We start from the raw sequence: 57,671 nt of genomic DNA on the forward strand, positions 1-57,671 counted from the left end.
CGGGAATTCTTTTACGCTTACAACATTAAAACGTCATTACTCATTAAGTATCACCTCCCTTCATAAAAGAGGTAAGTGATACCAGTAGCCCACAGTTAGCTGTAAAATTGTACTTTAGAATTATACCATAAGTGAAATTCTAAATCTATGATTTAGTTAATTGAACTTACTCCTATGAACGTATGTGAATAGTGAGTTTCCTCTTATGTAGAATATATAAATAAGAATAAAATGGGAAAACCTCATTTATAATAGCTACGGTGCACCATACTATAAATGATGTAGCTCTTTTCTAATCGCAAAGAGGAATTGTCCTGAAATTATCGAATAAATATATAATTAGAAATATTTATATATTTGGGAGGATTTTATGGAAGATAGTACAAAAAAAATAAAGTTAAGTTTTTGGAAGAAAATAATAGGTAGCATTCAAGGAATAGCGCATTATGAGAATGTGTTAAAAGAAACTACTGGAAAGGCAGTACTATATTTGCTATTAATATCGTTGTTTCTTGGAGCTATTGGATCTATAAGAGGATCTATTGAGGTTAATAATGGCATATCAGAGTTTATAAAAATATATAATGATAATTGTCCAAACTTTGAGCTTATAAATGGAGAGTTAAGTGTTGAGGGCGTTATGCCAATGGTTTTATCAGAGGATGAAGATAATTATATTATTATAGATACAACTAACAGCACTAATCCTGCTGTTCTAGATTCTCATAGTAAAGGTATTTTAATACTAAAAGATAAAATTATTCAAAAAGAGAACCAATTACAAACTCAAGTAATCGAATTTAAATCATTACAAGGATTAACCATAAATAAAGATATAGCATATAGCTACTTCCATTATGCAAAGATTATTATACCATTTATTTTTATTGTAAATATCCTTGGGTATTTCTTGGGTGGACTCTTAAGTGCTCTATTGTTAGCTCTATTTGCTCTTATAATCAATGGAATTTTTAAAACAAAATTGAAATATGGACAGTTGTATAGATTAAGCATTTATGCACTAACTACTCCGCTTATAATAAATACAATCTTGAAAATTTTAAGTATAGAACATTTTAGTTTCTATTGGTTAGTATATCATACTATAGCTTATGTTTATATTGGCTTTGCACTGAACAAACTAAAAAGTTCTAAGAATAATATTTCATTAGGTGTATAAATCAAATAAAAAGGTTAATGTCATAAATATTTTGGTTAATGGTACCATAAGTAACGATGACTCTCTATATTATATATGTTTAGGGTATTAAAATTCCCTTTATGATATGCAATGAAAAGTATATTAAGGTTAAAAAATGAAGCTACAGATTGTATAAAAATCTGTAGCTTTTTCTACGTTAATCAGAATTGAAGATATATAGTCCATATTGTAATCGGATTTACATTAGTTATCTCATAACCAGTCAATATATTATATAGAAAAAACAGTGGTTTATCAATATAATATGTTAAAAAGCTTGAAATAATGAGTGTTAAGTAGATAATATATATGCATCCTATTTGGATGTATTTTGTACATTTGTAATAACTAACCTAAACGAATATAATTAATTTCGTTGGTTAGGAAATTTGTAAATTGAAATTGAGGTGTTGATTATGTTGTCAATGTTAGCAGACTTAAGAGAAAGTGACAAGGTACAGTATGGTGCTAAAGCAAGTGCGTTAGGAGAGTTAATAAGAAGCGGAGAAAAGGTTCCAATTGGCTTTGCATTATCTTTAGAATTTTTCATGCGGTTTCTTGAATATAATAATTTTTCCTATAGTGCTGGAGACTATTTAACTTATAATGCAGAAATATGCAAAGTAATATTAAAAGGTTCATTTTCTCCTGATATGGAGAGGGGGTTACTTAAATTTTTTAATTGTATACAAGGCATGGGACTGAAATATGTAGTAAGATCCTCTGCTCTGTGTGAAGACAGCGATAACTATAGCATGGCAGGAATGTTCGATTCATTTATTAAATTGAATACTTTTGAAGAAGTTAAGACTGCAATAAAGAAGTGTTATTCTTCATTGTTTAGTGATAAGGTAATAACATATTTCATAAAACAAAATTTAAATTTGGATGAGCTAAAAATGTGTATAATAATTCAGCAATTCGTTGAAGGTTGCTATTCAGGAGTAAATTTTTCTGTGGATACTATTGATATGGATGAAGAAGTAATGCATATTAATGCTGTAAAAGGCTTATGCGAAGATTATGTTAGCGGTAAAGCAAATTCAGCTTTTTATAAAATCTATAAAAAATGTGGAGCCATACTTGAAGAGAAGCTTCCGAAGGACAGTAACTTTCTGCCAACGAATTTAGTAAATGAACTATATGAGTGCACATTAAGAATTGAGAAAACCTTCGGTAAATATCAAGATATCGAATGGACTATCAGAAATAAAGATATATATATTCTTCAAGCTAGGCCTATAACAACTTTTAAAGAAAAAAACTTTGAAATTATTTGGTCTGATAAAAATGAGGGCAATTATACTTGGTATAGAGAAGGGGAAAAACCTTTGGAATCGTTAATCAATGAGATTAACATAATCCTGGGAGAGGCATTAAATAGAGGATGTTATGACACTGGACTTGAAGAATTTTATACAGAGTACTGTATTCATAATGGATATTGGTATTATCGAGATAAGGAAATGTCAAATCATAAGGTACAAGAGCAAAGCTTTTTAAGTTCATTAAATAAGTTTTATGTTAAAAATCAAAATATATTCCAAGATGTAGTACTGCCGGAATTATTGATATTGAAAGAGGAACTGGATAAATATTTATTTAGAGACTTGTCTCAAAGGGAAGTAGCAGAGTTCTTGGACAAGTCCTTGCAGTACATGGAATACTTAGCAGAAAAGCATCAACCAGTTACTCACGGATGTGATTATTTAGAGGATTTTATGCAATACTGCAGAATAATACACAATGATCTTAGTGTAGAGGAGTTATATGATTTAGTTTTTAACATCAGTATATTAAATAAAGAACGAGGATTCTATATTGAGATGGCAGATGAGGTGAATTCAAATCTCGTATTAAATAAAATCTTTAAAGACTGCAGGCATGATGAACTTTTGTATGCTAGGCTTAAAAATATCCCAGAGAGCAAAAAGCTGCTTAAATTAATAGATGATTATATTGCTTTGTACGGAATTTGTAATTTGGAATGTGATATCAATAGTGACTATCCAGAGCCTATATTAATGGAAGCGCCGTACAAAGTAATAGGACACATTCGTGGATTTCTAAAGTTTAATAGTGACAGCTTTAAAAGGTCTATTGAAAGCTCTTTAGAAAATAAAAAAAGAATTAAATCCATTATACTAAGCCAATTAGGAGAAGAAGATTCTCAAGAGTTCCTAAGTAAGCTTGAATTAGCAGAAAAGGCATATTTAGCAAGAGATAATCATCATTACTATTTTGAGCGTATGACAAGATCATATCTTCGATTGGCTATTACTGAGGCTGAAAAAGTATTATTAAGAAATAAACAAATTCAGCATAGAGGAGACATGTATTTTCTTACCGTAAATGAATTGAAGGAAGGACTAATACAAGGAAGGGATTATAATAAGCTTATTAATGAAAGAAAAGGGTTATTTACTTATCAAAAAAAGCTGTTAGCACCTCCTATTATCGGAAAATCGCCTGTTGAAAAGGCAGATTATAAAAATCAAAATGATGAAAATGGCATAGGAAAATTACGTGAACAGGATATTATTTTAAAAGGGATTCCAGGCCTAAGAAAAAAGGTTAAAGGAAAGGTTAAAATCGGATTGCCTGTTTATTTAAATGAAGATAGCATTTTAGTACTTCCATTCACAAGATGCGGAGAACTTGAGCCCATAGTTGGCCATGTAATAGGCATAGTTGTAGAAGTAGGGTCGCCTTTTGAGCATATGGGAATCCTTGCTAGGGAGCTGAATATACCAGTGCTATATAATGTAGAAAATGCAATGAGCATCTTTAGGGATGGAGATGAAGTTCAGTTAGATGGTTTTACAGGTGAAGTTAAAATCATAAAATCCGAGCTGTAGAAGTAAATTAATTATTAACATAGTTGAGAAATTTTTCTATTTAAATGATTTACCAAATCATTTATGTGAGATATAATAATTATTAATCAATTCTTAGAAAATATAAATTAATTTAAAAATGAGTTAACTCAAGCGATAAATATGATAATGATTGGATTCCCAACGTTGGACATCGTGGAAACGATTGCGGGGAAAGGATTTGAAGAAATGTTGAATTTTTATAATTTTGCATAAAAGGAAGGTAAAATGGAAGATTTACAGCTTGATTTACTGTTTCCAATTAAGGAGAAGGCTTAAGAATAGGTTCGAAGGGTAAGGGAGATTAACTATTACAAAGAAAGAGGTGCTTAAATGGAAGATATTAAAATCGACTCAGCATTATCATTAGGCGGTTATAATTGGCGTGTGCTTGACATACAAAACAATACGGCTTTGATTATAACCGAAGATATTATAGAACAACGCCCTTACCATGATGCTTATAAAGATATAACATGGGCTGACTGCGCGTTAAGAAAATATCTTAATGGTGAATTTTATGACAAATTCAACGCAACTGATAAATCAAGGATAATTCCGGTAATAAATAAAAATCTTGATAATCAGTGGTATGGTTCAAAGGGCGGAGCAGATACGGAAGACAGTATATTTTTATTAAGCATTGAGGAAGTGTGCAAATATTTTGGTGATAGCACTTCAAAACTGTATAACCGAGGGAAAAATCAAAGATATTGGTTTCAAAGAAAAGATGAAAACAACAGTAAGCGAATAGCAAAACTTCTGGGTAAAGAAGGGAGTTGGTGGTGGTGGCTTCGATCACCCGGTCGCGTTAATGTAAAAGCCGTGTACATCTTCGGGACTGACGGTAATATAGGTATACAAGGCAACAATATATTGAAAGGTAACATCAGTGATGGCAAATGTACAGGCGGTGTTCGTCCTGCTTTGTGGCTAAAGCTTGAATTGTAAATCTTGGGTAACTTTTAAAGTGGCTTTACTATAATTACAGCATAGAATAATTAAATTTAAAGGAGAATTAAAAAATGAGCAAGTATGAAAATGCAATGAAACTTATGGAGGAACGTTGTGGAAATGGCAAAGAGGAAGTTATTGCCCTTGCGACAATATCACTATCCTCAAGCGCTGCCGGTAATCCTCGTCCTGCTGTCCGTATGGTATGCGCTTATTATGAAGACGGTGTATTTTATGTTTCTACGGATGCAAAAAAAAGTAAAATGCTACAAATTGAGAAGAACAACCAGGTTTCTGTCTGTGGGTTAGATTGGTATGCGTTCCAAGGTACGGCTGAAAATCTGGGTTGGGTCAAGGACGAGAAGAATGCGGAAATCAGAGCGAAATTCAAAAAAATTTTCGATTGGTTCGATGAAGTTGGCGACGAAGACAATCCTAACTCAATCGTTCTGCGTATCTCTCTCACAGAGGGTACGATTACTGACAACGAAAAAAAATACGGTGAACATCAGTATGAAATTGATTTTATAAATAAAACGGTGAAATAAATCCGTAAAGAATAATCAGCTTATAACTTAAAAGAAAAAAAATACCACTACATGATTATAAATATTCAATTAAGACCAAGTGTGGTTTATAGCTTTAGGCATTGATATGAATGCCTAAGGCTATTTTTGTAAGTAGAAATAACATATCCTAAGTAATACTAATTTACAAAATATGTTACAATTAAAGAGGAAGAATAATTTTTATATGTAAGACAACTAAGAATCTTGTGTTAAGGAGGTAAAATAAATGGCAAGAGGAATTATTATTTTTGGTTCATCTGGCTCTGGAAAAACAACATTAGGAAAATTGGTTGCAGAAAAACTTAAATTCCCTTATTTTGATATAGATGATTATATTTATGCACAATGGGCTAATACGTTACCTTGTAAAGTACTTCGGCTAAATGGAGATGAGGACTTAAATAAGAATGTTCAAATAATAGTACATGAATATTTGAAACAAAATTCTCAAGGATAAATTTATGAAGATGGTAGAAAAAGGAGTGGTAATGTGCGGATTATTAAAGAGAACCTTAGCAAGTTTTATGGAGGAAAGATTTTAGATGTAGGAACAGGACGAGGAGATTTCATCAAACTTTTGACTGAAAATCTTAAGGGGTATGATAAGATTGTTGGAATTGATAGCCATGAAGAAATATTGGATGCAACTAGGGAAAAGCTTCATACAAAGAATGTTGAGTTAATTAAAATGGATGGAGAAAATATGGATTTTGAAGATGAAAGCTTTGATGCCGTTTGTCTATCAAATAAAACAAAGGTAATTGAAGAAATGAAGCGGGTATTAAAGACTAATGGGATTTTTATTATAAATGAGATGTTCTGTGATCATCAGAACGAAGCTCAGATTTCACATGTTTATGTACATCATATAGGTGCAGATATTGACATGATTACTAACCGAATGAATCATAATTACACCTATAGAAGAGAAGAAATAAAGGAAATTATAAGATCACAGGGCATTAAAATTCTTGATGCTTTCGAATTTAAATATAGTGATAAGATTAGTACAAATACAGATGAGTTTGAAGAAATATACACTGCTGTTGGGAAAAAGATAGAAAATATAAAGCAGTCACCAAGGTATGAAGAAATAAAGAAACGTTTTGAAGACCTGAAGGAATGGATGAACAAGTATGGCTTAGCAGGAGCCACTCAATTAATGATTATTGGAAAAAAATAGACGGATATGAACTTACCCCTTCGTTACAGAAAGCGCTACTATTAAAGGAATATAATCATATTGTTAAATTGATTTAGAAATTTAGATTGAGGAGGCAGATATATAGAAATGAAACACATAATTAAAATAATATTTACAGTTATAGTGGTGTGTACTATTGTTGTTACAGCAATAAAAGTGATGAAGAAAAACCATAAGGAAACTTATATGTCTGAAGGTATGATCCTTGGCTTTGTAATCGGCGCTATTTCTAGTTATTATATAATGAATGCACTTATATGTACGCCTATAGGAATGTTTTTGGGTATTGAAGTTGGAAAAAATATGAAAAGAAATAGTTAAAATGATATTAGGAGTGTTGTTAAGAACCATACCGTAAGTGATGCTCCAGATCTTTAATTTGGTGAGCAGAACTTATACACTGTATAAATAAATGTGAAAAATAGCTTTAGCCATTGATATAAATTGGCTAAAGCTATTTTTATGACTAAAATCCCTTATCATAAGTAATATTAAATGAGAAATGTAATAAGCCGTTATATAATAATTATAGTAAATCAGAAAAAAACTTTTAACACAAAAATGTCGCAAATTTAAGTTTCATTCGTTATATTAGTTGAGAGTACTCTTAAAGGATAAGGAGTGATTAAGTGAAAGCTTCGTCAGATGAAATTTTTCAAAATAACATGTTAGAACAGCTTTATGATTCTTACGAACATAAAATGTATGGCATAGCATATTCAATTTTAAATAACGTGGGTCAAGCTGAGGATGCAGTTCAAGACGCATTTATAAAGTTAATTCCATATCTAGGAGATATTAATAGTGTAGTAAGTGTACAGACTAAACGATTAATAACATACACAATAAAAAATATTGCAATTGATATATATCGTAGGAATAGTAAAGAATCTGAACTATTTACTAAAGGGTTAGACGAACCAATGATAAGTGAAAATCAAAAAGAAATTGCTTATGTAAAAGCTGTAGAAGATAGACAAATCGTCGTACATTTACTTTCTAGTTTGCCATCAAAATACCGTGAGATAATTAGGTATCGGTGTTATTACGAACTTAGTTATAAGGAGATATCACTATTGTTAAATATCAGTGAAAAGGCAGCAGCTAAAAGATATGAACGTGGAAGAAAGCTGTTAAAAGAACTGATGGAAAAAGAAATGATAGGAGATGAATTGTATGGATAATAAAATTGATATTGATAGAATGTCGTATCTTATAGGTGAAGAAGATGCTATGTGGGAACTAGATAAATTTACAGAACCACATAATTTCTCAAAAAAATATGAAAGTGAGAAGATGAAAATGATTAAAAAGGTAAATAGTATAGATCCTATTCCTATGCCTAATAGAAAATGTAAAGGAATGACAAGGAAAAAGACTATAGTGCTTATTGCAGCTATTACAGCCACCTTAGCACTATCCTTAACAGCTTATGGGATAAGTAAAGGAATTATATTTACAACAACTAAGAACGAAGAAACAGGAATTACTACTGTCGAGGCTCAATCAGAAGTTCCTATTGAAGGAATACCACTAATCAATATAACTCCTGGATATCTTCCAAAAGGATATAAGCAATATAAAGGAGATGCCTCTAAATATTTTCTTAATGGTGACGCTTCTGCAGGAGGTGGTGAGATAATAATATATCAATGCGACTATGTGTATGAACCTCCAAAGTATGAAAGTATAGAGGAAACTACTATTGGTGGTGCAAAAGCGCTGATTACCACATACAAAGCTGGAGATAGTATTATCGATTTATGTTATGAAGGGTATGGGCAAATTATTAGAGTTCGCGGACTTAATGGCATTTCTCTAGAAGAACTTAAAAAAGTAGCAGAAAATATTAAATATGAAGTAATTCCAGGAAAATTCATGGTGCAATATAATCCAGCTACTCATGAATTTATTGATAGAACAGGAGACACTACTGAGCAGCCAATTCCTGCTGATGGTATACGTGCTATGGGAGAAGAAATAACTAGTAAAAAGTCTGCTCTAACTTATATTGTAAAAAACGCTGAAATTATGGATAAATTACCTGCATTAGATAAAAGTGATTTCCATAATTATGATGAGTATTCTAAAATGATAAATAAAGACGGAACATTAAAGGATTATAAAAGAGTTTCTGTTAAATGGGAAAACAATGAAATGAAAAAAGTTACTGAAACAGCTGGATTAAAGTTTGCTTACGTAACTGTAATCATGACAAATCATTCTGATACAAAATTAATAAACGAATTTATTAATCCACAAGTTGAGCTTAGGACAAAAACACCAGATGGCACCCTTGAAGCTTTTACTAATAATCGTGATTTTAGTAGCGACCTTGCAAAAATTAAAGTACCAATATATTTTGATCAACTTAAGCATGAAGAAACTAAGAAATCAGATATTGATCAAACAGAGCTTGATAAATTAGGCTTTAAAAATTATGATGAGTATAAATCGTACTATGAACATATAAAATTTATGTTGTGCGATTTTGAACCAAATGAAACTAAAGAAGCCCATTTTATTTATGTAGTAGACGCTGATCACGTAGATGATGCCTACATTCACATATCTGCTGGTGTTCCTCTTTCAAATTATGTTAAGCTAAAGTAATTAAATGAAAATTTATGAGGGCTATCTTAAAAAGTACTTTGAGATAGTCCTTATCTTAAGTAGTAAGATAAAATATTTTAATATACAGTTTTCAATAAAATGGTATAATTGATAGTAAATAATGTTTATACAATCTATATTTTTAATATATAGTATAAAATGTTAGTTTAATCAATTTGAAAGGGCATGTAATAGATGGATAAAGATGTTAAGTTAATAATACTAAGAGGCAATTCAGGAAGTGGTAAAACTACAACAGCAAAGGCATTACAAAAGAAATTTGGGCATGGTACCATGTTAATATCACAGGATGTTGTTAGAAGAGAAATGTTGTTTGTGAAAGATGGTCCTGATACAGAAGCAATTAAATTATTAAATGAACTTATACTATATGGGAAAAAGCATTGCAATATTGTGATTTTAGAAGGTATTTTAAATTCAAGGTGGTATAGAAAACTATTTGAAAGTTTACATAATGAGTTTGGTAATCAAATTTTTGCATATTATTTTAATATACCTTTTGAAGAAACTTTAAATCGTCATAAACAAAAACCTAATGCACATGAATTTGGGGAAAAAGAAATGAGAAAATGGTGGAATGAAAAAGATTTAATAGGTATGATTCCAGAGGTATGTATACATAAAGAATTAAGCTTAACTGAAATAGTGAATATTATTTATCAGGATGTTGTAAAGTGAAGGCTATAATTTTAAACTCCGCACCGGGTGTTGGAAAGACTACCTTATTGAAACAACTTGAAGGGGTTCTGCCAAAGGATTTTGCCATTATAGATGGAGATGATGTCGGAAGGATCATGCCTTTGAAATTATCTATAGCATGGTTAAATCTTATTCAGGATAATATAGTATCATGTGCTAAAAACTATAAAGATTTTGGAATAGATTTTTTGATTATTGCTTTTGTTTTCCCATCAGAGGAGAGAGTAGATAGATTAACTAAGCTACTTAAAGATATAAATATAGATGTATTATATAGATGTTCATTAATATGTGATGCTGCAGAACTAAAACAGAGAATTAAGAAGAGAAATACAACTCGTTTTATGAATTTTGAAAGAGCCATTAAGTGTAATATAAAAATTAAACAATTAAAGTCTGAATTAGTAATTGATACTACACAAAGAGGGTTTGAAGAGATTAGAGATTTGTTTGTAGATTCTATATTAGCAATTGTAAAGGGGAATAGGTAGATGGCTAAATATATTGATTTAAGTTATACCATAGAAAATGGACTAAGTACTCATCCTTACGATGAAGAACTAAAGTTATATCAAAATAGATTTTTGGTTAAAGACAAATACAATGACACGAAACTAGAAACTGGTATGCATGTTGGAACTCATATTGATGTTGTCAGCCACATGTTAGATAGTAATGTTTTAATAGATGATTATCCAGCAGATAAGTTTATTGGAAAAGGATGTTTACTTGATGTTAGAAACCAAGATGTTATTAAAATGAAAAAGATGTATTTAGATATTGTAGAAAAGGATAGCATAGTGATTCTATATACTGGCTTTGAAAACCAATTTGGATGCGATGATTACTTTACTAGCCACCCCATAGTGGAAAAAGAGTTAGCTGAATTTTTTATAGATAGAAATATTAAGATGATTGGCATGGACTTGCCATCTCCAGATAAATACCCTTTTCAAGTTCATAAAATGCTACTAGAAAAAGATATTCTTATTATTGAAAATATGAAAAATATCGGAAGTTTATTGAATGTAGATGAATTTGAGATTATTGCATTGCCTCTTAAAATAAAAGCGGAAGCATCCCCTGTTAGAGTTGTAGCTAGGATTTAAATTTAAGAATACTAATTCAAAAAATTGATAGTACAACGATATTGAGAACTCTACTATAAATAAGAAAAATAGTATTAATATGCTATGGTTACAAAATGTTAAGGAAAATAATCTGTTTCTGCATCAAAACCAATTAGCTGAAGAAGTTATGGAGGAATTTATGCTTTTATAGATTAGATGAGGTCGGATTATATATATGATTTCATCATATATAGTTTTATCCTATAATGCTTTGGAATTATATGATTTTTTGTGTAAAATGTAGACATAACAGTAGATAGGAAGTGAGAAAATGAACCATAAAATACAAAGAATTAATAGCTATGAAGATGATAGGTTTGATAAAACTATTTTAAATCAACATGGTGCCTTTATTGTTGATGAAAAGTATAAATGTAGTTTTAAAATAATAAATAAAGATTCTGCTATTGTATTATTTGATAAGGAAGTTGATATATTTCAATTGATAGATGAATTTAGATTTTATTCTGAACACATTATTAATTTCTATGAGGAAAATATGGAATTAATAAAAGCTTTTACCCCCAATAATATATTTCACATAACTATTAAGGATATTCAGCCTTCACAGTTTTTCGTTGATATAGACAAAGTTAAAGCCATAGAGTCTTTCATAAAAAGTGAAGAAGATATTATCATTCCTCTAACAAAAATCAATGATTCTTTTATATCTTTGGATGGACATACTAGACTTTATTATGCAGTAAGTAAGGGATATTCTAAGGTAAAAGGCTATTTGACAGAATCAGGTGATTACCTAGAGGGCTTTGTAGAAGAAGCAAGGAAAAGAAAAATCTATTCCCCATATGACCTTAAGTTAATATCCCATGAAGAATATAAGTTAAAGTGGGATAAGTTTTGTGATGATTTTTTTAGTGAGAGGGAATAAAAGATTGAAAGCTTTAATGCATTGAATAGTAGTTAAAAATAGAGCAACTAATTAATACAGAATAGATGTTATAATTCTATATAATATTATGTTATAAATTGTTTGTATTAACACAATTTACATGATAAAATTTATATAAACAACTTGAATTACAGAAAATTAAAACTTCAAAATTATTTATAGTATTTAGAAGAGGTGGGACTCATTATGAGAAACAAACTAGGTAACTACTCAGTGCAGTTAATATAATCTGATAGCAGATTGTGCTGAGGTAATAAGATATTTGTTATCAGTTAACTGCATTACTTTTCAAATTAAATTATCATATTTAGTATATTATGAAAAGGAGTAGTTAAATGAATAGAGGAGAGTTTAAAAATTATTTAAAAAATGAGGAAAAGAAAGGTTTTCAGGGATGGGATTTCTCATATCTTGATGGTAGATGGCATGGAGAAAATATACCATGGGATTATAAAAAAATCTTATTGTCTTATTTAAAAGTAGAGCATAAGCTTTTAGATATGGGAACAGGAGGAGGAGAATTCCTACTTACTTTGGATCATCCATTTTATAATACAGCTGTAACAGAGGCATATCCACCTAATGTTGCAATTTGTAAAGAAACGTTAGAACCTCTTGGGATAACGGTTAAGCAGGTTTTTGAAGATTCAAGAGTGCCATTTGAAGATGATTCTTTCGATATAATAATTAATAGACATGAATCCTATGATATTGGTGAGATTAATCGAATATTAAAGGCTGGAGGGTATTTTATTACTCAACAAGTAGGTGGAAAAAATGATGTAGATTTATCCCAAAGGATAATAGATAATTTTAAGTCGTTGTATCCTACTCATGACTTAAAACATAACATTGAGGGTTTTGAAAGTAATGGATTTGAAATTCTTAAGTCAGAAGAGGCTTTTACTCCTATACGTTTTTATGATACAGGAGCGTTGGTATACTTTGCAAGGATAATAGAATGGGAATTTCCTAGTTTTTCCGTTGATACTTGTTTTGAAAACCTATGTAAAATAGAGAGAGAACTCAATGAGATTGGGTATATAGAAGGAACAGAGCATAGATTTCTTATTGTTGCTAAGAAGTTATCAACATCTAATGAGACAGGAAATTTTAGATATAATTATTAGAATAAGACGCATTTATAGATTTTGAACTCGGGTGTGATAGGATAAATTGTACCATAAATAAATGCTAAATTTACGAAAGTCTAGTAATAAATGATGTAAAAATGTAACTCCAATCTTTTAATAGGTTGGAGTTTTTTGTGGTACAAAATTACAATGAAATTGGGAAACTAACATTAATTTAGATGAAAAATAAAACTCTATAAACGCTAGTAGTATAATATGTGTAAGTTCATGGATTCTTAGGATTAGATAAAGCAGACTTATTTTTTTCATTTTTGAGTAGATATTTTTGTGATATAATATAAAAAATTATATAAGGGAGAATGTATTATGAGTAAACATAATATCTATACAATGAGTGTAGCAAAAATCTATCCTCTTTTGGTTACAAAGGCGGAGAAAAAGGGACGTACTAAAGCAGAAGTGGATGAAATCATCCGTTGGATCACTGGATATGGCCAGGAAGAGTTAGAAGCTCAATTGGAAAAACAGATAGCCTATGAGACCTTCTTTATGGAAGCTCCTAAGCTGAACCCAGCCAGGGTTTTAATTAAAGGTGTGGTTTGTGGTGTACGAGTGGAAAATATCGAAGAACCAATTATGAAGGAAATTCGCTATCTGGATAAGCTCATCGATGAGTTAGCAAAAGGAAAATCCATGGATAAGATTTTGAGAAAATAATGATTAAAGTGAAAACAAAAAATACTAATGATATTCTGTAGAACGTGATGGATGAGATTGCATCATTATTTACGCAGGGTGAAGAATACCACAAGTAACATAAATTATATAAATATAAAGGCTCACATACAGTGATGTAAGCCTTTTTCCCTATTATTTTTTTTCAGATATTTCTTCTTTTTTAGGGTCTTTATCAAAATATTCATCTAATTTCTTTCTCATGTTATCTGGAACCTTTTTCTCTATTGGGAAGGCTACTGAATTTATAACTGATTCACTGAATTCTTTAGTTATAATAGTAGTCAATTCTAAGGCTTCAGCACTTAAATATTCCATAACATCGTTTCTTGTGTGGATGAAAGCTCCACCGTGTGGTGCAAAACGACAGAAGGTAAGAGATGGAATTCCCTCATCAGCAAAGGCTGTAGAATCACTTGAGTATATGTCTTGTTCCACTTTAAGTGGGAAGCCTTTAATCTTAGCCATTTGCTCAATATAATCTACTAAACTTTGCTCTGCAGTAACCAGAGCCATTTCTTTTCCAAGAACAGAGCCAGCCACGTCTACGTTAATCATTAGAAGGTGTTTCTTAAGCTCTTCCTCATGGTCTTTTAAGTAAGCTTTACTTCCAAGAAGTCCAACTTCTTCAGAGCCATACCACATAAATTTTACAGTTCTCATTGGTGGATTTTCTTTAAAGTGTCTTAGAAGTTCCATTATAATAACTGAACCAGCTCCGTTGTCATATACTCCAGTACTGTAAGGAACACTGTCATAATGAGCACCGAAGGAGATTATCTCCTCAGGGTATTTAGTACCTTCTAAAGTTACCACCACATTTTGAGAAGTTAGCTCTACATCTTCCATGATTATCTCTACATGGATTTTAGAAGCTTTGTTCTTAACCATATGGAAGCAGTCTTTCATACGCATGTTAATTGTAGGTATTCTTCCATGCTGTGTATTCTTTTCACGGATTCTAGCTATAGAAATATCAGTTTTATCTTCTTCATCCATGGCAGTACCAGACATAGTTATATATCCAGCAATACCAGCATTCATAAGTTTCTTATAAAGCTTAGGATTTGGACGAGTATTTATAAGTACAAATTTTCCTTTAAGATCAACTAAATTTACATCCAAGCCGTCTTCAATATATACAAAATCTGCAGTTATTCCACCCTCAGGTGTACCGATTGAGCAGTTATATGGTGCAACCTCATATTCCTTTTCAAAGGGCTCTACAACCTTTAGTGTAGCTTTTTTAATTACAGAGCTAGGAGCTTTGAAAGACTCTAAGTGTCCTTCACAGCCAATTGAGGATATTTCCTCTAATAAAATGTTAGCAGCTTTTAATTCTTCCTCTGAGCCACTGGTTCTTACAAAACCGATTTTCTTTAGTAGTTCAAATTCTCTTTCAGCATTAATCTTCATTATATTTCCCCCCTTATTTGTCCATCTAAATATATTATACTAGAGTTGTATGAAAATTGAAAATATAAATGCAGATATATAGTTGAAGAGGGGAAAGCCTAACCTATTGAACCTAATGTGATTAGAAACACCTGCTAAATCCATGATAAATTGAAATAAACCTTTATTTTCTTATATAAGTTTGATATAATATGAAGTTATGTTAGTAGAATTACATATATTTAAATACACTTGTTAGTATAGAATGCTATAGCGTATGATAAATGAAGAACATTACTAAAGTAGGGGGCAACTTAGTATGATTAAAATTTTTTCTTCGTTAAAAAGCTTAGGACTTAATTATGAAGACGATATAGAGTTATATACAAAAAAAGAAGATAAATACGATGAAAAAACAAAAGATAAAAAATCAACAAAAATTGATATTAATACATTACTTTATGATAAGAAAGTTACTTGTCCAGTTTGTTTAAAAGCTTTTACATGTAGAGTTGTAAAGGCGTATGTTCCTAAAGTAAAATCAAAAGATACAGATGCTTTTATAAGATATGAGGGGGTAAATCCATATTTTTACGAAGTATTGGTATGTCCAACATGTGGATATGCAGCATTAAAAAGTGATTTTCAGAAAATACAATCCTATAAACGTGAAGTTATACTTGTAAAGATAGGCAATCAATGGCAAGGCAAAGAATATCCTCAAGTTTATAATGAAGAAATCGCAATTGAACGTTATAAACTTGCATTACTAAATGCAGTGCTAGGAGAATTTAAAGATAGTACAAAGGCAATGCTTTGCTTGAAAATTGCATGGATGTATAGACTTCTAGAAAATAAAGAAGATGAGAAGGCATTTTTAGAAAGAGCACTTCAAGGATTTGTTATTGCTTATGAAAATGAACGAACTCCAATATACGGATTAAGTATTTATTCTTTACAATATATTATAGGTGAGTTATATAGAAGAATAGGGGATTATACAAATGCTAAACTATGGTTAGGAAGAGTAATCTTAAGCAAGGCGGATCAAAAACTAAAAGATAAAGCTAGAGACATGAGAGATTTAGCAAAAGATTTAGAGATAAAAGCAAATGAAGCTACTTGTGAATAGAGATATATGATTGTATATTAATGAGGTATTTAAAAGACTTGTGGTCATCTACTATTAAGTATATAAATTTTAGCTAAGATTATAATAAAGCCTATAGTTTATTTTATGAAAGAAAACTATAGGCTTTATTAAATTATATATTAACCAATACCACCGTATATTAATCCTAAAATTATTACAATAATAGTTGTTGGTATAAAAACATATTTTCCAAAATTCATAAACCATATACCAATTTTATATTTTGAACCTAAATTTAACTGAGCTATAGTCTCACCTCTATCAAGTATGTAGAAGAATACAACAGCAGTAATTAATGCACCTAATGGAGATAGTACTATAGTAATAAAGTTTGTGAAATTGTTAAATAAAGAGCTACTTAAACTTAATGGTATAGCTAGTATAAAAGCTGAAATAGCAGTAATATAAGTAGTTTTCTTTCTACCCCACTTAGTTAAGTTCATAATTGCTTCTACGGGACCCTCTAACATAGCAATGGAAGAAGAAATAGAGGCAAAAATAATACTTAAGAAGAATAAAGAACTTAATACTTGTCCAAGTTTCATAGTCTGGAATATACTTGGTACAGTTACAAATAGTAAAGCAGGTCCAGAGGTAGGGTTTAGACCTAAAGCAAATACTGCTGGCATTATTACAAAGGCAGCAAGGATAGCAGCTAAAGTATCAAAGGACGCTGTAGTTATTGCACAAGTAGGTATATCAAAAGTTTCATCTGTATAGCTACCACACATAACCATACAACATCCTGTTAAGGATACTGTGAAAAAGGCTTGTCCCAGAGCCATAACCCAAGTACTTGGATTTAAAAGGTATGACCAATCAGGAGTAAGTAGATACTTTACACCCTCCATGGAATCTGGTAGACTTAATGATTTGGCAATTAGAAGTATAAATATAATAAATAACAAAGGTATAATGATTTTATTTATTTTTTCAATACCCTTAGAAATTCCAAAACTAACTATTATTAAAGTTATAACAACAGCTAAACCATGCCAAAATACTGTGATATTACTATTTATAAAAGTAGTGAAGTAAGATTCTATATTTATAGTTAATATCTCACCAGATAAACTTATGAAAAAATATTTTAATACCCAACCAATAACAACTGTATAGAACATAAATATACCAGTTAGTCCTATGGTTGGAATTATAGATATAATAGAGCCATGTTTAATATTTCTTTCTTTGAATACCTTTTTAAGTGCACCCATTGACCCTATTCTAAACTGTCTACCAAAGGAAAACTCAGCAATTAAACCAACTGTTCCTAGTAGTACTACGAAAATAAAATATGGGATTAGGAATGCAGCACCACCATTTTCACCTAATCTATAAGGGAACATCCATATGTTTCCTAATCCAATAGCAGCTCCAACACATGAAAGAATAAATCCAAGTTTACTAGAGAATTTTTCTCTATTTTTAACATTTTGCAATTTTAATTACCTCCTAGAAATATGATATAAAATATTTATAATAATAAAAAAGACCCATAGCTTATACTATGAGACCCTTAACCTAGGATATAAAAAGGCCTCATAGTTTATCTATGAGGCTAAATTTATTGCAACATAAACTCTTTAGCTATCATAGATACAAAACACTCCATTGGTGTGGTTTGTATCTATGATAATTGTTATATAGACACAAACCTATCTAAAAAAGCTAAAGAAAAAGTTATTATTTAATTTTGAAATTGATAGGTTCGTTTTTAAATTCATAATCTTATCTCCTAATACGATATTTTATGTTATGTATCATATCATTGAAAAATATAGAAGTCAATAGATAGATACAGAATATATATTACTATAGTTATACCTATGAATAAAATATAGAAGAGTAGAGTTAAAAATGATATAATAAATTATATGGAAATACAGTAATTATTTACAAAAGTTTGATATATGAATCTAATTATAGAGTTGGAAGTAGGATTATAGTCAACATGAGAAATTAAAGGAGAAGATTAAAATAATGAATACTAGAATTGAAAACAGATTAGATATATTTGCAGATTATACAATGCAATTAGGCAAAGTACTGAAATGGGATTATAAACTGTCACATATGTTATGTTCAATGCTATATACTAATGAGGAACGTATATTAGATGCAAATCGTATAAAAGAAATGAGAGAATACATTAAGAAGAATACAGGAATATTTTCTAGCTTTAAAGGGACTACTCTCCCAATAATAGCAACAATGCTATCTTTAGATGAAAATCCAGAGAGCTTATTTACGAAAACTCAAATGTTATATAATAAAATGAAACAACAAAATTTTCGGGGTTCCGAGTATCTTACCATTGCGGCAATGCAGGTTGCTAAAATAAAAACTGAATCTGAATACAATAGAATTATTATTCGTATGAAGGAGTTTTATGATAGATTACGTAAAATACATCCATTTTTAACAAGTACAGATGATTATATTTATGTTGCAATGGTGGCAATGACAGATATTGATTTGGAATTGGCAATCAGACGTGTAGTAATAATAGAAGATAGATTAAGGCCAACTCTCGGTGGAGGAAATGATATGCAGGCCTTGGCACTTGTGTTACTTCTTGCAGATAATGACGATGATGAATTATGTAATAAGGTTTTACAGTTATATAAATGCTTAAAGGATAAAAAGTATAAATTACGTTATAACGGAACAATGTCAACACTTGGAGTTCTTGCCATGACTTCTAATGATATGAACCTTATAGCAGAAGAATTAGTGAATGGTGCAGAATACTTAAAAGATAAAAAAGGGTTTGGAGCATTTTCCATTAGTAAAGTGCAACGTGCTATGTTTTCTGCAAATTTTGTAGCACTTCAATATATTGGTGACATGAAGAATAATCTATTAGAAGGAACCATATCTAATAATATTACTAATATTATTATTGCACAACAGATGGCAACCATTGCAGCAACTATGGCAGCAACTTCAGCAGCGGCTAGTTCAGCAAACTAGAAATATAAAAAGTCTATACACATAAAAGTCCGTTGAAGTAAATAATTAACTTTAACAGACTTTTTTATTTAAAAATTTTTTTAGTATGTAATTTATATTTTACTGCGCTTACATTTATAATTGGTTAAATGATATACAACAACTGAAACCACAATGATTCCAACAGCAATCCCTAAGGAGGTTTTAAGTGTATTAAGAGCGTAAAGATCAAATTTTATTTTATTTCCCATTACAGCATAACTCATAGAATAGTATAAGCTACCACCGGGTACAAGAGGTACGATAGAGGGCAATAAAAATACAGTTGTAGGTGCTTTATGAATTCTAGCTAAGAGTTCAGAGTATGCTGTACCTAGAATCGAAGCTATCATATTAGATATAAAAATATCATTCCAATAATAAAAAGAAAGTAAATAGATACACCAAGTAATAATACCTCCAATAGATGCATAGAGTATTCTTTCCTTTTTTATATTAAATAATAAGGCAAATCCTAGGCTACCTATGTAAGCAGTAATGATTTGAATTAAATACTTCATTGCAATATACCTCCTAATATAATCAATGAAATAGCAAAACCACAGGCAATAGCTATGGCAATTAATATGGATTCAGTTAATCGTAATAGACCAGCTATAATATCGCCACAAAGCATATCACGAACGGAATTTATTAATGGAATTCCGGGAATAAGAAGCATAATATCTCCTATAATAATTTTATCAACATTAGCTCCGATTCCTATTTTAGTAAATAAAATTGCCGCTAGTCCAGTAATAATTGAGCAAACAAAAGTATATATTAATTGATTAATGCTTTCTCTTTTGATAAAAGTATCAATAAAGAATATAAGGATACCAATGATTGCAGCCGCCGCAGCATCTATGAGATTACCACCAAAAAAGATAGAAAATCCACTGGAAGCTAGTATGTATCCTAGGCAGGAACTCCATTTAATGTTGGGTTCACTTACTGATAGTTGTTGTATTTTTTCCTTTATTTCATTGAAAGAAGGTTTAGTTTGACATATATATCTAGATAAGGAGTTAAGTTTCTCAAGTTGACTAAGATCTGTTCCATAGGAGTAAATCCTTCGTGTTTGGGTTAGAGTTTCTTCATCACTAGTTTTTATAGTAGCTATAATTAATGATCTTATTGAGAAAACATCTATACGGTCAATTTCATAAACCTTACAAATACGAATAATTGTATCTTCAACACGATTAGTTTCACCACCAACTCGTAGCATATGCTCACCAATATCTAAGGAAAGGCTTAGTATTTTGGACGCTTCAATTGTGATTTCATTCTCCTTCATAAATGTCTCCTTTAAGTTAGTTTATATTCCCATATTTATAATATTAGAATATAAAGATTATTACAATGAGATAATTCTAATAAGTTCGATTTATGTATTTTAAATACAAATAGATGTTAGTCAGAAATAAAATGTTAAAGAGAAAAATCAAAACACCTGAATAGTATTTTAACTAATCAGGTGTTTCTTTATATTGATTTATGAATTACCACAAGGGTGAAAATTCCTTAAGTTACTACCAGAATAATCCACGTCTACAGCAGTTGTTTCCAAAGCCACCAAAACCACCACAACCTAATAATACCAACCATATTAACCATTGGTTATTATCGCAATCACAACCAAAATTAGAATTACAATTACGGTTTGTAAATCCTGTACAACAGGAGGTTGGACATCTGTCACAACATGAATGTATATTACAACAACAGCAGCAATCACATTTGCAATTAGAATGACGTCTTCTATGACTACTCATATATATTACCTCACTTTTTATATTTACTCCTAAGATTATGTTTTGGGAGTATGTAATATAAAAGGAATTTGAAACACACTAATATAAATATATACGATTTATAAAGATGTATCTCACTATTATGATATGAAGATATTGAATTTAAGTTACAGGATAATAATGATTAAAGTTGACATGTGTAAATGATTAAGTTGAAGAGCGAGTTTTTATATATAGAGCGTTTTTTAATTAAAATAGATGAAAATATGTTATTTCTATATTTTCATCTATTTGATGAATACCACCCATCAGTAGTTATGATTTTATTGAACTCATTTTAACCACCAAGGGTAACATCTTGTTCATTGTACCAGTCTAAAGCATTGTAGAAGTCTGTAGAAGTAAAATCCGGCCAATAGGTGTCTATTACGTAAAAATCAGAATAAACAGACTGAATTGGTAAGAAACCACTAAGTCTTCTTCTACCTCCCCATCTTATTATTAGATCAATTCTAGAAATATCCTCTGAATGTATGTAGGGTAGAATATGTTTATTAGAGGATTTGGATTCTTTTAATAGATTTAAGTCCCACTCCCATCCATAATGGATTAGAAAGTTTACCTTAATACCACCATTACTAAATTTTTTTCTAGTTGTAAAGGGAATTAAAGCCTTAGGAAAAGCACTTGATTCAGTATTTCCAATAACCAAGATTTCACAATCCTCTTTTGTTAAAAGCATGACAGAATCAATACAAGCTTGTATAAAAGCAAGCTTTTGCTCAGAGGGACGTTTGGTATTGTCTATAGTAAAACCGTAAAATGTTAACTCTTTTATATTTTCTTTTTGGCAAAGTTTAAATACTTCAAGACCAGGATTTATGCCATGTTCATATCCTTTATCTTTGGTTAGATTATTAAGTAAAGCCCAGCGTCTGTTGCCGTCAGGAATTATTCCAATATGATTTGGTATTCTCATATGATCTCAATTAACCTCCGTAAAAATTAAAATTATAATACTATGTTTTCCATAAAAATATAAAATAAACATAGATAAAAAATACTATTTTGTAAGAAGGTTGTAAGAAGTTAATGCTAATATACAATATATAGGAAATAATTATTATGGAGTGATTAAATATGAGTATGTTAAGAGCAGATAAACTAATCAAAATTTATGGAGAGGAACCCAATATAGTTAAAGCACTAGATGATGTAAGTATAGATATAAATGAAGGGGAATTCATAGCAATAATAGGCACATCAGGCAGTGGTAAGTCTACGTTGCTTAATATGCTAGGTGGACTAGATAGACCTACTAGTGGTGATGTTTATATATTAGAAAAGAAATTAAGTGATATGAAGGATGAAGAACTTACAATTTTCAGGAGAAGAAATATAGGATTTATATTTCAAAACTATAATCTAGTTCCAATTTTAAATGTTTATGAAAATATAGTTCTCACTATAGAGTTAGATGGAGTAAAGATTGATAAGGAATATGTAGACTCAATTATTGATACGTTGGGTTTAAAAGAAAAACTTACTAATATGCCTAATAACTTATCTGGAGGACAGCAGCAGAGAGTTGCAATTGCAAGGGCATTGGCAACAAAGCCAGCAATAATATTAGCAGATGAACCAACAGGAAATCTTGATAGTAAAACAAGTATGGATGTTATTGGACTTTTAAAGATGACTAGTAATAAGTTTAATCAAACCATGGTTATGATTACCCATAATGAAGAGATTGCACAGCTTGCTGACAGAATTATTAGAATAGAAGATGGTAAGGAAGTAGTAAGAGGTGATAAGTAATGATGTTTGAAAATAACAATAAGGAAGTAGTTAAGAGAATAACTAAGAGATCTCTTAAAACTAATAAAACAAGAAATATATTTGCAATTGCTGCTATAATTTTAACTACCTTTATGATTTCCACAGTTTTTAGTATAGGCATTAGTTTCGCTAAAAACTATAGGGTGCTAAATTTACGTATGCAAGGTACAACGGCTACTACAACTTTAAAAGGAGCAACAAATGACCAATATGAAAAATTAAAGAAACTAGATATATTTAAAAGTTTAGGATATGAAATTAATGTAGGTAGGGTTAAGGCAGATTCTTTAGAGAAGAATAAAACAAAAATAAATATGGAATATCATGATAAAGTAGATTGGGAAAACCAAATAACTCCTTGTATAAGCGATATTGAAGGAGAATATCCTAATGAAGAAAATCAGATCATGGCATCTACAAAAGCATTAGAATTTTTGAATTTAAAAGATGCTAAAATAGGGGACAAAATAAAAGTTTCCTATGAAACAAAGGGTGGGGCAAAAGAGTCGGAATTTTTGTTAAGCGGGTATTATACTAACTATGATAATGTTAAAGATACAGGATATTTAATGGTTTCAGAAGAATTTATAAACAAAAACAATCTATCCTTGGAGAATGATGGAATTGCTCTTATGACTTTAAAGAGTAGTGAAAAGGATAATGCACCGGATATTTTAAGTTCTAAAATTCAGTGTAAACAAGGACAAGAGTTCCAATATAGCTATGATATAAGTGAAGAATCATCAAGTGCTGCAATTGCAACTGTAATTACAATAATAATAATAGCATTATTTATAGTGCTAAGTGGATACTTACTTATTTACAATGTTATGTATATATCCGTAATCAAGGATATTAATTTTTATGGACTTATGAAAACTATAGGAACATCACCACGACAAATAAAGAAAATCGTTAAGGGGCAAATTTTAAGATTATCTAGAATGGGTATTCCTGTAGGCTTAATACTAGGAGCTATATTTTCTTTTTTTATTGTACCAATAGCTATGGGTGCTCTTAAGAATGGAAGATACAATGAAAGCGCAATGCCAGCTAATATATCCTTTAATCCTCTAATTTTTGTTGGAGCGGCACTATTTGCACTATTAACAGTAATACTAAGTTGTAATAAGCCAGCTAAAGTTGCTAGTAGTATTTCGCCAACGGAAGCTTTAAGATATTCTGGAACAAAGGTAAAGAAACAAAAGAAAAGTAGAAAATCAACTAATGGAGGAAAGCTTTATAAAATGGCTTGGTATAACGTTTTCCGTGATAAAAAACGTGCGATAGTTGTATTTCTTTCATTATTCATGGGTATTATAACTTTTCTTAGTATCAACACATTTCTAGATAGCCTTGGGGTAGATAATTTTATAAATAGGTATAATAAAAATGATTTTGAAATTCAAAATATTAATACTGATAAGGAGAAGTTAGATAAACATTTAGTAGATAATATTAAAAGTTTGCAAGGAATTAAAAATGTAGCTATAACAAAAGTAAGTATGGGTGAGTTAGACATGACTAATAACTTCTTTTTACCTTTAATTGAAGAAGAACATATAAAAAGAGGAATATCTCAAGAAGAATTAAACGCATTTTTAAATAAAATTAAAGAAGAACCTAATATATATTCTAGTTGGATTCTTGGAATAGATGATGAAATCATAGAGAGATACAATGAATATGCTGATTATAAAATAGATATAGAAGAATTTAAAAAAGGGAGCTTAGCTTTAATTCAGCCAAGATTTTATGACGGAAAGGATAAGTCACTTTATACTGAATTAAAAGGTAAAAATTTCAATCTGAAAGATAAAGATACAGGGGTTACTGCTAGATATAAAGCACAAATTATCAGTGATGCTAATGGAGACTTACCTTATGGCTTAGGTGGAGTAGTGGGTGCACCAACAATTTATATTAGTAATTCAGCTATGGAGAAATTAGATAAAGATGCAGTATATTACTTATTACAAATAAATGTTGAGGATGCATATGAATCTGAAATTAAACAAGAATTAAAGACATTAACTAATAATCGTGGTTTATGGTTAGAATCCAAGAGTGATATTAGAGAAGAATTTAGTAGTACATCAATGGTAATGAAGATACTTGGGGGAGGAATTTCTGGTATTCTTATATTAATTGGAATTTTAAACTTTATAAATGTAATGATTACAGGAGTTAATGTTAGACTAAAGGAATTTGCGGTGATGGAAAGCGTGGGTATGACTAAGAAACAAATTAAAAAGATGCTTACTTTTGAAGGAGCATATTATGCAAGTATAACTACTTTATTTATTTTCACTTTGGGAATGGGAATTATATACGGAATAGCAGAGTTAACAAAGAAAATTGCAGATTATGCAGAGTTTGTATTTCCTACAGTGCCACTATTAACTTTAGTAGTATTTATATTTTTAGTATGCTTAATTACACCTGGCGTTGTATTTGAAACATCTTCAAAGAAAAGTGTAATAGAACGTATAAGAGAAACAGAAAATTAATTTTAGGTGGCAGATTTATACAATCTGCCACTTTTGTTATAATGGAAAAAGAGGTGGTATGATGAGGACAATTCTAATAATTGAAGATGATAAAATTCTTAATAGGGGTGTTACCTTTGCATTAAGAAAAGAGGGATATAATATGCTCTCGGCTTATACAAAAGAGGAAGGCAAGAATTTAATTTTAAATAAAGATATTGACTTTTTATTGCTTGATATAAATTTGCCTGATGGCAGTGGACTGAAGTTATGTGATGATATTAGGGGTAGTGTCAATTTTCCTATTGTATTTTTAACTGCCAATGATACAGAGGAGGATATGGTTAAAGGCTTTAAAAGTGGTTGTGATGATTATTTAACAAAGCCCTTTTCCTTGGAAATATTAAAGCATAAAATTAATGCCATATTAAGAAGACAGTCAGCAGAAACTAAAGATACTTTTCAGTATGAAGATTTAAAAGTAGATTTTAATAGAAAATCTGTTTTTGAAAGAAAAAATGAAATTAATTTAACTAGTACTGAATATAAGCTTTTAGAACTACTTGTTAGAAATAAAGGTAAGGTGATGACTAAGGAAATGCTTCTAGAAAAGCTTTGGGATGTTAATGGTAACTTTGTAGATGAAAATACTTTAAGTGTAAATGTAAGACGTATACGCAAGAAAATAGAAAAAGATTCTAAAAACCCTAGGTATATTATTACTGTTTTTGGTATTGGCTATATGTTTGGAGAGTAGCATATGAAAAGTAATTTTTATAAGATGAAAAATATGATTCAAATATTAATTATATTAATTTGTTCAGCATTTACTGCATTTATAACTTTTTCAGTAAAAAATTTAAACGTAACTATTATCTCAACTCTTTTTTCAATAATAATTATTTTAGGATTTTATATGTATGAAGGACTATTTAAAAGTTATACGATAGAAATAATTATAAAACTTTCGGATATGTTAGCCATAATGACTGATATGAAGGAAAAAGAAGTGTTTTCTATAGTTGAAGATTCAATTTTCTCAAAGCTTCAATCTCAAACTATTAAGTTAACTAGAATTTTGAAAGCTCAAAATAAGCAAATAGAAGATGATAAGAATGAAATAAAGTCATTAATTTCTGATATAGCGCATCAACTAAAAACACCATTAACAAATTTAAAGATGTATGGTGAGTTTCTTCAATATGATAATTTGACAGAAGAAGAGAGAAGAGATTTTCAAGAAACAATTATGGTTTCTTTAAATGAGCTAAGTTTTTTAGTAGAAAGTATGATTAAAATGTCTAGGTTAGAAAGTGGTGTAATTCAGTTAAAGCCATGTTATGAAAGCTTAAATGAAACTATATTATTAGCAATAGGTCAAATACGCAAAAAGGCACAATTTAAAAATATAATTTTAGAGCTTAATGAAAAGGAAAAAGTTACAATTTTACATGATAGAAACTGGGCCATAGAGAGTGTATTTAACATTCTAGAGAATGCAGTAAAGTACACAAAAGAAAACGGAGTAATTAATATTTCTATACAAAGTTATGAAATATTTGCAAGGATAGATATTGAGGATAATGGTATAGGGATTAGTGAAGAAGAACTACCTAAAATATTTAGTAGGTTTTATAGAGGAAAGAATGTTGGCGATGTTGAAGGTATTGGTATAGGACTTTATTTAACAAGGGAAATTATTTCAAAACAAGGTGGATATATTAAAGTAAAATCAAAAAAACAGGGAACTGTATTTTCAATATTCTTACCTATTAAATAAATTAATTATCCAATAAGATAAATTGACATTTTTAATGATTCAACATAAAATAGTTTGCGGAGGAAATGGAGTGTTCTAATGCGAACTATTTTTTTATTTATTTTATACAAGGAGGTTAATTATTAAATATTTTTACAAATGAATAGTAGATTATATTGAAGATAACAATATAATAGAAAAATTACAAAGGATAAAGGTGATTCAATGGGCATATTAAATAGCATTATAGGTATTATATTTATTTTTATAGTAGCATTCTTACTGTCAAATAATAAAAAGAAAATAAACTGGAGAACTATTATTATAGGATTTTTAATTCAATTGGGTTTTGCAGTTATAGTTTTAAAGTCAGCTGTTGGGAAGAAAGCCTTGCAGAAGGTAGCCACAATGGCAACTTCAATTATCGGGTATGCAAATGAAGGAATAAATTTTTTGTTTGGAGCAGCTATACCTACTAATGGAGGAATGGTCTTTGCTTTTCAGGTATTAACCGTTATTATATTTATTTCATCTTTAGTTTCTGTATTATACTACTTTGGAATAATGCAATTTGTTGTAAAGATAATAGGTGGGGCTTTAGCAAAACTCTTAGGAACGTCTAAACTTGAAACTTTATCAGCAGCTGCAAATATATTTTTATCGCAAACAGAGTCACCTCTTTTAATAAAGCCATATATCAATAAATTGTCTACATCAGAATTATTTACCGTAATGGTTGGAGGTGTAGCTTCAGTTTCAGGTTCTGTTTTAGTTGGATATTCACTTATGGGGATTCCACTAGAATATCTTATCTCAGCAAGCTTTATGGCTGCTCCAGCAGGATTGATAATGGCGAAAATGATATTTCCAGAAAGTGATGCAAAAGCCTTAGAAGATAAAATTGAATTAGGAAAAGATGATTCAGTTAACGTGGTAGATGCAGCAGCGAAGGGAGCATCAGAAGGGTTAGGTTTAGCGCTAAACATAGGTGCCATGTTACTTGCATTTATTTCTCTTATAGCTTTAGTAAATGGAATAATAGGATTTATTGGTGGACTTGCAGGTATAGATGGATTAAGCTTAGAAATGATATTTGGATACATATTCTCACCAGTGGTTGCAATTATAGGAGTTCCTTGGAATGAGGCTTTAACAGCGGGAGCTCTTCTAGGACAAAAGATAATTTTAAATGAATTTGTTGCTTTTAGTAAACTAGGACCTATAATAGGTGACCTTTCACAAAAAACTGCAGCTATAATGACTTTTTCACTATGTGGTTTTGCAAATATATCTTCCATTGCTATTTTAATCGGTGGAATTGGAGGAATGGCGCCAAAGAGAAAGCATGAAGTTGCAAAATTAGGATTAAAAACTGTGGTTGCAGGTACTTTAGCAAACCTTTTAAGTGCAACTATTGCAGGACTTTTAATAGGATTATAAGATTATTAGTCATGTTGTAAATATCACAGAAAAGTTGATACTTTTATCTCATTTTAAGATAATTATATTTTCTTAAAATGAGATATATTTTTATTAGATATTAAAATAGATGTTAAAAACTTCATAATAAAAATATTATTATAATAAATAAAACCTATTTAAGTATGAAATAATATAATTAGAGGGTTTACTATTATTAAATTTTAAAACATAAGATTTCATTATGTAATTATATAAAAATATTTTTAAAATGACTTGACATTTAATATATAAACATGTAAATTAGTATTAACAAATTAAATTGAACAAAATTTAATTTAGATAAATAATATTTTGGTAAATTGATTTTAGGAGGAATAAAAGATGGCAAAGATAGTTAATTCAGCTGAATTTAATAATGAAATAAAAGATGGTGTTGTAGTAGTAGACTTTTTCGCAACATGGTGTGGACCTTGTAAAATGTTGGCTCCAATATTTGAAGAATTATCAACTGAAATGGAAGGCAAGGTTAAATTTATAAAAGTTGATGTGGATCAATGCCCAGACATATCAATGCAATATAGTGTAGCATCTATTCCTACAATAATAGTATTTAAAGATGGAAAAAATGTAAATACTACAGTAGGTTTTGTACCAAAAGAGAGAATAAAAGAAATTGTAGAAGCTTATATATAATAAAAATATAGGAGATTACTCCTATATTTTTAATCTGTAAATTTGGAGGATAAAGCTATGAGTGAAAGATATGATATTGCAATAGTTGGTAGTGGGCCAGCAGGAATATCAGCAGCTTTAAATGCAAAAATAAGAAATAAGAGTTTTGTCATTTTTGGTAATGATGAACTTTCAAATAAATTAGTAAAAGCTAATGAAATTAATAATTACCTAGGTTTCCATGGTAAAAGTGGTAAAGAGATACAACAAGCCTTTATCAATCACTTAAGAGCTATGGATATAAAAATAACAGAAGAAAAAATAAATAATATATATGCTATGGGAGATTACTTTGCTTTAATGGTAAATGATAAAACCTATGAAGCGACATCAGTAATATTAGCTACAGGAATTCAATATGGTAAGCTATTCCCTGGTGAAGAAAAACTTCTAGGTAAGGGTGTTGGATATTGCGCTACCTGTGATGCACCACTTTATAGAAACAAAGTAGTTACAATAATAGCCTATAGTAAAAAAGAAGAGGAAGAGGCAAACTTTATTGCTACTTTAGCATCAAAGGTATATTATGTTCCTATGTATAAAGAGTTTGTAAATGTTCATTCATCTATAGAAGTAGTAAATGATACACCAGTAGAAATAATTGGTGAAGATAAAGTGGAAAAGCTAGTTTTAAAGAATAAAGAAATTACTACTGATGGTTTATTTATACTAAGAGATAGCATATCACCAGGTCAATTAGTTCCGGGATTAAAAATCGTAGACAATCATGTAGAGGTTGATAGGCTAATGCAAACGAACTTAAAAGGTTGTTTCGCAGCAGGAGATATAGTAGGAAGACCTTATCAATATATAAAGTCTGCAGGAGAAGGAAATGTGGCTGCATTATCAGCGGTTTCCTATGTAGATTCAAAGGAAAAGTAAAATAAGAGATATTTGTATGAATTATTTATAATGTTATTCAAATTATTTGTTGTATTGACATATAAATTTTAAAATTGTAAAATAATCTCAAACAATATGATTTATTAAGAATTAATTTTAATAAGTCATTCTGTGAAATGGAGAATTTATATGAAGAATTGTGAATGTATTAAACTAGAAAATCAAATATGTTTTTCTCTATATGCAGCATCTAGAGAGGTAATAAAGTTGTATAAATCCATTCTTGATAAGCATAATCTTACTTATACACAATACTTAGCTATGTTAGTGTTATGGGAAGAAGAAAAGATGACAGTTAAGGACATTGGTAAAAGACTACACTTAGACTCAGGTACTTTAACTCCATTATTAAAAAAATTAGAATCTATGGGGATAATTACAAGACATAGAGACGTAAATGATGATAGAGTAGTCATAATAGAGTTAACAGAAGCTGGCTTAAAGCTAAAAAGTGAGATTTTAGATGTGCCAGGAGAAGTATTTTGCAAATTGAATATATCTAATGATGAAGCAAAGGAGCTTAAACGTAATTTAGATAATTTATTACAAAGTTTAGAATAGTGCAGCAAAAGTTTAATAACTATAGTAAATATTCATACAAAGTTAGTTATAGGAAAAATTATGGATAAAAACCTCTTTAGATTTTAACTAAAGGGGTTTTTTCATGAGTTAAGATTGAACTTTAATAGAGCTTATAGTAGTTCTAACTCTACTACTGTATCTTTTTCATCAGGAAGAATTGCACTAGGCAAGTGTATAAAGGCATCAGCTTCAAATTCTTCTGCCATCCATGGAAACTCTACTTTAATTTCAGAACAGTCTTTAAGCAATCTAGCTTTTTTTATTTTGCCCATTAGATTGTTCAGATTAGTGTGACCGATTCCTATATCATAAATATGAGCATAAAGTAAATTCCCATTTTGGGTATATCTCCCCCATTCTGGTTTTGGTAGGTAGCTACCTTTACAACCATAGATGCTATCTCCATTGTCATCAAGCCATTCCCCAACCTCTTCCAGGATAGCTACGGATTCTTTGGGAATTTCACCCTTTGCATTAGGTCCTACATTTAAAATCATATTACCGTTTTTGCTAACACATTCAACTAAGCTCCTAACCACTTGCTTTGAGGATTTATAATCTTTGTCCATAGAAGCATAGCCCCAATTATTATTGAGAGTAATACAAGCTTCCCAAGGTACAGGATTTCTATTTTCATTTAGTACGCCCCTTGGAGGAATAATTTGTTCTGGTGAGTCAAAGTCACCGGTATAAGGAGAAAGGTTAGCTTTTTTAATACTTTTTTTATCATCTAATCTGTTATCAATAATTATATCAGGTTGATATTTCCTTATCATATCTACTAGTTCAGTAGCTTTCCACTTTTCACCGGTCATATTATCATAAGAAAAGTCAAACCACATTATATCAATTTTACCGTAGCCAGTAACTAATTCCTTAACTTGATTATGAAAATACTTAACATAATTATCGAAGTTATGAATTTTATTTTTAAAGGCTTTGTTATTTCTCATTGGATGGTGCCTATCACCATAGGCTGGATAGTCTTCATGATGCCAATCAAGAAGTGAGTAATAAAGACCAATTTTAATGTCTTCTGTTCTGAAAGCATCTATGTATTCTTTAATTAAATCTCTTCCAGCTTTTGTATTAGTAGATTTATAGTCAGTATAAGCACTATCAAATAAGCAAAACCCATCGTGATGTTTAGCAGTCATAACTGCATATTTCATACCGGCTTTCTTTGCAAGTTTGGCCCATTGTCTAGGGTTATATTTGGTTGGATTAAATTCAGCAAAGTATGGTTTATATTCTTCAACAGTCATCTGTTGGTTAGTCATAATCCATTCTCCTGCAGCAGGTATACTATATAATCCCCAGTGTATAAACATTCCAAATCTAGCTTCTTGGAACCATTTAGTTCTTTCTTCACGTTGAAGATAAATTTTGCTTTCATTTTCAATATCTATCATGATTTCACCAATCCTTTCTATTTTAATTATACATTAATATTTTAAAAAATTGTAAAAGATTCACTTTTATTTTTAAGAAAATTCATTGAATAAAAGTATATATAAACTTACAATAGATGTAGTAGTTTATTTATTGAGTAGAATAGATAAGCTTATATTTAAACTGTGAAATACCCAGTAAGAAAATACATTTTATAAGGAGGATAGCAATGAAAAATAATTTAAAGAAACTAAGCTTAATTATTGGAACTATAATTATAGGTATAGCTTTATTTACAGGTTGCTCTAAGAAAGATGAAATAAAGGATGCCTTTAACATTTATAAAAATGCTTGGATTAAGCAAGATTTTAAAAGTATGTATAATATGCTTTCAGTGGAATCAAAAGCATATATAAACGAGGAAGAATTTTTAGAAAGATACACTAATATATATAGCGCTATTGTAGCTAGTAATATGGATATTCAAATAGTAGGAGAAAAGGAAAGAGATAAAAAGTCATTAGAAATACCATTTACTATGACTATGGATACAGTGGCAGGAAAGGTAGATATCAAAGATTATAAAGCAACTTTAGTTAAAGAAGAGGATGGGTATAAAGTAAAGTGGAATGAGAGTTTAATATTCCCTCAAATGGAAAAACTAGATGATAAGGTGAGGGTAGAAGATTATTACTCTAAACGTGGAAGTATATTAGATAGAAATGGGAACTTTTTAGCCCAAGATGATATAGTAAAGTCTGTAGGGATTCATCCAAGTAAATTTGAAAATAAAAAGTCAGAAAAAATAACAGCTATGGCAACTATATTAGACATAAGTGAGTCATATATAGAAGAACAGCTAGCAGCTAATACTAACCCAGATTATTTTGTACCAATAGTATCTGTACTTCAATCTGATTCTGAAAAGTTAAATAAGCTTTCCACTATTGAAGGTGTTCAAATAAACAATAAAAACTCCAGAGTTTACACCGGAGGAGAATCTTTTGGAAATCTAATAGGATATGTGGGGGCCATTACAGCAGAAGAACTAGAAAATAATAAAGATAAGGGTTATTCACAAATAAGTCTCCTTGGAAAAGCTGGTCTTGAGAAGGTTTATGAAGATATATTAAGGGGCCAAGATGGTGGAGAAATATACATTGAAAAGGGAGAAGAAAAAATAACTTTAGCTAAAACAGAAGCAAAGAATGGTCAGGATATAAAACTATCAATAGACCCAGAGATTCAAAGTAAGATATATAGTGAAATGAAAGGTGAGAAGGGAGCATCTACTGCAGTAGACCCTAAAACTGGAGAAGTTTTAGCTATGGTAAGTTCACCTTCCTATGATCCAAATATATTTGTAACATATAAAACAAAATCCTTAAGTGATAAGTGGAAAAAGCTTGATGGTCAGCAGTTTGACAATAGGTTTAATAATGTATACGCACCAGGCTCTACAATGAAGCTAGTTACAGCTGCTATAGGATTGGATGTAGGCGCACTTAATCCAGGAGAAACTATGGACATTAAGGGATTAGATTGGCAAAATAATTCATCATGGGGTGGATATAAGGTTACGAGAGTAAAAGATCCTGGTAAGGCTATAAACTTAAAAGAAGCTACAAAATACTCAGATAATATTTATTTTGCAAGAGTAGCATTGAATATAGGAGCAGATGCTTTTATAAATGGAGCTAAAAACTTTGGTATTGGAGAAGAGATAACTTTTGATTTCCCAATGGAAACTTCTCAAATTAGTAATGATAATACTTTAAGTAAAGAAATACTTCTTGCTGACACAGGATATGGTCAAGGTGAGGTGCTTATGTCACCATTAGATATTGCATTATCATATAGTGCATTAGGAAACAATGGAGATATAATGCAGCCAAGACTTAACATTGGAAAAAATCCAGAAGCAAAAGTATTGAAAAATGCTATAAAGGCAGAAAAAGTACCAGCTTTAGTAGATGCTTTCTCAGCTGTAATAAATGATTCAGATGGAACAGCTACCACTGCAAAAGTAAATGGATTTAATATAGCTGGTAAAACTGGAACTTCAGAGATAAAGAAAGACCAAAAAGATGAATCAGGTAAAGAAAATGGATGGTTTGTAGCTGTAAACACAGATGATTCTAAAATTGCCATATCTATGATAATAGAAGATGTAAAGGGTAGAGGCGGTAGTGGAATACCAACAGCTATGGTTAAAAATGTTATGGAATACTATTTAAAAAAATAATTATTCTTTATGGTGAAAAGTTATGCGTAAGATTTTATTACTGAAATCATTTCAGTATATAAGGAACTTTTATTTTACAGTAGTATAAAACAGGAGACATAATGTGTCTCCTGTTTTATTATAATATTAAACTTAATTTTATTTAATATATGAGGTGAAAACGAAGTGAAATTTAGTATAGGTGAAATGGCTAAACTACATAATATAAACATACAAACTTTAAGATACTACCATAATATTGGATTATTAGTTCCTGTAGAAGTAGATTCTAAGTCAGGTTATCGATATTATGATAGCACTTCTAGTCAGAGATTGTGGAAAATAAAAGCATTACAGTCTACGGGATTATCTCTTAGTGAAATTATGAAGATTTTAAGTGGAGATATATGTGAAACAGAAAAATTGTTTAATAATTTGAAAAATGTAATTGATGAAAACATAGAGAACTTAAAAAAAGTTTCTTATTATGTAGAAGAGCAATTAAAAAATATAAATGATTTAAGGAAAGGAAATTATTCTACAGAGCCGAGAATTATGGTATTAGAAAGAAGGGAAGGATATTTAATAGACGTAAATGAAAATAGCACTATAGATAATGTAATAAGGTCTTTGGTAAGTTTTGATAGAAATTGTAGTATTAGTGTAGAAGTTATGTTTAAGCCATCAAGGTTAATAAATATTAATGATAAAGGAGAAACTCATCTTAAAAGTTATCTGGCTCTTAGCAAAGAAGAAAAGCTAAATGATTCTAAGAATAAATACACATTAAAAGAAGGGGTTTATGGAGTCATTGACCATATAGGTAGTCGGGACAGTTTAAAAGAAAGTTATGATAGCTTATTAAAATATATAAAATCTTCTAAAATGGAATTACAAGGAATCGGTATAGAAGAATTAATTATAGGGCCAAACATATCTGATAATAATGAAGAATGGGTGAGACAGATTCAGCTATTATTGAAATAGTAATTATCGTGAAATATTTAAAGGATATAATTGGTAGTTTATTGACTAATTATATCCTTTAATTTTAAAATTTATTTGTCACCAGTAGGAAAGTCCTCTCCCATAATCCATGTAAATCCATATGCCTTAAGAGCTTCTATAAAATTCTTATTTCCTATACAAGACCAATTTGCTTTATAGTGAAGACCAAAATATCTTTGGGCCATATTAATATAACCTTGCTGTTCTATAGATGTAATAATCTTATTACTGTAATCTTCGCCACCTATATCTAAAGTCACTTCTTTCATTGATGTCATATTAGTTGGACTAAGGGGAAATTTTTTAGAATTGTATTTTTCATTTTGTAGCTTTACTAAAGTGTCTATAGTTAAGTCTTTATAGCTTTCCTCATGAACTATGGCTTCTATGCCTAACTTTGGAGCAGGAATTAAAGGTTGATTTGGATATCCAATACTTAAAAGAACTACAGGGAATACGCCTTCTGGAATATTAAATATAGATTTTAATTCCATAAAACAACTTTCTACTGTGCCTATATATACAGAGCCTAAACCTATAGAATCAGCAGCAGTACAAATATTTTGAGCACATATTATTGTATCTTGAAGAGCAATCCAAAAATGTCTATAACTCTTGGTAGCTACAAAAGGAGCATCAGAGGCTTCACACCAACGTTGAATTCTTCTCCAGTCAATACAGAATAGAAGATTAACAGGTGCATTTTTAACTAGTGATTGCATATCGCATTCATTAACTAAACGTTCCTTAGTATTATCATCAGTTATCTTTATTATAGAGTAAGGTTGAAGATTTCCTCCAGTAGCAGCATGTAAGCCGCAAGATATAATCTCATTCAATAGTTCATCAGGAATTTTCTTGTCTAGAAAGCTTCGGCAACTTGCACGTTCACATAATAATTTGATAGTATCATTTAAATATTCTTTATTCATAAAATCATCTCCTAAATTCAATATTTTATATTTCAAAGGTTAAACCCTATAGGGACTATAGAGTCAAGGAAGTTTATACAAATATAAAATAATTTTAATAATTATTTTAAGTGAAGATATAAAAAATACCTTTTAGTTATTATATAAATTACTAAAAGGTTGAAAAGAATATTATTAAAATATTAAACTATAATATCTATTTATATTTTTATCTAACTCATTCATGACAATGAATCTAGATTCTCTTAGGGTTTCTTTTCCTTGAGTAAAAAGTAAAATTGTAGGTGCTGTAAAAACTGAAAATTCTGCACACAAGGAAGGAAATTCATCAATACTAATTTTTATAGATTTAACCTTAGGATAATTAGTAAGCAAGTCATCTACTTTACAAAGCAGGTCATCATTTCCTCAAAAACATTTTCCAGTAAAGAAGCATAAAAGTAAATCCGTAGTATCAATTAGTTTTAAAAGGTATTCTTTAGAATTTAAGCTATTCATTTATGAACCTCCTATTAAGTTTATATATTTATATTATCTTATAAGATATAACTTTATTCATTATAAAAGTCAAATCAAAACTTAGATAAATACATCATTTAAATATCTTATTAATAAGTAGAAAGACACCAATTCCCAGACAAAGAAATATAATCATAATAATTATAGGTATGAGTTTAAAAAATTCAAGCATGAGTTTCTCCCCCTTAAAATCCTATATTTATACTTATTTTATAAAGGTAATGACAACAAATTCCATATAATTGGAATAATTATATATGGAAAACATGATGAATGTCAATATTAATTATGTATATAAACTTCAGAATAACTAAAATTCATTAGATTTTAAAGAATATTTGAATATTTATATGTAAAATTAGAATACGTTTAAATATAAAAAGTTATAAATACTCATGATATAATGTATTATAAATTATTAGTTAAAGAAGGGGATTTTAATGCCAAGGATAGGAATGAGGATTATAAAATCAGCAGTGGCAGTCTTTATATGTTTTTTAATATATTTAGTAAGAGGCACAGGAATGCCATTCTATTCAGCAATAGCGGCAATTTTATGCATGCAACAAGGTGTGGAGAGTACTAAGCAGGTTGGTTTAAATCGTACCATTGGGACTTTAATTGGAGGTGCCTTTGGAGTGATAGTGTTATTATTAGAAAGAAGATTTATACCTGAATCTATGCCACAACTAAGATATCTATTAACATCTGTAGCTATCATACCTTTAATATATACTACTATATTACTTGAAAGACAAACAGCATCCTATATTAGTTGTGTAGTATTTTTAAGTGTGGCTATAAATCATGGAGATGATGTAGTTCCTTATGCATTTACTATTAATAGGATTATAGACACTTTAATTGGGATTTTTATAGCGTTAGGGGTCAATGCTATGAGGTTACCTAAGAAGAGAAATACCAAAATTTTGTTTGTAAGTACACTAACGAATACTTTAATGGATTCTAAAAATCAAGTTAGTGCTTATACTAAGGTAAAACTAAAGGAAATGATAGAAGAAGGAGCACTAGTGACATTAGTAATAGATAAAACTCCAGAAACTGTAGCACCTATAGTTAGTAGTATGGATATTAAGTTACCAGTAATTACAATGAATGGAGCAGCAATATATGATTTTAATAAGAAAAGCTATGTTTACCATGAAGGAATAAATAATGAAATAGCTGAACGAATCTTAAATATATGTGATGAGTTATCTATAAATACCTTTACTCATACTATAATTAATAATGTGATGCACATTTATTATGGTAATTTTACTAATGAAGAAGAAAAGAGATTTTATAATTTAGAGAAAGTACTTCCATTGAAAAATTATATATATAGTAAACTACCACAAGGGCTAGACGTAATTTGCATCATGGTTATTAACAAGATAGATAAAATAGAAATACTACATAATAGGCTTAAAGGATGTAGGGATTATAAAAACATCAAGGTTATATATGAAAGATATAACGAAGATTACTATATTTTAAAAGTGTATAGTGGTAAAACATCTAGAGGAAGCGCTTTGATAAAGTTAAGAGAGATGATTAAAAGTGAGAAAGTAGTTGTATTTGCTGGTGTAGAACAGGATAGTTCTATGCTTGAAGTAGCAGATGAAGGATATGTAGTAGAAAATGCATCTATTACAGTTAAAGAAAATAATTCACAAATCATAGGAGATAATGAAAGTGATTCTGTAGTAAAGACTATTAAAAAAATATTTTATTCAAAAGTAATTAATTATTAAACTAATATATTAAATTTAAAGCTTCATTATTTTTATTTATCAACAAAAGGAAAACACGGTAAAGTGCTAAAAGATTAGAAACTTTACTGTGTTTTCTTTTTTATATAGGGGACATTGACTTTACACTTTATAGTCACAATTACAATTAAATTGGTTAATTACATATATTAAGTTAAACTATTGAATACAATCTATTATAATAATAACCTAATTATTACTATGAATTTTACGCAAGTTACATATAAGGAGTAGTAATACACAAATACCTAAAAATGCAATGGTAGTAGGGTCAGATGTCTTTATTAATCTAGGTACTGAAAATAAGAAAATCAATATAGCTATAATAGAAGCTATCAAATCTAATTTTAAATCTTTTCTGATAGATTTCATCAGAAGCACCTCACAATAAAAGATTCTAAATATAAATATAAATATAAATATAAGTTTAGTATAAAATGAATATAGAGGTGCTTTATATATATTAATGAAAGGAATTTGAGATTATTATTTCTATTAATATTTTACTGGTGTTGTAATTAAACCACCTCTATATAAGTGTGTTATTCATGTATGATTATAGCTTAAAATAATCTTGTAGTGTGGTTTTTGGAACGAAAGGTTAAATATCGAACATGTAAGTTAAGAATTAATGTAAAATAAAGTTTAAGTGTGAAAAATAAGGAATTTTAGGTATGAAATAAGTAATTTCATGAAAATTCAAAATAAAACATATAGCAATGGTGTATAATTTTGTTAAAACTTGAAATTAAGAAGGGATTTTATGATTAGTATTTTAGTAAAAAAAATTGTGAATTTTATTGCCACAGAATCTAATATAGAAGATATATATTATCTTGATAGAATTAGATATGGGGTAGAGATTTTTATAAGTGAAGGGATCAAATTCTTTATAATACTTTTAATATCTATTATGCTTAAAAGATTACCTGAATTTTTCATAATTACAGTATTAATTTTAGGGGTTAGAACTAAACTTGGAGGTGGGCATTGTAAAAGCTTTGCAAGATGCTTTATAAAGACTACAGGAATATATTTAAGTATGTATTTTTTATCTTCTATAATAATAATACCAAGATTCATAAGAGTTTTAATATTAGTATCTGTTATAGCTACAATTTTTACTGCTAAATATAGAACTAAGATTAAAGCAATAGAAGATCCTAAGGTAATTTTAAAATTAAAATTAAAGACAAGCTTCATATATTTATTTACATATACTTTAGTAAGAGTAGTAAATGATTCTGTGTACATAAATCTTGTATTATTATTTGGAACATATATGATTTATGAATATTATATGAATAACAGGGGGAAATCTGTAATGAAAAATTTAATGAAAAAATTCGACTTAAGAAAACTTATGAGTGGTGTATTAACTAATGCTAGTATAGGAGTAGGAGAAGCAGCACTGAAATCTTCTTCTATATTCTTTTGGGGAGAAGTTGAATTACCATTAGAATTAAGAGAAAAAAGAAAGTAATAATTATCTAAAATGTGCTATAATTGTTAGGGGTGATGAAGATGCAATTATTGTTAATAGAAGATGATATTATTCAAAGTGATAATTTGTCTAACCTAATTAAAGAAAGCTATAATAATGTGGAGCTCCTAACGGCACATTCATTTAAAGAGTCATTAAAAGTCATTAGTGAAAAAAATGTTGACTTATTCTTTATTGACATTAACTTACCAGATGGATCTGGGATAGATATAGCTAAAAAAATTAGAGCTATGGAAGGCTGTGAATTAAAAGGAATAGTATTTATAACAAGTCAAGGTTATCAGATGGTAGATGCATTTAAAAATATACACTGCTATGATTTCTTAATAAAGCCCTATAGTAAAAAAGATATTAAAAGAATCATAGATGTGTTTATGAAAGAAAATGTTAAAAAAAATGACAATCGAAAGTATAGTATGATAACTATAGAAAATAAAATAACCTATAAACTCTATCATGATGATATAGTTTTTGCTGAGTATATACCAAGGAAGTGCAAAATTGTAACAGTTAAGAATGGAGTAATTTATGCAAAATTATCTCTAGGGAAGCTTTTAAGTATGATTGAATCAAATAGTATAGTACAATGTCATAAATCCTTTATTGTAAACACTAAATATATAAAAAGAATAGACAAGATGTATACTAAGTTATGGAAAGTACATTTTGTTAACATCAGCGACATTATTGACTTATCTATAAGTTACTGTGAAAAAGTATTTGAAATTTTAGGGTATGAAAATGAGTATAAATAATTTTTTAGAGTTGTTTACATTAGGTATGATTTGCAATATTTTATTTGATAAAATTAATATTAAAAATGTTTTAATTTCTATTATATTAGCATATGTTTTTGGTATTGTTATAAAAATACCAGTAGTTACTATAGGAGCTTTAACTATAATATATGCATTCATAAATAAATTTTTACATAATGACACTTTTTATAAATCACTAATAAAGATAACTATATCGTTATTAGTTTTAATGATAGCAGAAAGTATTGTTGGAATTATAGTAGGTATATTAGATATTAATACAGAGAGTATAAATTTAACCTTAACATTAGTGGGTGTATTTACAATTACCTTAGGTACTATATATTACTTTACTAAATATATTAAGGTGAATATTTCAACTATACCTAAGATAAGTACTAAAATTATCATAACAGGAATAGTTAATTTATTTCTAATATTAACTATATTAATATTTATAAATGATAGTCATTTTATAGGCAGTGGATTAAGAATTGGATTATTTTCAGCATTGTTAGTATTCATTGTAATAACCATGATTTTGTGTAGGGATATATATAAAATTATGAAGGAAAATGAAATATTAGAAATTCAAAATAAATATAATTTGATTTTAAATGAGTATATTGAGAAGTTAAGGGCTAGTGAACATGAATATAAAAATCATTTAAATGTGATATACTCAACTCTTCAGGTGGGAAATTATGATGAAGTTAATAAAGTAATAAAGAAGTATATAGAAGATATAACTTATAAAGATACTTTAACAAAGCTAATGGCAATAGATAATATAATTTTAAGAGCTCTTATTTATAGTAAAATTTGTGAAGCAGAAAAAGCCGATGTAAGCATAAAGTGTAACATTAAAAATAGCTTGAATAATATAAAGATTAGTCAATCAGATATGGTAATTATATTAACTAATTTACTAAATAACGCTATAGAAGCAGCTAAGGAGAGTCCAAATAAATTAGTTGAGATATATATAGATGAAGATTATTCTACCAACGGTAGATATGTTATCACTATAAAAAACACTGTAAAAGATATGAATAAAATAAATATATCCTCAATGTTTAAAGAAGGATATTCAACTAAGGGTTCTAGTAGGGGCTATGGACTACATAATGTTCAAAAAATAGTGAGTGGTAATAAAGGCAATATTTTAATAGAAACAGACGACGATATGCTTTCTGTTGAAATACATATTTAAAAACATAGAAAATGGATATCAATTAATTTTGATATTCATTTTTTGATAATAATCATATATACCTTGAAGAAATTATAATAAAGTTATTGAAAAAAGCGCTTTTAAATATACTATAAAATGATATAATTAAATGGAGAATTATTATTACTTAATAAAGTTATTGTTTAGTGAAGGTTATGCAGTTATAAGATTTTATAAGTCTTATGTGTGCTATGAACCTAGGAGGAATATGGTTATGGATTATAATAGAGCTATAGAAATGGTAAAGAGGAATCCAATTATTATAAAAACTATAAAGAACCCAACAGAAGAAATGAAGCTTTTGGCCGTAGAGAAGGATGGAATGTCTCTACAGTACATAAAAAATCCAACAGAGGAAATGAATATAAAAGCATTGAAGAGTAATATAAATGCTATTGAATTTATAGATGAGCCTACCTTAGAAATGAAAGAGTATGCAGTAAAGGAAAGCTGGAATACTTTAAAATATATAGATGCTCCTAGTGAAGAACTAGTAAATCTAGGGATTGAACAAAAGGGATGGGCTATTCAGTATATAAAGAATCCTAGCTGTTATCTTCAGAGGTTGGCTATTGAGAAAAATTATGATTCCATTAAGTATATAGAAAATCCTTGTGAAGAGGTGCAGCTAGTGGCTGTAAATATTAGCTATGATGCCCTAAGGTATATTAACAATCCTAGTGAAAAAGCTGAGATATCTGCCATTAGAAATAATGAAGCTGCTATTAAGTTTGTTCATAATCTAGATAAAGAAAAGATGATAAAATTTTTAAAAGAAAATATACTAGTAATTAAGTATCTTATAAAAGATATTTCTATAGAAGAGCTCGAAGGAGTATTAAAAGAAAGATTATCTAGTGAAGATATAGAAGAGAGATATGTAAGAAATTTTATCAATTGTGAAAGTATAAATAAAAAGTATAATAATATTTCTATGGATAAGATTATATTTATTCATAAGTATGGAAGTAGTAGAGCAAAAAGAGTTGCTATAGATGAAAAGCTAAAGATTATGTAGGAGGATAATGCAAATGAACTTTAATGATACATTAAAAAGTGTAGAGCTTGTAATAGAAACTAATGAAGTACCTCTTATTGTAGGAGAGAGTGGAATAGGCAAGACTGCTCTTGCAAAGACTTTGGCGAGACAAAGAGAATGGAGTTTAGTTGTTATAGATGGAAACCTTTTAAAGGAGGGTGAAATAGGTGGACTCCCTACAGTGGAAGAATATACTATTAAAGATGAACATGGAAGAGTAGTAAGTAAAAAGACAACTATCTATGCTATTCATACAAAGCTTAGAGAAATAGATAATCTTATTTTAGAAGGTAAAGATGTACTTTTATTTATAGATGAAATAAATAGGTGTGAGCATAGTGTACAACAAGAGCTTATGAATTTGATATTAAATAGAGAGATAAATGGATATAAGCTTCATTATAAAGTAAAGATATTAGCTGCAATGAATCCATCCAGTAAATACGGCTCAGACTTTGATTATCAAGTAGTAGATATGGATGCTGCCCAAGAAAATCGATTTGTTTGGCTTAACATGGAAAGTGATGCAAAGGGTTGGATTAAATGGGCTTCGGAAAATAAAGTTGATAGAAAAGTAATAGAATTCATATCTACTTTTCCAGAGCATCTACACAGTATTAACGAAGATGATATAAGGGCTACCCCACGAAGCTTTGAAAGAGTGTCTAAAAGTTATAAGTTATATAAAGAAAATAAAGATAGTATACCAAGAAGAGTATTTTTAAATGTTTTAAGGGGGAATCTTGGAAGAATTATTGCAGAGCAACTTATGGATTTTATGGAGTCGGATAATACTGCTTTAATTTCTCCAGAAGAAGTATTTGAAGAAGAAGTTTTATCAGAGCAGGTTAAAATTAGGATATCCAATGAGAGCCACACTAGATTATATTTAACAGGAAGTAATATGATAAATTATATTAGCAGCAAAGTTGAAGAGCTAGAAGTAGCAGCTATAAAGAGAGTTATAGATAGATTTGTAGAGTTTCTTAGCTTTTATCCAGTAGATTTGATGATTGGAATTATGCAGGATATGAGAGAAAGTCAAAAAAAAATATATAATTTCATATTAGAAAATGAAGACTTTGTAGAGAATTACTTTGCAACTTATACTGAGATAAAAGGGTAGATAGGCATGAGTAAGAATTTTGAAGAATTAAGGGTTGAGCTTTATAATAGGGTAACTAATATAGTTAATGGTGGAGAGATGTTTAAAGCCAGAAGAGATGGCGAAAAATTTGTAGTAGATATGCCAGAAGACTTAAAGTTGGAGTTTTATAGACTAGTAGATAGAGTAAATCTAGCCATGATGGAAGATAAGGAAAATTTCTATGGATACTTTTTATTTCAGGTAAAAAGAGAAATAAGATATGATATAGCTACACCTACAGCCATAAGTTTTAAGGGAGCTAAATATATTGTTTATTTTAATCCTTTTATATTTTTACAACTTAATTTGAGTCAGATGCAAGGGACTATAAAACATGAAATACATCATATTTTAGCATTACATTTAGTAAGGGCAAAGGAATTAAGAAAAAAATACAGTACCTTAGCTGTTAATATGGCTATGGACATAGTTGCAAATCAATATGTTAATTTCTTACCTGCCTATGCAACTACCTTAGAGTGGGTAAATACAAAATATAATTTGAAGTTAGAACCATATAATTCTATGGAGTACTATGTGAGAGAAATTCAAGGAGAATTGGATTTGTTAGAAGAGGACAAAGAAGGAGAAGAGGATGATTCTAAAGGTGATACTAAGGATGAATATGATCCTAAAAAGACTCATGATACCTGGGATGAATCTGATGATATAGATGATAAAACTCTGAAGTCTTTTACGGAGAAATTTGCAGAGCTTTCTAGTAAAGGAAAGCTTCCAATAGAGATAGAAGCTATGCTAAACACTTTAAAGGGAAGTGAAAATGAAATCCCATGGAATATTTATTTAAAAAAAATAATGGGAACCTTAGAGAGTAGTAAGAAGAAAACTGTAACAAGAAGAAGTCGAAGACAACCTAATAGATTAGATTTAAAAGGGGAGTTAAGAGGTCATAGGGCTAAAATTGCTGTAGCTATAGATATAAGTGGAAGTATAAGTGATGCTGAGTTTATGCAAGCTATGAAAGAAGTACTTTCAATAGTAAAAAATTATAATAGTGAAGTTACTATAATAGAGTGTGATAGCAATATTAGAAGAACATATAGGGTTAAGTCTGTAAAGGATATAAGAGAAAGGGTTACTAAAGGGGGAGGAACACAGTTTACTCCTGTATTTGAATATATAAATAACACTGACACTAACTTACTTATATACTTTACTGATGGTAAAGGTGAAGATAACTTAAAGGTTACTCCAAAAGGTTATAGAACTTTATGGATAATATCAGGCAGAGGATATAAATTATCTTTAAAGGAGCCTTATGGAGTAGTAAAGAGGCTTAAGGCTATAGAAGAGAAGGATGAGTTTATAGATATACATGACGTAAGAAATGATGGTTGGTCCATGAATAGTGTTGAACCTACAATATAGAGTATTAAAAATTATATAGTTTTACCAATGAGGCTTTTACAAAATAGATAGCTCTGTTTTGTGAATGCCTCATTTTCTTATAGTTAAGTAATAAGTCTTTAATAAATTTTAATGCTATACATAATATCCACTTATTTAGCTCAACATATAAATGGTATAAGAGTAAAAATTAAAGATTTATAACTTAGAGCAAAGTAACAAAAGGCTATTGAGGCATTAGATATATGTCTCAATACCTTCATATCAATATATTTAAACTGTAAGAAAAGAGGTAATAACATGAGAAAAATGAAGACTATGGATGGTAATACAGCAGCAGCACATATATCCTATGCATTTACAGAAGTAGCTGCTATATTCCCAATTACACCATCTACACCTATGGCTGAGCTAGTAGATGAATGGGCCGCTAAGGGGAGAAAAAATATATTTGGTCATCCTGTTAAAGTAGTAGAGATGCAATCTGAGGCAGGGGCAGCAGGAGCATTACATGGTTCCTTACAAGCAGGAGCTCTATCATCTACATATACAGCATCACAAGGTCTATTACTTATGATACCTAACATGTATAGGATGGTAGGAGAAAGATTACCTGGAGTTATACATGTTGCAGCTAGAGCTCTTACTACGTCATCCTTAAGTATATTTGGTGACCATCAAGATGTTATGGCTACAAGACAAACAGGATTTGCAATGCTTGCAGAAGGCTCTGTTCAGGAGGTTATGGATTTAGCAGCAGTAGCACATTTAAGTGCTATAAAGGCTAGAATGCCATTTCTTAGTTTCTTTGATGGCTTTAGAATTTCCCATGAAATACAAAAGGTTGAGGTTATAGAGCAGGAGGAACTTGCAAAACTAGTAGACTATAAAGCTATTGATGAGTTTAGAAAAAATGCTTTAAATCCAGATCATCCAGTTACAAGGGGAACTGCTCAAAATCCTGATTTGTATTTTCAAATGTGTGAATCACTTAATAGATACTATGAAGATATACCTACTGTAGTAGAAAATTATATGAGTGAAATAACAAAACTAACAGGAAGAGAATATCACTGTTTTGATTACTATGGAGCACCGGATGCGGATAGGATAATCATATCAATGGGTTCTGTATCTGAAGTAGTTGAGGAAACTATAGATTATCTAAGAGATAAGGGAGAAAAGGTAGGACTTGTAAAAGTAAGACTTTATAGACCTTTCTCTATAGAGAAGTTTATAAAAGCTATGCCAAGTACAGTTAAGAAGATAGCAGTACTTGATAGAACTAAGGAGCCAGGTTCTATAGGGGAACCTCTTTATCTAGATGTAGTAAGAGCACTATTTGGAAAAGCAAATGCTCCATTAGTAGTAGGTGGAAGATTTGGACTTGGTTCAAAGGATCCGATTCCAGCTCATATAGCTGCCGTATTTGAAAATCTTAAAGAAGATAAACCTAAGGATAGATTTACCATAGGAATAATTGATGATGTTACAAACTCATCACTAATGCCAAAGGAGGATATAGATGCTACGCCAGAAGGCACAACCTCGTGTAAGTTCTGGGGATTAGGTTCTGACGGTACCGTTGGAGCTAATAAGAGTGCTATAAAGATTATTGGAGATCATACAGATATGTATGCTCAAGGATATTTCTCTTATGATTCTAAGAAATCAGGTGGAATAACTGTTTCTCACTTAAGATTTGGTAATAAACCAATTAAATCTCACTATACCATTGACAAGGCAGATTTTGTTGCTTGCCATAACCAATCCTACGTATATAGCTATAACTTATTACAAGGATTAAAGAAGGGTGGAAAATTCCTTTTAAATACTCAATGGACAGAAAAAGATTTGGAAGATAGATTACCAGCTGACTTAAAAAGATATATATCAGAAAATAATATAGAGCTCTACATCATAAATGCAGTTAAAATAGCCCAAGAAATTGGGTTAGGTGGAAGAATAAATATGATAATGCAAGCTGCCTTCTTTAAGATAGCAGATATCATACCTATTGAAGATGCAGTAAAATATTTAAAAGAAGCAGTTATAACTTCCTATGGTAAGAAGGGTGAAAAAGTTGTAAATATGAACCATGCTGCCATTGATTCAGGAATAAATTCTATAGCTAAAATAGAAGTTTCAAGTAAATGGAAGGATGCTAAGGATGATAAGTTAGATATAATGAAGGATTATCCTGCATTTATTAAGGATATTGTAGAACCAATGAATAGGATGGAAGGAGATGATATTCCAGTTTCTACATTGGTTAGAGAGGGAGTAGATGATGGTACCTTCATGGCAGGTACTACTGCCTTTGAGAAGAGAGGAATAGCAGTAAATGTACCACAGTGGATTTCAGAGAACTGTATTCAATGTAACCAATGTTCATATGTATGTCCACATGCCACTATTAGAGCCTTTCTATTAGATGAAAAAGAAAAAGAAAATGCTCCAAAGGATATGAAGTTGCTAGAAGCCAAGGGTCTTAAAACAGAAGCTCCAATGTTTTTCCATATAGGAGTTACGCCTTTAGATTGCACTGGATGTGGAAACTGTGCAGAAGTTTGTCCAGCTAAAGAAAAAGCCTTAGTTATGAAACCACAGGATAGCCAACATGATCAAATAGAAGTCTGGAATTATGTTGTAGAAAAAGTTGCAAACAAGAAGAATCCATTGAACAAAAATACTGTGAAGGGTAGTCAATTTGAGCAACCTCTCCTTGAATTCTCAGGTGCATGTGCAGGATGTGGAGAAACTCCATATGCTAAACTTGTAACTCAATTATTTGGAGATAGAATGATGGTAGCTAATGCTACTGGTTGTTCATCAATTTGGGCAGCTGGAGGACCTTCAACAGCCTATAGACCTAATAAAGAAGGCTATGGACCAGCATGGGCTAACTCACTCTTTGAAGATAATGCTGAGTATGGTTTTGGAATGTTTATGGCTGTTAAAACCATAAGAGAAAGAATTGCACAGAATATAAGAGAAGCTCTAAGTGGCAATATCTCAGAGGTAGCTAAGCCTGTGTTACAGGATTGGTTAGATAACATAGATAAGAGTGAAGGTACAAGAGATAGAGCAACTAAGTTAACCCAAGTTCTTCAGAAAGAAAATAGTGAAATAGCTAAGAAGATACTAGAAGATAAAGAATTCTTTGTTAAGAGATCTCAATGGCTATTTGGAGGAGATGGATGGGCTTATGATATAGGATATGGTGGCCTTGACCATGTATTGGCATCAGGAGAAAATGTAAATGTATTAGTCTTTGATACAGAAGTTTATTCTAATACAGGAGGTCAATCATCAAAATCAACTCCAACGGCTGCGGTAGCTAAGTTTGCAGCATCAGGAAAACGAACTAAGAAGAAGGATTTAGGAATGATGGCTATGAGCTATGGTTATGTATATGTAGCTCAAGTATCCATGGGAGCAGATAAAAATCAGACTATAAAAGCTATTTCAGAAGCTGAAGCTTATGATGGACCATCATTAATAATAGCTTACTCTACATGTATTAATCATGGTATTAAAGCTGGAATGTCTTATTCACAAGAAGAACAGAAGAGAGCAGTAGAGTGTGGATATTGGACTTTATATAGATATAATCCAGATTTAAAAGGAACTAAGAATCCATTCTCCTTAGATTCAAAAGCACCAAATGGAAGCTTTAAAGACTACTTATTAGGTGAGGTTAGATATGCATCTTTAGCCAAGGTATTTCCAGAAGTAGCAGAGGAATTATTTGCAAAGACAGAAGCAGATGCTATGGAAAGATATAATAACTATAAGAAGTTATCAACTCAAGAATAAAAAATTAGAAGACCATTTCATAGTTATGATATGGTCTTCTATAATTTAGATACATTATGAGTTTTTATTAATATAAATTTTTAAAGATTTAATGATAAGTACCAGTGCATAAATACCTAAACCCCAAAACAATAAAATTATGGGTAAAATAATTAGCATAGGAATAAAAGCAAATAAAGTCTCCATAAAAGCCTCCTTATAATATAATATAATTTAATATGATTCACTTGGTGATGTAGAAATAGATTTTTTGGGAATAAATACCACAAGCAATGTAGATATAATTAATACAATTGTACAAGCAAGACCACCCTCAGCTCCGAAGTTACCACCAGATAGTAAAGAGTCACTAAAACTATTAACTTTCAAAATAGAAGGTCCTATGTTCATTCCACTAACAAGAATTCCATATATATTACCTTGAGCAAAGTTCCACATGGTATGAATTGCACATACTCCAATAATATTATCTGTACGATAGGCATAAACGGAAAAGAATATACCAACTAAAATAATATTAATCATTGGTAGTATAGAAAATCCTGAATTAAAAATGTGGAGAAACCCAAATAAACAGGAGTTCAAAATAATACCGAGAATAATTCCATTTTTAGCAGCAATTGAAGTTAATAAAAAGCCTCTACATAGAAATTCTTCACTGGCACCTTGTATCATAAAACCAATAAAGAAAATAATAATTAGAGGAAGAGAAGACAGAGTAACCTTAACAAAGGATAAGTGTCCAGAAATCATTAGAATCAATACAACAGCACTAAACATAACAAGCCCTACTATTAATCCAATGACATATTCTTTAAAAGCACCTTTTTTTATTAACCCCATGGAGCGAAGATTTCTTTTTTCACTAAACTTGCAATATAAAATACAGAGTATAATTAAAAATCCAGTACCAAATAAATTTATAAGAGTTAAAGTTTCATTATCTATGGTCATAGATAATCCATTGGATTTAATCACACTTATAAAACCTATTATTGCCATAGGAATCACAAGTATAAATTGACTTACTAAAATAAGAACTAAGGATATAAGTAAGTTGAGAAATGGATTGTGTTTCAGTTTAGCTTTTTTTGCTTCCTCAATCATAACGGAATGTGTGTTAAAAAATTTCATAAGAATCCCCCAATTAAAATTATAAAATATACACAGTAATGTATATGTAACATTATATTATATTTTACACTATATATATTAATTCACAATATATATAATATAAAAGGAGTAATTTAATACATAGGTTTCTATTAATGAATTCATATGTGAAAATATAATTCATTAATGTATAATAATTAGTAATAAATATTTTATAATAACAGTAAGTAACTATTTAAAATAAAAGGAGAGAACATATATGAGCATATTATTTATTCAGTATCCAAAGTGTACTACATGCATTAAGGCAAAAAAATTTCTTGTTGAAAATAACATAGAATTTCAGGATAGACATATAGTGGAGAATAACCCAACGAAGGAAGAGTTAGCTTTATGGCTTGACAAAAGTGGACTTGAGATTAAGAAATTCTTCAATACCTCAGGAAAGCTTTATAAGGAAATGAATTTAAAGGATAAGATTAAAGACATGTCAAAGGATGAAGCCATAGAACTTCTTTCTACTAATGGAATGTTAGTAAAGAGACCTATACTTATAGATGGAGATAAAGTATTAGTGGGATTTAAGGAAGATAATTATGAGAAATTTACAAATAAACCTTCTCAATAATCAATATGAAATTCTCATTAAATCAGGAATTATAAACAGTATAGGTGAAGAGATTTCAAAGATATATGAAGGAAATAAAATAGCTTTAATTACTGATGAAAATGTAGATAAATTTTATGGAGATATAGTTAAAAAGTCTTTAGAGGATAATGATTTTAAAGTTTTAAAGGTGGTTTTGAAACCTGGTGAAAGGAGTAAATCAATAGAATCTTTAATGAAGCTATATAATGAACTTTTAGATTTTAAGCTAAATAGGGGAAATTTAATTATAGCTTTAGGGGGAGGAGTCATTGGAGATTTAGCAGGCTTTTGCGCAGCTACTCTTTTAAGGGGAATTCCATTTGTTCAAGTTCCAACATCACTACTTGCCCAAATCGATTCATCTATAGGAGGTAAGGTTGCTATAGATTTACCTAGGGGAAAAAACTTAATAGGTAATTTTTATCATCCTAGGGCAGTATATATTGATCCTCAGGTGCTTAAAACCTTAGAAAAGAGATATGTAAATGATGGATTAGGTGAAGCTATAAAATATGGATTAATAAAGGAGAATGAGCTCTTTGAAAAGTTTGAAAGTATAGAAAGCTATGAAGCTTTATTTGAATATATAGAAGATATAATATATAAATGCTGTAGTATAAAAAAACAGGTAGTAGAGCAGGATGAAAAGGACAAAGGAGAGAGAATGATTTTAAATTTTGGTCACACCATAGGCCATGCTATAGAAAAGCTTGAAAATTATAAGGGTGTTTCTCATGGAGAAGCTGTAGCTATAGGGATGTACTCTATAGCCCTTAGATGTGAGGAGTTAAATATATGTAAGGATGGAGTTGCTAACAGAATAAAAAGTCTACTAGATAAATTTAACTTGCCCTATGATTTCCAAGTAAAGACCAGGGAAGATATTATTGATGCTATTTCAGTAGATAAAAAGACAATAGGGGATTTTATAAACCTTATTCTTATTGAAGACATAGGTAAGGTTTTTCTTCATAAGGTTACTCATGAAGAATTAGAAAAATTTATTTAGGAGGAAAAGCTATGGATAAAATTATAATAAAACCCAAGTTGCTTAAAGGGAATATAGTTGTTCCTTCTTCTAAAAGTTTAGGGCATAGGGGGATAATTGCAGCTGCTCTAAGTAGAGGGATATCTAGGGTGGATAATATACAACTTTCTAAGGATATTGAAGCTACTATGGAGATAATGAAGGAGCTTGGAGCAGTTGTTAATATTGAAGATCAAAACTTATATATTGATGGAAGAAAGATGTTTTCCTATGAAAAGAAACTAGATTTAAGATGCAGAGAATCTGGCTCAACTCTAAGATTTCTAATTCCACTAGCTTTAACCAAAGATGGTGACTATATATTTCATGGAGAAGGAAAGTTAATTTCAAGACCACTAGAACCATATTATGAAATCTTTGAAGAAAAGGGTATAAAATATTCAAGGGAAGAGGACGGTTTACCTTTGAAGGTAAGCGGAAAACTTACTAGTGGTACATATAGAGTAAGGGGAGATATAAGCTCACAATTTATAACAGGGCTACTGTTTTCTCTTCCCATTTTAGAGGGTAATTCTAGAATTCAGATAACTACAAAACTAGAATCTAAGGGATATATAGATCTTACTTTAGATATTTTAAAGGATTTTGGCATAGAGATAGAAAATAATAATTATGAAGAGTTTAATATTAGAGGAGCGCAAAAATATAATAGTAGAAACTATTATGTAGAGGGAGATTATTCTCAGGGAGCCTTCTTTTTAATAGCAGGGGCATTAGGTTCTTCTATAGTATGTTCTGGTCTAAATAAGGATTCTCTTCAAGGAGATAAGGTCATATTAGATATTTTAGAAGCTATGGGATGTAATATGGAAGAAAGTGAAGAAGGTATAAAAGTAAACCCTTCTAAGACTAAGGGCATAGAAATAGATGCCTCTAATTGTCCCGATTTAGTTCCAGTTCTTACGGTACTTGCTAGCCTTTCAGAGGGTGAAACTAAAATAGTAAATGTTAAAAGACTAAGAATTAAAGAGTGTGATAGACTATATGCTATAACTAAAGAGTTAAATAAACTAGGAGCAAATATAATAGAGTTAGAAGATTCTTTAATAATATCAGGTGTTAATGAATTAAAGGGTGGAGAAGTTGATTCTCACAATGATCATAGAATAGTAATGGCCTTGGCCATAGCAGCCACAAGAGCTAAGGGTGATGTAATCATAAATAATCCTAGTGCCGTAGAGAAGTCTTATCCTAATTTCTTTAAGGATTATTTTAAATTAGGGGGTGAAGGTAATGAGTTCAATTATAGGGAATAAAATAAAAGTATCAGTTTTTGGAGAATCCCATGGTGATGCCATAGGAGTTATAATTGATGGATTACCAGCAGGGCATAGGATAAATTTTGACTTTGTTAATGAAGAAATGAGAAGACGAGCACCAGGTCAAGATTCATTGTCTACTTCTAGAGTAGAAAAAGACATACCTAAGGTTTTAAGTGGAATTTTTGAAGAAAGAACTACAGGGGCACCACTATCAGCCATAATTGAAAATAATAATACTAAATCTAGGGATTATTCAGAGCTTAAGGTAAAGCTAAGGCCAGGCCACTGTGATTACCCAGCTATGATTAAATATGAAGGATATAATGACTATAGAGGTGGTGGACATTTTTCTGGTAGGCTCACAGCTCTTTTAGTCTTTGCAGGAGCAATATGTAAGGATATTTTAAAGGAATATGATGTGTATATAGGTGCACATATAAAGTCTATTGGAAAGATAAAAGATCATGGCTTTGACAAAGTAAATATAAGAAAAGAATTATTACAAGAATTGAGGAAGGATAGATTTCCTACATTAAATAAGATTATTTCCGAAGAAATGAAAAAAGAAATTTTAGCGGTTAAAGCTTTAGGAGATTCTATTGGCGGTGTTATAGAAGGAGCTGTTATTAACCTACCAGTAGGACTTGGAAGTCCAATGTTTCACTCAGTAGAAAGTGTATTATCCCATATGCTTTTTTCTATTCCAGCAGTTAAGGGAGTAGAGTTTGGAGAAGGATTTAACATCTCAACACTAAGAGGTAGTGAGGCAAATGACCAGTACTATATTGAAGGTGAGGACATAAAAACCTATTCTAATAATAATGGGGGGATTCTAGGTGGAATTACTAGTGGAATGCCAGTTACATTTTCAGTAGCATTTAAACCAACGCCATCTATAGCTTTACCACAGAAAACTGTAAATATGGATACGAAAACTGATGATATTTTAGAAATTAAGGGAAGACATGATCCTTGTATAGTACAAAGAGCAGTGCCAGTGGTGGAGTGTGTCACTGCCATTGCTATTTTAGATATGATGCTTCAGTAGAATAATATATAGGTATTCTAGAAGGGAGAAGAGTTTTGAATAATATCATATTAATAGGTCTTTCAGGATGTGGAAAAACATGTCTAGGTAATATAATTAGTAACGATGAAGAAATAAATTTTATTGACTTAGATGAATATATAGAAGAAAAAAACAATATGACCATAAAGGAAATGTTTAACATTAGTGAAGAATACTTTAGAGATAGGGAAACAGAAGCAGTTAAACAGGTTTCTAAACTAGAAAATACTCTTATAGCTACAGGGGGTGGCGTTATAAAGAGAAAAGATAACATGGATGCTTTAGGGAAAAGTGGATGTATAATATTTATAGACAGAAAACCAGAAAAAATAATAGAAACTTTAGATATATCAAATAGACCTCTTTTAAAAGAAGGAAAAGAAAAGATATATGACTTACATAAAGAAAGGTATAAGCTCTATAAAAAATATGCTCATATTACTATAGATAATAATGATAGTAAGGAGAAGGCTATTAATATTATAAAGGATATAATTAAAATTAAGCTCCATAAGCGTTAGTATTAATAGATATATTCCTTAAATCTTATCTGTTTATAAAGTCATATATGGATCCTTTTTAATATTATATTAATATAGAGAATTGAGGTGAGATCATGGATATTAAGAAAATACTGTCTATCATAAAACGGCAAGAAGGATTAAAGTTAGATTTTAAACAAAAGCTTTCCTTAGATTTTGAAAGTGGTAAAAAGGAACTAGCTAAGGATGTTTGTGCCATTGCTAATTCAAAGGGTGGAAGAGGATATATAGTTGTAGGTATTGAGGATAAAACAAAAGAGTTAATAGGCTTAGATGAAAGTGAAGTTTTCACAGAAGAACAAGTACAACAAATAATATCTTCTAGATGTGAGCCACCAATCCCAATCTCTGTAGATGAGTATAATATAAGTAAAAAAAGGATTTGTATAATTACAATATATGATGGAGAACAAAAGCCATATCAACTTAAGGAGAATGGAGCATTTTATATCAGAAGAGGCTCTACCACTGATACTATGAGAAAACAGGAACTAGTAGAAGCCTTTGAGGAGAATTTAGACTTTTTTATTGAAACTTCTCAAGTGGTGAGAAGTGATATAAATCTTATAAATATGGAAATAGTAAAAAACTATTTTCATAAAAAAGGTATAGTTATTAATAGCTCTAATGAAAAATTTCTTATGAGAAGTGCAGGAATATCATATACAGATAAGGATACTGGAGAAGAGAAATGTACCTTGGGTGGTCTTTTAGTATTTTCTGATAACAATAGCCTTTGCATACCTCAAAACATGATTAGAATAACTAATAATTTAGGTAAGGGAAAAGACCGAGTAAATGTTGTACAAGGTAATCTCTTATCTATGATAGATAAAAGCGAAGATATATTAAGAAAAATATTACCTAAGAATTATCCTATAGGAGCTATAGTTGAGGCAATAAACAATGCAGTGCTTTATAGGGAGTATTCTTCCATAGATAGAGTTATAGAAGTGGTGATATCTAGAAATAGTACAATAGTTAATAGCCCAGGACAAATGATACAGAACAATTCCACAGGAAAAAGAATTAACTATAATAGAAGAAATATGTGGCTTTATGAAAAACTAGTAACACTAGATGAAAATAAAAGATTTTTAAACAATGAAGGTGGATTTGGAAGGATAAAAAAGCCTTTCAAAAAAAATGTGACCTTTATAAACTCTAGAGCAGAAGACTGTTTTAAGGTAATCTTACCAGGAACAAAACTCTATGAAGGTAAAAAGTAGTGATATTAAGGTTAATTAGCAGTAAGTTTATAATCCTTATAAGTAAAAGATTAGACGATAAAGTAGGAACTAGAATTTATCGTCTAATTTTTTTGTAACGAAATTAATATTTTACGGACTTACTAATAGGAGGTGAAAATGTGGAGGATATAGAAGTGTACTATAAAAGCCATGGGAAAAAGGTGTATTACTATTTATTATCTATGATACATGATGATAATTTAGCAGAAGAGCTAACACAGGAAACTTTTTATCAGGCTATGAAAACTATTAATAAATATCGTGGGGATTGTAAGCCTTCTGTATGGCTTTGTCAGATTGCTAAACATGTTTGGTACAAACACCTTGAAAAGAATAAGAAATGTGAAACTATTTCAATGGAAGAAATAAAAATAGATATAATGGATTCTTATGATCTAAATTATGAGGTTATGAATAAATTTGATAAGTTAGCCTTTTATAAGAAATTGCGGGAATTAGATGATAATATGAAAGAGGTTATTTATTTACGAATTTCTAGTGATCTATCTTTTGCAGAAATAGGTGAAATAATAGGGAAATCAGAGAACTATGCAAGGGTAATGTTCTATAGGGGGAAAAAGAAGTTAATGGAAGGAGAGCTAACAAAATGAAATTAGATTGCTATATAGTAAAAGATTTATTGCCAAGTTATGTTGATGATTTGACAAGTGATGAAACATGTAAAGATATAGAAGAGCATCTAAAAGAGTGTAAAGATTGTAATAAAGAATTTCAGCAAATGATAAAACCTATGTCTGTTACAGATAAAGAGAAGCAAAACAATACCAAGGAAGTACATTATTTTAAAAAATGTAAGAAAAAATATTCAACCATGGTTAAGTTATTGATTGCAATAGCAGTTATATGTGCATTGCTATTTGCAGGATTAGTTATAATACTAACCTCGGCATATCATCAGCAGTATAATAATAAAGCAGTAAGCAATAATCTATGTATAAGTATAGAAGAGAATGAAAGTATCGATTTT

Annotated in this window: 54 protein-coding genes (1 of these 54 running past the window's edge); 43 read left to right on the top strand and 11 right to left on the bottom strand. The window is 29.9% G+C overall.

The window, feature by feature from the left end; translation table 11 throughout:
• The first annotated feature begins 370 nt into the window (after positions 1–370).
• The 15 genes from B2P65_RS06375 to B2P65_RS06445 all read left to right on the top strand — a co-directional run bounded on the left by B2P65_RS06375 (position 371) and on the right by B2P65_RS06445 (position 13,988).
• Complete coding sequence (locus B2P65_RS06375) at positions 371–1,180, top strand: DUF1189 domain-containing protein (protein WP_346879790.1); 810 nt, start codon at positions 371–373, stop codon at positions 1,178–1,180.
• Between the two features lie 437 nt (positions 1,181–1,617).
• Positions 1,618–4,059 (top strand): PEP/pyruvate-binding domain-containing protein, encoded by a 2,442-nt coding sequence (locus B2P65_RS06380; RefSeq protein WP_346879791.1) that lies wholly within the window; start codon positions 1,618–1,620, stop codon positions 4,057–4,059.
• A 351-nt stretch (positions 4,060–4,410) separates the two neighbouring features.
• Positions 4,411–5,028: a DUF6273 domain-containing protein gene (locus B2P65_RS06385; protein WP_035134664.1), complete on the top strand. Its 618-nt coding sequence runs from the start codon at positions 4,411–4,413 to the stop codon at positions 5,026–5,028.
• A 74-nt stretch (positions 5,029–5,102) separates the two neighbouring features.
• Complete coding sequence (locus tag B2P65_RS06390) at positions 5,103–5,579, top strand: pyridoxamine 5'-phosphate oxidase family protein (RefSeq protein WP_346879792.1); 477 nt, start codon at positions 5,103–5,105, stop codon at positions 5,577–5,579.
• 247 nt (positions 5,580–5,826) lie between these two features.
• A complete protein-coding gene (locus B2P65_RS06395) occupies positions 5,827–6,057 on the top strand; it encodes a shikimate kinase (protein ID WP_051824161.1) in 231 nt (76 codons plus the stop codon).
• Between the two features lie 33 nt (positions 6,058–6,090).
• Positions 6,091–6,783 (top strand): class I SAM-dependent methyltransferase, encoded by a 693-nt coding sequence (locus tag B2P65_RS06400; RefSeq protein WP_346879793.1) that lies wholly within the window; start codon positions 6,091–6,093, stop codon positions 6,781–6,783.
• A gap of 108 nt (positions 6,784–6,891) precedes the next feature.
• Positions 6,892–7,125 (top strand): hypothetical protein, encoded by a 234-nt coding sequence (locus tag B2P65_RS06405; protein WP_346879794.1) that lies wholly within the window; start codon positions 6,892–6,894, stop codon positions 7,123–7,125.
• A 308-nt stretch (positions 7,126–7,433) separates the two neighbouring features.
• Entirely contained in the window at positions 7,434–7,988 is a 555-nt protein-coding gene (locus tag B2P65_RS06410) for a sigma-70 family RNA polymerase sigma factor (protein WP_346879795.1), read from the top strand.
• Positions 7,981–9,417: a hypothetical protein gene (locus B2P65_RS06415; RefSeq protein WP_346879796.1), complete on the top strand. Its 1,437-nt coding sequence runs from the start codon at positions 7,981–7,983 to the stop codon at positions 9,415–9,417. The genes B2P65_RS06410 and B2P65_RS06415 overlap by 8 nt, the downstream gene beginning before the upstream one ends.
• 195 nt (positions 9,418–9,612) lie before the next feature.
• Positions 9,613–10,116 (top strand): kinase, encoded by a 504-nt coding sequence (locus B2P65_RS06420; RefSeq protein ID WP_346879797.1) that lies wholly within the window; start codon positions 9,613–9,615, stop codon positions 10,114–10,116.
• Positions 10,113–10,628: a hypothetical protein gene (locus tag B2P65_RS06425; RefSeq protein WP_346879798.1), complete on the top strand. Its 516-nt coding sequence runs from the start codon at positions 10,113–10,115 to the stop codon at positions 10,626–10,628. The genes B2P65_RS06420 and B2P65_RS06425 overlap by 4 nt, the downstream gene beginning before the upstream one ends.
• Positions 10,629–11,246, top strand: a complete 618-nt coding sequence (locus B2P65_RS06430; RefSeq protein WP_346879799.1) for a cyclase family protein — start codon at positions 10,629–10,631, stop codon at positions 11,244–11,246.
• A 292-nt stretch (positions 11,247–11,538) separates the two neighbouring features.
• Positions 11,539–12,156, top strand: coding sequence for a hypothetical protein (locus B2P65_RS06435; RefSeq protein ID WP_346876284.1), 618 nt, complete (start codon positions 11,539–11,541; stop codon positions 12,154–12,156).
• 356 nt (positions 12,157–12,512) lie between these two features.
• Positions 12,513–13,307, top strand: coding sequence for a class I SAM-dependent methyltransferase (locus B2P65_RS06440; RefSeq protein WP_346879800.1), 795 nt, complete (start codon positions 12,513–12,515; stop codon positions 13,305–13,307).
• Positions 13,308–13,637: 330 nt separating this feature from the next.
• The gene (locus tag B2P65_RS06445) at positions 13,638–13,988 is read left to right on the top strand and encodes a DUF2200 domain-containing protein (protein WP_346879801.1); all 351 of its coding nucleotides are present in this window, start codon (positions 13,638–13,640) and stop codon (positions 13,986–13,988) included.
• Positions 13,989–14,141: 153 nt separating this feature from the next.
• Here B2P65_RS06445 and B2P65_RS06450 read toward each other — a convergent pair whose 3' ends face one another.
• Complete coding sequence (locus B2P65_RS06450) at positions 14,142–15,422, bottom strand: M20/M25/M40 family metallo-hydrolase (RefSeq protein ID WP_346879802.1); 1,281 nt, start codon at positions 15,420–15,422, stop codon at positions 14,142–14,144.
• 298 nt (positions 15,423–15,720) lie between these two features.
• Between B2P65_RS06450 and B2P65_RS06455 the strand changes: the two genes are divergently transcribed.
• The gene (locus B2P65_RS06455; RefSeq protein ID WP_346879803.1) at positions 15,721–16,533 is read left to right on the top strand and encodes a DUF2225 domain-containing protein; all 813 of its coding nucleotides are present in this window, start codon (positions 15,721–15,723) and stop codon (positions 16,531–16,533) included.
• 140 nt (positions 16,534–16,673) lie between these two features.
• Here the strand turns inward: B2P65_RS06455 and B2P65_RS06460 are convergent, their stop codons facing one another.
• Entirely contained in the window at positions 16,674–17,996 is a 1,323-nt protein-coding gene (locus tag B2P65_RS06460; protein ID WP_346879804.1) for a sodium-dependent transporter, read from the bottom strand.
• 541 nt (positions 17,997–18,537) lie between these two features.
• Here B2P65_RS06460 and B2P65_RS06465 point away from each other — a divergent pair.
• Complete coding sequence (locus B2P65_RS06465) at positions 18,538–19,530, top strand: DUF4003 family protein (protein WP_346879805.1); 993 nt, start codon at positions 18,538–18,540, stop codon at positions 19,528–19,530.
• A 92-nt stretch (positions 19,531–19,622) separates the two neighbouring features.
• On the opposite strand, the gene B2P65_RS06470 is transcribed toward B2P65_RS06465, so the two are convergent.
• The 4 genes from B2P65_RS06470 to B2P65_RS06485 form a co-directional block, all read right to left on the bottom strand.
• Entirely contained in the window at positions 19,623–20,069 is a 447-nt protein-coding gene (locus B2P65_RS06470; RefSeq protein WP_346879806.1) for a threonine/serine exporter family protein, read from the bottom strand.
• On the bottom strand, positions 20,066–20,848 hold the full coding sequence (locus B2P65_RS06475; RefSeq protein ID WP_346879807.1) for a threonine/serine exporter family protein: 783 nt from the start codon (positions 20,846–20,848) through the stop codon (positions 20,066–20,068). The genes B2P65_RS06470 and B2P65_RS06475 overlap by 4 nt, the downstream gene beginning before the upstream one ends.
• 235 nt (positions 20,849–21,083) lie before the next feature.
• Positions 21,084–21,326: a hypothetical protein gene (locus B2P65_RS06480; RefSeq protein WP_346879808.1), complete on the bottom strand. Its 243-nt coding sequence runs from the start codon at positions 21,324–21,326 to the stop codon at positions 21,084–21,086.
• Positions 21,327–21,642: 316 nt separating this feature from the next.
• A complete protein-coding gene (locus tag B2P65_RS06485; RefSeq protein WP_346879809.1) occupies positions 21,643–22,284 on the bottom strand; it encodes an undecaprenyl diphosphate synthase family protein in 642 nt (213 codons plus the stop codon).
• Between the two features lie 161 nt (positions 22,285–22,445).
• On the opposite strand from B2P65_RS06485, the gene B2P65_RS06490 reads away from it, so the two are divergent.
• The 8 genes from B2P65_RS06490 (at position 22,446) to B2P65_RS06525 (ending at position 31,010) form a co-directional block, all read left to right on the top strand.
• On the top strand, positions 22,446–23,123 hold the full coding sequence (locus tag B2P65_RS06490) for an ABC transporter ATP-binding protein (RefSeq protein ID WP_346848721.1): 678 nt from the start codon (positions 22,446–22,448) through the stop codon (positions 23,121–23,123).
• Positions 23,123–25,654 carry an ABC transporter permease gene (locus B2P65_RS06495; RefSeq protein WP_346879810.1) on the top strand — a complete coding sequence of 844 codons (2,532 nt, stop codon included), beginning with the start codon at positions 23,123–23,125 and terminating at the stop codon, positions 25,652–25,654. The genes B2P65_RS06490 and B2P65_RS06495 overlap by 1 nt, the downstream gene beginning before the upstream one ends.
• A gap of 58 nt (positions 25,655–25,712) precedes the next feature.
• A complete protein-coding gene (locus tag B2P65_RS06500; protein WP_346879811.1) occupies positions 25,713–26,390 on the top strand; it encodes a response regulator transcription factor in 678 nt (225 codons plus the stop codon).
• A 3-nt stretch (positions 26,391–26,393) separates the two neighbouring features.
• Positions 26,394–27,413 (top strand): HAMP domain-containing sensor histidine kinase, encoded by a 1,020-nt coding sequence (locus B2P65_RS06505; protein WP_346879812.1) that lies wholly within the window; start codon positions 26,394–26,396, stop codon positions 27,411–27,413.
• A gap of 204 nt (positions 27,414–27,617) precedes the next feature.
• Positions 27,618–28,832, top strand: a complete 1,215-nt coding sequence (locus B2P65_RS06510) for a NupC/NupG family nucleoside CNT transporter (protein ID WP_346879813.1) — start codon at positions 27,618–27,620, stop codon at positions 28,830–28,832.
• Between the two features lie 363 nt (positions 28,833–29,195).
• On the top strand, positions 29,196–29,507 hold the full coding sequence (gene trxA, locus B2P65_RS06515; RefSeq protein WP_035134706.1) for a thioredoxin: 312 nt from the start codon (positions 29,196–29,198) through the stop codon (positions 29,505–29,507).
• Between the two features lie 57 nt (positions 29,508–29,564).
• A complete protein-coding gene (locus B2P65_RS06520) occupies positions 29,565–30,428 on the top strand; it encodes an NAD(P)/FAD-dependent oxidoreductase (RefSeq protein WP_346879814.1) in 864 nt (287 codons plus the stop codon).
• A gap of 150 nt (positions 30,429–30,578) precedes the next feature.
• Positions 30,579–31,010, top strand: a complete 432-nt coding sequence (locus B2P65_RS06525) for a MarR family transcriptional regulator (protein ID WP_346848728.1) — start codon at positions 30,579–30,581, stop codon at positions 31,008–31,010.
• 131 nt (positions 31,011–31,141) lie between these two features.
• Here B2P65_RS06525 and B2P65_RS06530 read toward each other — a convergent pair whose 3' ends face one another.
• Positions 31,142–32,443, bottom strand: coding sequence for an alpha-L-fucosidase (locus B2P65_RS06530; RefSeq protein WP_346879815.1), 1,302 nt, complete (start codon positions 32,441–32,443; stop codon positions 31,142–31,144).
• A 209-nt stretch (positions 32,444–32,652) separates the two neighbouring features.
• Between B2P65_RS06530 and B2P65_RS06535 the strand changes: the two genes are divergently transcribed.
• Entirely contained in the window at positions 32,653–34,668 is a 2,016-nt protein-coding gene (locus B2P65_RS06535; RefSeq protein ID WP_346879816.1) for a penicillin-binding transpeptidase domain-containing protein, read from the top strand.
• A 165-nt stretch (positions 34,669–34,833) separates the two neighbouring features.
• Complete coding sequence (locus B2P65_RS06540) at positions 34,834–35,634, top strand: MerR family transcriptional regulator (RefSeq protein WP_346879817.1); 801 nt, start codon at positions 34,834–34,836, stop codon at positions 35,632–35,634.
• A gap of 71 nt (positions 35,635–35,705) precedes the next feature.
• Here B2P65_RS06540 and B2P65_RS06545 read toward each other — a convergent pair whose 3' ends face one another.
• Together B2P65_RS06545 and B2P65_RS18055 are read right to left on the bottom strand one after the other, a co-directional pair.
• Positions 35,706–36,587 carry a nitroreductase family protein gene (locus tag B2P65_RS06545; RefSeq protein ID WP_346879818.1) on the bottom strand — a complete coding sequence of 294 codons (882 nt, stop codon included), beginning with the start codon at positions 36,585–36,587 and terminating at the stop codon, positions 35,706–35,708.
• A 174-nt stretch (positions 36,588–36,761) separates the two neighbouring features.
• Entirely contained in the window at positions 36,762–36,962 is a 201-nt protein-coding gene (locus B2P65_RS18055) for a thioredoxin family protein (RefSeq protein WP_346876296.1), read from the bottom strand.
• A gap of 584 nt (positions 36,963–37,546) precedes the next feature.
• Here B2P65_RS18055 and B2P65_RS06550 point away from each other — a divergent pair.
• A complete protein-coding gene (locus B2P65_RS06550) occupies positions 37,547–38,863 on the top strand; it encodes an HAD hydrolase family protein (protein WP_346879819.1) in 1,317 nt (438 codons plus the stop codon).
• Positions 38,864–39,070: 207 nt separating this feature from the next.
• Here B2P65_RS06550 and B2P65_RS06555 read toward each other — a convergent pair whose 3' ends face one another.
• The gene (locus B2P65_RS06555) at positions 39,071–39,253 is read right to left on the bottom strand and encodes a hypothetical protein (protein WP_150845295.1); all 183 of its coding nucleotides are present in this window, start codon (positions 39,251–39,253) and stop codon (positions 39,071–39,073) included.
• A gap of 391 nt (positions 39,254–39,644) precedes the next feature.
• On the opposite strand from B2P65_RS06555, the gene B2P65_RS06560 reads away from it, so the two are divergent.
• The 7 genes from B2P65_RS06560 (at position 39,645) to nifJ (ending at position 49,750) form a co-directional block, all read left to right on the top strand.
• The gene (locus B2P65_RS06560; RefSeq protein ID WP_346876298.1) at positions 39,645–40,364 is read left to right on the top strand and encodes an accessory gene regulator B family protein; all 720 of its coding nucleotides are present in this window, start codon (positions 39,645–39,647) and stop codon (positions 40,362–40,364) included.
• A 41-nt stretch (positions 40,365–40,405) separates the two neighbouring features.
• Positions 40,406–41,140: a LytTR family DNA-binding domain-containing protein gene (locus B2P65_RS06565; protein ID WP_346879820.1), complete on the top strand. Its 735-nt coding sequence runs from the start codon at positions 40,406–40,408 to the stop codon at positions 41,138–41,140.
• Positions 41,127–42,356, top strand: coding sequence for a sensor histidine kinase (locus B2P65_RS06570; RefSeq protein ID WP_346876299.1), 1,230 nt, complete (start codon positions 41,127–41,129; stop codon positions 42,354–42,356). Before B2P65_RS06565 ends, B2P65_RS06570 begins: the two co-directional genes overlap by 14 nt.
• 235 nt (positions 42,357–42,591) lie before the next feature.
• On the top strand, positions 42,592–43,395 hold the full coding sequence (locus B2P65_RS06575) for a hypothetical protein (RefSeq protein ID WP_346848739.1): 804 nt from the start codon (positions 42,592–42,594) through the stop codon (positions 43,393–43,395).
• Between the two features lie 13 nt (positions 43,396–43,408).
• Positions 43,409–44,542: an ATP-binding protein gene (locus B2P65_RS06580; RefSeq protein WP_346876300.1), complete on the top strand. Its 1,134-nt coding sequence runs from the start codon at positions 43,409–43,411 to the stop codon at positions 44,540–44,542.
• 6 nt (positions 44,543–44,548) lie between these two features.
• Positions 44,549–45,952, top strand: a complete 1,404-nt coding sequence (locus B2P65_RS06585) for a VWA-like domain-containing protein (RefSeq protein ID WP_346879821.1) — start codon at positions 44,549–44,551, stop codon at positions 45,950–45,952.
• 279 nt (positions 45,953–46,231) lie between these two features.
• A complete protein-coding gene (gene nifJ / locus B2P65_RS06590) occupies positions 46,232–49,750 on the top strand; it encodes a pyruvate:ferredoxin (flavodoxin) oxidoreductase (RefSeq protein ID WP_346876302.1) in 3,519 nt (1,172 codons plus the stop codon).
• Between the two features lie 213 nt (positions 49,751–49,963).
• Here nifJ and B2P65_RS06595 read toward each other — a convergent pair whose 3' ends face one another.
• On the bottom strand, positions 49,964–50,884 hold the full coding sequence (locus B2P65_RS06595; RefSeq protein ID WP_346876303.1) for a type II CAAX endopeptidase family protein: 921 nt from the start codon (positions 50,882–50,884) through the stop codon (positions 49,964–49,966).
• 238 nt (positions 50,885–51,122) lie between these two features.
• Between B2P65_RS06595 and B2P65_RS06600 the strand changes: the two genes are divergently transcribed.
• The 8 genes from B2P65_RS06600 to B2P65_RS06635 all read left to right on the top strand — a co-directional run.
• Positions 51,123–51,491, top strand: coding sequence for an arsenate reductase family protein (locus tag B2P65_RS06600; protein ID WP_346879088.1), 369 nt, complete (start codon positions 51,123–51,125; stop codon positions 51,489–51,491).
• On the top strand, positions 51,460–52,521 hold the full coding sequence (gene aroB / locus B2P65_RS06605; protein WP_346879822.1) for a 3-dehydroquinate synthase: 1,062 nt from the start codon (positions 51,460–51,462) through the stop codon (positions 52,519–52,521). The genes B2P65_RS06600 and aroB overlap by 32 nt, the downstream gene beginning before the upstream one ends.
• An 11-nt stretch (positions 52,522–52,532) precedes the next feature.
• Positions 52,533–53,816 (top strand): 3-phosphoshikimate 1-carboxyvinyltransferase, encoded by a 1,284-nt coding sequence (aroA, locus tag B2P65_RS06610; protein ID WP_346879823.1) that lies wholly within the window; start codon positions 52,533–52,535, stop codon positions 53,814–53,816.
• Positions 53,794–54,870: a chorismate synthase gene (gene aroC / locus B2P65_RS06615; protein ID WP_346879824.1), complete on the top strand. Its 1,077-nt coding sequence runs from the start codon at positions 53,794–53,796 to the stop codon at positions 54,868–54,870. Before aroA ends, aroC begins: the two co-directional genes overlap by 23 nt.
• 35 nt (positions 54,871–54,905) lie before the next feature.
• Positions 54,906–55,412 carry a shikimate kinase gene (locus B2P65_RS06620; RefSeq protein ID WP_346879825.1) on the top strand — a complete coding sequence of 169 codons (507 nt, stop codon included), beginning with the start codon at positions 54,906–54,908 and terminating at the stop codon, positions 55,410–55,412.
• A 95-nt stretch (positions 55,413–55,507) separates the two neighbouring features.
• Positions 55,508–56,662: a helix-turn-helix domain-containing protein gene (locus tag B2P65_RS06625; protein WP_346876309.1), complete on the top strand. Its 1,155-nt coding sequence runs from the start codon at positions 55,508–55,510 to the stop codon at positions 56,660–56,662.
• Between the two features lie 140 nt (positions 56,663–56,802).
• Positions 56,803–57,294: a sigma-70 family RNA polymerase sigma factor gene (locus B2P65_RS06630; protein WP_346879826.1), complete on the top strand. Its 492-nt coding sequence runs from the start codon at positions 56,803–56,805 to the stop codon at positions 57,292–57,294.
• Positions 57,291–57,671: the 5' portion of a zf-HC2 domain-containing protein gene (locus tag B2P65_RS06635; RefSeq protein ID WP_346879827.1), read on the top strand. 288 nt of this gene lie beyond the right edge of the window; the window shows 381 of its 669 coding nt (coding positions 1–381); its start codon is at positions 57,291–57,293; its stop codon lies off the right edge, out of view. Before B2P65_RS06630 ends, B2P65_RS06635 begins: the two co-directional genes overlap by 4 nt.

The sequence above is a fragment of the Clostridium sp. UBA3061 genome (genome assembly GCF_002367465.1).
GTDB lineage: Bacteria > Bacillota > Clostridia > Clostridiales > Clostridiaceae > Clostridium_J > Clostridium_J sulfidigenes.

Bases quoted from the DNA above. Each gene is read 5' to 3' on its own strand.
- B2P65_RS06375 (WP_346879790.1), top strand. From the start codon at position 371: ATGGAAGATAGTACAAAAAAAATAAAGTTAAGTTTTTGGAAGAAAATA.
- B2P65_RS06380 (WP_346879791.1), top strand. From the start codon at position 1,618: ATGTTGTCAATGTTAGCAGACTTAAGAGAAAGTGACAAGGTACAGTAT.
- B2P65_RS06385 (WP_035134664.1), top strand. From the start codon at position 4,411: ATGGAAGATATTAAAATCGACTCAGCATTATCATTAGGCGGTTATAAT.
- B2P65_RS06390 (WP_346879792.1), top strand. From the start codon at position 5,103: ATGAGCAAGTATGAAAATGCAATGAAACTTATGGAGGAACGTTGTGGA.
- B2P65_RS06395 (WP_051824161.1), top strand. From the start codon at position 5,827: ATGGCAAGAGGAATTATTATTTTTGGTTCATCTGGCTCTGGAAAAACA.
- B2P65_RS06405 (WP_346879794.1), top strand. From the start codon at position 6,892: ATGAAACACATAATTAAAATAATATTTACAGTTATAGTGGTGTGTACT.
- B2P65_RS06415 (WP_346879796.1), top strand. From the start codon at position 7,981: ATGGATAATAAAATTGATATTGATAGAATGTCGTATCTTATAGGTGAA.
- B2P65_RS06420 (WP_346879797.1), top strand. From the start codon at position 9,613: ATGGATAAAGATGTTAAGTTAATAATACTAAGAGGCAATTCAGGAAGT.
- B2P65_RS06430 (WP_346879799.1), top strand. From the start codon at position 10,629: ATGGCTAAATATATTGATTTAAGTTATACCATAGAAAATGGACTAAGT.
- B2P65_RS06435 (WP_346876284.1), top strand. From the start codon at position 11,539: ATGAACCATAAAATACAAAGAATTAATAGCTATGAAGATGATAGGTTT.
- B2P65_RS06440 (WP_346879800.1), top strand. From the start codon at position 12,513: ATGAATAGAGGAGAGTTTAAAAATTATTTAAAAAATGAGGAAAAGAAA.
- B2P65_RS06445 (WP_346879801.1), top strand. From the start codon at position 13,638: ATGAGTAAACATAATATCTATACAATGAGTGTAGCAAAAATCTATCCT.
- B2P65_RS06450 (WP_346879802.1), bottom strand. From the start codon at position 15,422: ATGAAGATTAATGCTGAAAGAGAATTTGAACTACTAAAGAAAATCGGT.
- B2P65_RS06455 (WP_346879803.1), top strand. From the start codon at position 15,721: ATGATTAAAATTTTTTCTTCGTTAAAAAGCTTAGGACTTAATTATGAA.
- B2P65_RS06465 (WP_346879805.1), top strand. From the start codon at position 18,538: ATGAATACTAGAATTGAAAACAGATTAGATATATTTGCAGATTATACA.
- B2P65_RS06470 (WP_346879806.1), bottom strand. From the start codon at position 20,069: ATGAAGTATTTAATTCAAATCATTACTGCTTACATAGGTAGCCTAGGA.
- B2P65_RS06475 (WP_346879807.1), bottom strand. From the start codon at position 20,848: ATGAAGGAGAATGAAATCACAATTGAAGCGTCCAAAATACTAAGCCTT.
- B2P65_RS06480 (WP_346879808.1), bottom strand. From the start codon at position 21,326: ATGAGTAGTCATAGAAGACGTCATTCTAATTGCAAATGTGATTGCTGC.
- B2P65_RS06485 (WP_346879809.1), bottom strand. From the start codon at position 22,284: ATGAGAATACCAAATCATATTGGAATAATTCCTGACGGCAACAGACGC.
- B2P65_RS06490 (WP_346848721.1), top strand. From the start codon at position 22,446: ATGAGTATGTTAAGAGCAGATAAACTAATCAAAATTTATGGAGAGGAA.
- B2P65_RS06495 (WP_346879810.1), top strand. From the start codon at position 23,123: ATGATGTTTGAAAATAACAATAAGGAAGTAGTTAAGAGAATAACTAAG.
- B2P65_RS06500 (WP_346879811.1), top strand. From the start codon at position 25,713: ATGATGAGGACAATTCTAATAATTGAAGATGATAAAATTCTTAATAGG.
- B2P65_RS06505 (WP_346879812.1), top strand. From the start codon at position 26,394: ATGAAAAGTAATTTTTATAAGATGAAAAATATGATTCAAATATTAATT.
- B2P65_RS06510 (WP_346879813.1), top strand. From the start codon at position 27,618: ATGGGCATATTAAATAGCATTATAGGTATTATATTTATTTTTATAGTA.
- trxA (WP_035134706.1), top strand. From the start codon at position 29,196: ATGGCAAAGATAGTTAATTCAGCTGAATTTAATAATGAAATAAAAGAT.
- B2P65_RS06520 (WP_346879814.1), top strand. From the start codon at position 29,565: ATGAGTGAAAGATATGATATTGCAATAGTTGGTAGTGGGCCAGCAGGA.
- B2P65_RS06525 (WP_346848728.1), top strand. From the start codon at position 30,579: ATGAAGAATTGTGAATGTATTAAACTAGAAAATCAAATATGTTTTTCT.
- B2P65_RS06530 (WP_346879815.1), bottom strand. From the start codon at position 32,443: ATGATAGATATTGAAAATGAAAGCAAAATTTATCTTCAACGTGAAGAA.
- B2P65_RS06535 (WP_346879816.1), top strand. From the start codon at position 32,653: ATGAAAAATAATTTAAAGAAACTAAGCTTAATTATTGGAACTATAATT.
- B2P65_RS06545 (WP_346879818.1), bottom strand. From the start codon at position 36,587: ATGAATAAAGAATATTTAAATGATACTATCAAATTATTATGTGAACGT.
- B2P65_RS06550 (WP_346879819.1), top strand. From the start codon at position 37,547: ATGCCAAGGATAGGAATGAGGATTATAAAATCAGCAGTGGCAGTCTTT.
- B2P65_RS06555 (WP_150845295.1), bottom strand. From the start codon at position 39,253: ATGAAATCTATCAGAAAAGATTTAAAATTAGATTTGATAGCTTCTATT.
- B2P65_RS06560 (WP_346876298.1), top strand. From the start codon at position 39,645: ATGATTAGTATTTTAGTAAAAAAAATTGTGAATTTTATTGCCACAGAA.
- B2P65_RS06565 (WP_346879820.1), top strand. From the start codon at position 40,406: ATGCAATTATTGTTAATAGAAGATGATATTATTCAAAGTGATAATTTG.
- B2P65_RS06570 (WP_346876299.1), top strand. From the start codon at position 41,127: ATGAGTATAAATAATTTTTTAGAGTTGTTTACATTAGGTATGATTTGC.
- B2P65_RS06575 (WP_346848739.1), top strand. From the start codon at position 42,592: ATGGATTATAATAGAGCTATAGAAATGGTAAAGAGGAATCCAATTATT.
- B2P65_RS06580 (WP_346876300.1), top strand. From the start codon at position 43,409: ATGAACTTTAATGATACATTAAAAAGTGTAGAGCTTGTAATAGAAACT.
- B2P65_RS06585 (WP_346879821.1), top strand. From the start codon at position 44,549: ATGAGTAAGAATTTTGAAGAATTAAGGGTTGAGCTTTATAATAGGGTA.
- nifJ (WP_346876302.1), top strand. From the start codon at position 46,232: ATGAGAAAAATGAAGACTATGGATGGTAATACAGCAGCAGCACATATA.
- B2P65_RS06595 (WP_346876303.1), bottom strand. From the start codon at position 50,884: ATGAAATTTTTTAACACACATTCCGTTATGATTGAGGAAGCAAAAAAA.
- B2P65_RS06600 (WP_346879088.1), top strand. From the start codon at position 51,123: ATGAGCATATTATTTATTCAGTATCCAAAGTGTACTACATGCATTAAG.
- aroB (WP_346879822.1), top strand. From the start codon at position 51,460: ATGAGAAATTTACAAATAAACCTTCTCAATAATCAATATGAAATTCTC.
- aroA (WP_346879823.1), top strand. From the start codon at position 52,533: ATGGATAAAATTATAATAAAACCCAAGTTGCTTAAAGGGAATATAGTT.
- aroC (WP_346879824.1), top strand. From the start codon at position 53,794: ATGAGTTCAATTATAGGGAATAAAATAAAAGTATCAGTTTTTGGAGAA.
- B2P65_RS06625 (WP_346876309.1), top strand. From the start codon at position 55,508: ATGGATATTAAGAAAATACTGTCTATCATAAAACGGCAAGAAGGATTA.